This window comes from Erythrobacter sp., assembly GCA_019739335.1.
Taxonomy (GTDB): domain Bacteria; phylum Pseudomonadota; class Alphaproteobacteria; order Sphingomonadales; family Sphingomonadaceae; genus Alteraurantiacibacter.
In genome coordinates this window covers 1,135,882-1,192,146 of record CP073261.1, presented here as the reverse complement: position 1 = coordinate 1,192,146, position 56,265 = coordinate 1,135,882, and the positions used below count along the sequence as shown (strand labels likewise).

The following is a 56,265-nucleotide window of genomic DNA, read 5'->3' as shown; positions in this document are numbered from 1 at the left end:
ATCGACTCCCGCCAGCACCCGCTCGCGCCCAAGCAGGTCGGCGTAGCGGCCGATGCGCTGGGCGATCAGTTCGGGGTGTTCGATATAGGGGCTCTGCGGCTCAACAAGACCGGGGCAGAGGATCTTGTCGGCGGGCAGCGGGTGATCGGCGAAGAAGACCCATTCGTGCGCATGGCGCGGATTGGCGCCTTCGATCAGCACGGTCTGTGGCTTGGTGCTCCAGACGATGTCGGCGATTTCGCTTAAGCCAACGTCGCAGTGGTGCGGGCCGGGGTAATTGCCCCAGCACAGGTGCATCCGGCACTGCTCCGCCGGAATGTTCGCCAGCGCGTGGTTGAGCGCGGCGACGTTCATGGCGATGCGCTTGCGGAAGTCCTCCAGCGAGAGGTGGGTGAACTGCACGTGCCGCCCCATCGCCAGATCGGGGCAATCGACCTGCAGGATGATCCCGGCAGCGGCAATGGTCTCGTATTCGTGGCGCAGTCCTTCGGCGAGGGCGAAGACATAGTCCTCGTCGCTGGGGTAGAACTGGTTGGGGAAGAACAGCGCGGTGACGCCGGGGCTGGCGGCGGACATGAATGTGGCGCTGCTGCCTGCAAAGCGGCCAAGCCGTTCGGCATCGACGCGCGGGGCCTCCATGTCGATCACGGTGATGGGCGCGGTGCAGGCGGGGGCCGAGCGTTTGGCGCGGCCCTTGTTGCCGAACACCTGCGCCTTGGCACCGGGGAAGGCCTCCAGATCGGCGAATTCGTACTGCCCCGCCTCGCCGCCGAAGCCTGAGAGGCGGTGCTTGATATAGGTGGCGTAGCTGGGCTTGGACATCTCGCCGTCGTTGACCACGTCGATCCCCGCGGCCTGTTGGCGGACGACGATCTCTGCCGTGGCGCGCTCCACCGCCTCGTCCACCGCTTCCGCCGACACGTCATCGCCGGCTTCGCGCGCCAGCATAAGCTCGAGCAGGTAGTCGGGGCGCGGCAGGCTGCCTACATGCGTAGTGCGAAAGCTCACGCCAATTCGCCCCGGACGATCGCCGCACCCTGCGCCATCGCCTGCATCTTGCCGAAAGCGACTTCGCGCGGGAGGTACTTCAGCCCGCAATCGGGGGCGATCACCAGCCGTTCTGGCGCGACATGCGGCAGCGCGCGGCGGATGCGCGCGGCGACCACGTCGGGCGCTTCCACCTCGTGCGTCGAGAGATCAAGCACGCCGAGGATCACCGTCTTCCCCGGCAGCTTTTCCAGCACCGCGGTATCGAGGTTCGACTGCGCGGTTTCGATCGAGATCTGCCCCACCGCCGCCGCTGCCAGTTCGGGCAGGAAGCTGTAGCCCTCGGGCCGTTCGTGGATCAGGTGCGCATAGCCGAAGCAGATGTGCAGCGCGGTGGTGCCCTGCACGCCTTCCAGCGCAGCGGCCAGCGCGGTCAGCCCGAAGGCCCGCGCCTTGTCGGGCCGCGCCTGCATGTACGGCTCGTCAAGCTGGACCACGTCCGCCCCGGCCGCGAACAGGTCCTTGATCTCGCCGTTCACCGCCTTGCCATAGGCCACCGCCAACGCTTCGGGATCGCCGTAGTAATCGTCCTGCGCCTGCTGGCTCATGGTGAACGGACCGGGCACGGTGATCTTCACCGGCTTGCTGGTATGCGCCTTCAGGAATTCGACATCGCGCACCTGCACCGCATGGCGGCGCGAAATTTCGCCCACCACGCGCGGCACCGGCACCGGCTCGCCAGAGCGGTCGAGCGCAGTGCCGTGGTTGTCCATGTCCACGCCATCCAACGCGGTGGCAAAGCGGTTCGAATAACTTTCCCGCCGCATTTCCCCGTCGGTTATGATGTCGAGGCCCGCACGCTCCTGCTCGTGGATGGCGTAAACGGTGGCATCGTCCCACGCCTCTTCGAGCATATCCTCCGGAATCCGCCAGAGTTCCTTCTGCCGGGTGCGTGGGGGAAAACGCCCGGCCAGCTTGGCCCGGTCAATCAGCCATTCGGGTTGCGCGTAGGAGCCGACCAGGCTCGTCGGCAGCAGGATCAATGCGCCTGCTCCAGCAGGTGATCGGGCCGCACGTCGTTGTTCGGCCGGTGATCGCCCGCCAGCCAGCGCTCGAGCTCGGCATGGGCATCGGCCTTGCGCAGCGCGTTGATCTGCTCGGCATGATCGGCGTCCAGCGTGAATTCGACGATCATGCCATCGGGATCGACGACATAGACCGAGCGGCAATAGCCATGTTCGAGCACGTAGGTCTGCGGCGGCTGGAACCCGGCAGCAGCGATCCGGCGTTCGAGTTCGGCCTGCGTTGCCGCGTCGACATTGAGCGCGATGTGGCGGAACGGCGAAGGCGGCACGGGGGAATTGAACTCGGCATCGTCCGCCGGATCGGCAAACTGGAAGAAGGCCAAAGCGCTGCCATCGGCCAGCCCGAAGAAGCAATGGCAATAGGTCCGCTCCGCGCCGAACAGTTCCTCCTGCTCGCACCAGGTGGCCACCAGAGGCATCCCCAGCACATCCTCATAGAAAGCCCGGGTCGCCCCCAGATCCTTCACGGTATAGGCGGTGTGATGCAGTCGGCTGGGAAGCAAATTGGCCATGGCGTGATCCTCCGTTTGTTGTGTCGCTGCGTCTGCCCCGTCAGGCGGCGAGCTTGGCAGCGATTTGCGCCACATGCTGCCCCTGGAAACGGGCGCCTGCAAGCTCGTTTTCGCTGGGTTGACGACTGCCGTCGCCGCCCGCCAGCGTGGTCGCGCCGTAGGGGGTGCCGCCGCTGATTTCGCCCATCTCGCTGTTGCCCGCGAAGGTATAGGGCAGGCCGACGATCACCATCCCGTGATGCAGCAGGGTGATGTGGAACGAAGTCAGCGTTGTCTCCTGCCCGCCGTGCTGGCTGGCGGTGGAACAGAACACCGAACCGACCTTGCCGACCAGCTTGTTCTGGAACCACAGCCCGCCGGTCTGGTCGAGGAAATTGCGCATCTGCGCGGCCATGTTTCCGAAACGGGTGGGGGTGCCGAAAATGATCGCGTCGTAATCGGCCAGTTCGTCCGGAGTGGCCACTTCGGCGGCCTGGTCGAGCTTCACGCCCGATGCCCGCGCGACTTCCTCGGGCACCAGTTCGGGCACGCGCTTTACCGTCACTTCGGTTCCTGCCACGCTCGCCGCACCTTCGGCCACGGCGTGGGCCATCGTCTCGATATGGCCGTAACTCGAATAGTACAGCACCAGAACCTTAGCCATTTTCGTTTCCCTTAGAATTCGTAACCCAGTTCCATGCCGTACCGCAGCCCCCGTGCCTTGTACACGAAGCCGCCGGGCGAGAATTCGGCGTTGTATTCCTCGTCGAACAGGTTCTGCGCAAAGGCGGTGACGGCCCAGCCATCCACTCGCACGCCCGCGCGGACATCGACAATGTCGACCGGATTGCGCGAGGTGGTGTTGTAGGGTTCCCACCAGGTCCGCCCGGTGCGGCGGTAATCGACACGGAACAGCGCATCCACGCTGTCGCTGATCGGCCCGTCATATTGCGCGCCAAGGTTCAGCGTATAGCGCGAGATCAGCGGGGCTTCGTTGCCGATCACCGTGGGATCGGGGAATTCGTCGATCTCGCTGTAGGTGACGCCCAGCGCCGCGCTGACATCGAAATAGGGGAACAGTTCCGCCGTCGCTTCCAGCTCGAAGCCGCTCAAGCTGACTTCGGGAATGTTGCCGAGGTTCTGGGTGGAATTGGCGGCAAGGAAGACGAAGAAATAGCTGTTGCGTGACTGTGTTTTGTACACCGCGCCGTTGATATCGGCGAACCCGACATCGGCCTTGAAGCCGAGTTCGAAGGTATCGGCGGTTTCGGCCTCAAAAATGTCGTTCACGCCGACGATGCCGTTGCTGGCGGCCACGCCGCCCACGCCCGTCTGGTTGAAGCCGCCCGAACGGAAGCCCCGGCCATAGCCGCCGTAGATCGTCAGATCGTCGTTGGGTTCGTAGGTCACGGTCAGGCGCGGCTGCCAGTCGTCGAAGGTTCGCGTGCGGACCTCGCCGGTGGCACCCTGCGGGAAGCCGGGGACATTGGGGAGGTAGGCGGTGGGGGTGAGCGTGGTGTTGCGGCGGCGATCGCGGTCATAGCGCAGCGAACCGTCGATCCGCAGCTGTTCGCTGATTTCGTACCCGGCATTGGCGAACAGTGCCCAGGCGAAATTCTCCTGCCCATCGGCAAGGAAGCTGAACTGCGGGTTCAGCGGGTTGGTGGAAGGGGTGCGGAACACCGGGAACACGCCGTTGTTGGTATCGATCATGTTGCCGGTGGAGATGTAGCGCTCGGTATCGATGAAATAGCCGCCGACCATCCAGTTGAACGGTCCGCTACCGCTCGGCGATTCGAGGCGGATTTCCTGGCTGATCGCCTTCACGTCGAGGAACTGGCTCTGGTTCAGGTCGAAGCCGTTGCCAGTGCCGAACAGGAATTCGAACAGGTTGAAGAAGAACGAATCCTCGATCGGCAGGAAGTCGAAGGCATCGCCTGTCAGCACTTCCTCGACCGTGTCGTACGAAGTGACCGAGGTGAACACCACGTTGTCGCCTTCGTAGACGGTGCGCAGCGCCAGATTGTTCATGTCGCGATCGTTCTGGCCGGGATTGTTCACCCGCACATCGAGGCTGGTGTCGTTCACATCGTTGACGATGTTGAAATAGAGCGCCTGGGTGCGCAGCTGGTTCATTGATGCGCGCAGGTCGAAGCTCAACCGGTCGGTGGCTTCGACCAGCAAGTTGGCGCGCAGGCTGAAATCTTCGACCGGATCGGCTTCCTCGCCAAGGAAGGTGTTCTCGATGAATCCGTCGGTGTTGTAGTACGAACCCGCCACGCGAAAGGCGACGCCTTCGGCCAGCGGGCCGCTGATGCCGCCGCGCGCATAGTAGCCAAAGCCGTTGTCCACGCCGACGCGCAGGTTGCCTTCGAGCACGTCGCTCGGCTGGCGAGTGGTGATGATGATCGCGCCGCCGATGGCATTGCGCCCGTAGAGGCCGCCCTGCGGACCCTTGAGCACTTCGATCTGTTCGATATCGAACAGGTCCTGGTTGAACTGCGCGGGATTCACCTGCTGCACCCCGTCGATCACCACCGCCACCGATGGCTCCGAATTGCGCGCCTGGGTGATGCCGCGGATGATGATGAACGAGTTACCCGCGTTCTGCGTCTCGACCAGATTGACGTTGGAGGTGAGCGCGATGAAATCGCCCGGCCGCTCGATCCCGGCATTGGTGATGGCCTGCGCGTTGAACGCGGTGATCGCGGCTGGGGTATCCTGCAAGCTCTCCTCGCGGCGCAGCGCGGTGACGACGATGTCGTTGCCGGTGGCTGCTTCGGCCTGCGGTTCTTCGGTGGACTGATTGTCCTGCGCATGGGCTGGCGCGGTCAGAATGGCTGCCGAGATCGCAATGGCGCTGGCGAAGGATAACCCCTGAGCTTTCATGCACTCACTCCCCATGATGGCGCGATTCTGCACCTTTATGGGTTGCGTGTTACATGCTTCGAAATGCGAAGTCAAATTCGATATGCGAAAAACTAGGCGGCAGTTAGCGAGGCTGCCAGCGCAGGCCACTGCCGTAAGGCTGCCTCGATTTCGGCAGCGGCGTTGCGGAGGAGCGGTAGCCTGGTCCGCACCAGCTCGTCCTGCGAAATGCGGGTGGTGGAGGTGGAGCAGTTGATCGCCGCGATGGTCCGGCCCTCGCGATCGCGGATCGGAATAGCGACCGATACGATGCCATAATCGAGTTCATCGAGCGCCGAATCGTAGCCCCGCTCGCGGACCAGTTGGAAACGCTCTTGCAGTGCCTGGGGATCGGTCAGGGTGCGTTCGGTAAAGCGCTGCAATGTGCCCGATTGAACCAATTGTGCGCCCGTTGCGTCGCTTGAAAACGCCGCGAGGACCTTTCCCATGGAGGTTGCGTGGAAGGGGTAGCGGGTGCCGACATTGGTTTGCAGCCGGAACCGCCGGTCGGTCGAAACGTGCGCGACATAGAGGATTTCGCTGCCCGAAAGCACCGCGAGCGAGGCGCTGTCGCCGGTCTGGTCGCGCAGATTCTGCAACGCCGGCAAGCAGATATCCTGCACGTGCATCGAGCTGAGGAAGGCCGAACCGATGGTCAGCACCGCGGGCTTGAGCATGAAGCTACGCCCCTGCCGCCCGACATAGCCGATCTCCACCAGCGTATTCAGGCAGCGCCGCGCAACTGCCGGAGAAAGCGCTGTTTTCTGCGCCACCTGGGTCAGCGTCATTTCCGGATGGTCGGCATCAAACGCGGTAAGCACCCTGAGGCCCCGTTCCAGCGTGGAGAGAAATTCAGGGTCCTTGCTTTCGGCCATAGTGCGGCTAACCTTTTGTTGCGGCGCGAATTTCTGCGTCGTGCTGGCCGAGTGTGGGCGGGGCGGTGACTTCGGTCATCCGCTCGCCATCGAAGCTGAGCGGGGAGCGGATCGTGCGAAACTCTCCGTGCGGCCCAGCGGGATCGGCGACTTCGATTCTCAACGCCCTGGCCTGCTCGCTGTCGAGCACTTCGCGCGAGGTGCGCACTTCGGAATGAGGGACTTCCAGCTTTTCAAGCACCTGCGCCCAATCGCCGCGCGGCCTGCCGGCGAAGATCGGGGCGAGGAAGGCAATCACCTCGTCATAGTGCGCAATCCGCGCCTCGCGGCTGGCAAACTCGGGCCGGGCGAGCATATCCGGCTGCCCGACCGCCGTGGCGAGGTTCTCCCAGAACTTGGGCGGGGAGGACATGTGCAAGGCGATCCATTTTCCGTCCGCACATTCAAACACATAGCTCTGCGAAACATGCGGACGCGAGTACGGCCCCATCACTTCGCCAGCGGACAAAAGGTGGGTGAAATCATCCAGATTGAAGTGGCACATCGCCTCGAACATCGACGTTTCGACCAGCCGTCCCTTGCCGGTCGAATGCCGCTCATTCAGCGCCGCCAGAATCCCCAGCGCGCAGTAGAAACCCGTCATCGCATCGGCAATCGCCGGACCGACAACGCGCGGATGATCGGGATTGACCAGCAGCCGCAGGAACCCGCTCGCCGCCTGCGCCACGGTGTCGAAGGCGGGCCGGTCCCGGTCCGGCCCCTCGGCGCCGAAGCCGGAAATCGAGGCATAGACCAGGGCCGGATTGATCCCCCGCAACCGCTCCGCATCCACCCCCAGCTTGGCCGCAACCCCCGGCCGGAAATTCTGAATGAAAACATCCGCATCCGCGACCAGCGAATCGAACTGAGCCAAGTCCTCAGCCTTGCGCGTATCCAGCGTCACGCTCCGCTTGTTGCGATTGTAGGTCTGGAAATGCGGAGAGTAGAGCCCACCCTTGAACGAACGGAAAGGATCGCCCAACCCCGGCAGCTCGACCTTGATGACATTCGCGCCCAGATCGGCCAGCAACATCCCCGCAGCGGGGCCGGTGATGAAAGTGCCCATTTCGAGCACAGTGACATCCTGCAGCGGCTTGGCGGTCATCCTTGGCATCCCCGGCTTCAAAGCATATTGTTGACTCTCTCCTATATTCTTCGAATAACGAAATCAACTTCGCCATTCGAAAAAGGAGAGTGCCATGCGGATCGGGAAACAGGACAACGCGGTCAGTTCGATCTGCCAGTCGGATGCCACCAGCATCACCGTTCGCGGGCTTGACCTGTGCAGCGAGGTCATTGGCAAGCTCGATTTCACCAGCTATTTCTGGCTATTGGTCACCGGCGTACAGCCCAGCGAGAAGCAGCGCGTGCTGGCCGACGCGGTGCTCTGCGCGATTGCCGAACACGGACTCGTGCCGAGCGTAGTCGCCACCCGGATGACCTATGCTGCCGCGCCCGAAGCATTCCACGGCGCGGTCGCCGCCGGTCTGCTCGGTTGCGGATCGGTGGTGCTGGGCAGTGCCGAGGTGGCCGGGCGCTTCTACGCCCAATGTGTTGCCAAGGTGCGGGAGGGAATATCGGCCGGGGAAGCCGCGAAGGCCGGGATAGCTGCCCTTCGTGCCGAGAAGAAGGCGATCCCCGGTTTCGGCCACCCGCAGCATTCGGGCGGCGATCCGCGTGCGCATCGCCTGCTCGCCATCGCTGCCGAACAGGGCATGGAAGGCGAGCACATCGCCATGCTGCGAACCATTGCAGCGGTGCTGCCCGAAGCCATCGGCCGGAGCCTGCCGATCAATGTCAACGGGGCGATCCCGGCCGTGATGCTCGATGCAGGCTTCCCGCTTGCCGCGCTCAAGGGCATCTCGCTGCTCGCCCGCACCGCCAGCCTGATCGCGCACCTGCAGGAAGAAAGCGAAGGCCCGATCGGCTTCATCATGAGCGGCGCAGCGGCGGACCGGATCGAATTCGCGCCGATGGAGGACTGAGCCGGCTATTCGAACCCGTAGTCCGAATAGTCCTTCATATTGGGCGAGGTGAACTTGGTGAATTCGCTCTGGAAATGCAGCGGCACATTGCCGGTGGAGCCGTGCCGCTGCTTGGCGACCATCAGCGTCGCGCGGTTTTTCAGCTCCATGTAGCGGTCTTCCCAGGTCCGGTACTTCTCCTTGTCGGCTTCCGAACTGGTCTCGGTCACCATGTCCGGGCGTGAGGCTTCGTGGTAGTATTCGGCACGGAAGATGAACCACACCATGTCCGCGTCCTGCTCGATCGATCCCGATTCGCGCAGGTCGGACAGCATCGGCCGCTTGTCCTCGCGCGATTCGACGGCGCGGCTGAGCTGCGAGAGCGCGATCACCGGCACCTGCAATTCCTTGGCCAGGGTCTTCAACCCTCGGCTGATCTCGGAAATCTCGTTCACCCGGTTGTCGCTGGCGCGGCCCGAGCCTTGCAGCAATTGCAGGTAATCGACCACGATCAGCCCGATGTCGTGCCGCCGCTTCAACCGACGGGCGCGGGTGCGCAGGCCGGAAATGGTGAGCGCGGGCGTATCGTCGATATAGAGCGGCAACTCGCTCAGGCGCTGCGCCGCGTAGGACAGCTTGTGGAATTCGTCGCGGTTGAGCTTGCCGGAGCGCAGCGCTTCGGAAGAAACCTCCGCCTGTTCGGCGAGGATACGCGTGGCGAGCTGGTCGGCGCTCATTTCCAGGCTGAAGAAGGCGGCAGGTGCGCCGTAATTGTTCGGCCCGCCGTCGCGCATCCATTTGAGATGTTCCTCGGCGCAGTTGAAAGCGATGTTCATCGCCAGCGAGCTCTTGCCCATGCCGGGGCGCCCGGCGAGGATGATCAGATCGGAATTGTGCAGCCCGGCGGTCTTGTTGTCGATCACTTCCAGCCCGGTGGTCTTGCCCGACAGGCCGCCGCCCGAATTCATTGCCGCTTCGACGAGCTTGATCGCCGCGTGCGAAGCCGAGCGGAAACTGGTCCCGGTGTTCTCGGTGGTCGCCCCGTCGGCCACTTCGAACAGCCGCGCCTCGGCCTTTTCGATCTGCACCATCGGTTCGACCTCGGAGGTATCGAGCGCGGTCTCCACCAGTTCGCGGCCTACGCTGACGAGTTCGCGCAGCAGCGCCAGATCGTATATCTGCTGCGCCAGTTCGCGCGGGGCGAGCAGGCCCTGCCCGTCGGCAGTGAGCTGGGCGAGATAGGCGCTGCCGCCGAGTTCGCGCAGTCCTTCGTCGGCTTCGAAATAGGGTTTCAGCGTCACCGGGGTGACGACCATCTGCCGTTCGACCCCGATCAGGATGCGTTCGTAGATGCGCTGGTGGACGGGGGCGAAGAAATGCTGCGGGCGCAGTTCGATCGGCAGTTCTTCCAGCACCCGGTTGTCGATCAGCGCCGCGCCGATGAACGCCGCTTCGGCTTCAAGGTTGGCGGGCAGCGAGCGCCCTTGCGGGGCACTGGAATCGCCTGCGGCATGGGCGGCAGAATCGGGGCGGAGGAGCAGGTCGGACGCGGTCATATGCGGGCTTCATGGAAGCCTGCGGGCGCGGCGGCAAGGCGTGGCCTGTATCATTTTCCACCCGCAGCCTGTGGAAAGCGGGGACGACGCGCGCAGCCGCCTGTTTCGCAATTGCAATATACCCCCGCGCTGGGCCAAGAGGGGCGCGCGATGGATGCCACGAACAATCTTGCCGAGGCCGACAACCGGATCGAGCGAATCACGCTCGATGAGGCGACCGTGCTTGCCCGCAACGAGGAGATCGAGAAGGAGCGCGAAATTGCGCTGCGCGATCTGGTGGAAGACAACCTGTTTCGCCCGCTGCGCGCCATCGAGCAGGGGCATCAGGGGCCGTGGCACGTGCATCTCGCCATCGTGGAGGGGATGTTGGCGCTGCAACTGAGTGACCGCGCAGGGAACGACGCGGGCACCATCGGGCTGGGCCTGTCGCGCCTGCGCCGCGTGGTGCGCGAATATTTCGCCATTTGCGACAGCTACTACAAGGCGCTGCGGCGTGCTTCCGCGCAGGAAATCGAGACCATCGACATGGCCCGGCGCGGCATCCACGATCGCGGGACGCGGCAGCTGGAGGAAGCGCTGGAGAACAAGATCGAAACCGATTTCGACACCGCGCGGCGGCTGTTTACACTAATTTGCGTACTCCACACCAAGGGGTGATGGCGTGTCGCTGCGTTTGCATTAGAGGTCGCGCCCGATGGGCAAGAAGAAGAAAAGCGTGCTGCGCTTCTGGATCGAGGCGCTGCTGCTACTGGCATTGGCGGGCACTGGCGGCTGGCTGTGGTGGCAGACCCGGCACTGGGCACCGCCGCGCGGCACCTTCCCTTCGCAAGGGCTGGTGACGGGCGAAAGCGACGGAGTGGTGGACGTATCCGCGCTGCGCACCGCGCGGGTCGATTTCGTCTATCTCGAAGCGAGCAGCGGGGCGAGCGGACGCGATGCTGTGTTCGGGCGCAATCTGGCCGCGCTGGCCGATACCGGCATCCGTCACGGCGCCGTCCACGCCTACGATCCCTGCGTTCCCGCAGAGCGGCAGGCGGCCAACTTCGTCACCATCGTTCCGCGCGATCCGGAACTGCTGCCCCCCGCCATCGCGCTCGCCAAGCCCGCGAGCGCCTGCAACGATCCGGTGGTGGAAGCGGCGCTGGAGAGTGAGCTGACCACCTTTATCAACCAGGTCGAAGGCCATGCCGGGCAGCCGGTGGTGCTGAAAGTGAGCGAGGAATTCGAAACGGCCTACGGCATCGCCGCACGAATCGAACGCAACCTGTGGCTGGAGAAGAACTGGGTCCAGCCCGATTATGCCGGGCGGCCGTGGGTGCTGTGGACCGCGAACAGCGCCCTCGCCAATCCGGCCAACGGCGAACCGATGCGCTGGGTGGTGTTGCAGCCCTAAACGTCGGCGCCGGAAGCGCTTGATAAGGATTCTTCGCAGAGAACGCAGGGATAACGGAGTGCGCAGGGATTGCGCGCCGTGCCGATCTCTCCGCGCCCTCATTCTTCTCTGCGTTCTGCGAGAATCAATTTGCTCCCGCCGACAGCGGGAATGCGAGATCGTTATCCCGCCTTATCCTCCAGCCATTCGACCAGCGCCGCGAGGCATTCGCGGGCCAGCGCCTTGCTGCGTTCGGGGCTCCAGCCCTGCATCGGATCGGGCCAGTCGTCGTTGTCCTTGAATGGCATTTCCAGCGTCATCGCCACGGCGCCGAAGCGTTCGGCAACCTGGTTGGTGCTCATCGAGAGGTTGGCCTTGCCCGGCGGGGTCTTGGGATAGCCCTTGGCGGTCTGGAAATCGGGGCAGCGGCGGGCAAGGATACGCTCGTAGCGGTAGAACTGTTCGCCCAGTGCATCGGTCCACGAGGGGATGCCTTCGAAGCCCGCAAGGAACACCGCCGGAATCGCTTCGTCGCCGTGGACGTCCATCGCGAAATGCACGCCGGTCTCGTCCATCGCGTTGCGCAGGGCGAGCACTTCGGGCGAGCGATCGGCGCTCGGTTCGGCCCATTCGCGGTTGAGGTTCACGCCTTCGGCATTGGTGCGCAGGTGGCCGCGAAAGCTGCCGTCGGGATTGCAGTTGGGCACCACGTGCAGGCGGCAATTCTGGCGCAGGATGCGCCCGACCGTGTCGGCGGGATCGGTGAGCAGTTCCAGCGCGCCTTCCATCCACCATTCGGCCATGCTTTCGCCCGGATGCTGGCGTGCATAGAGCCAGACCTCGGTCTCGCCCTCGCCCATTTCTAGGCAATCGATACTGCGCCCGTCGAGCGTGGTGCCGAGGCGGCGGTATTCCACACCCTCGCTGCTCGCGGCTTCGGCGACCAGATCGTTGTGCCGCTCGAGAGAGTAGGGTGCGAAATAGGCGAAATATGCGATATCGCTCGCGGGAGTGTAGCGCACCGTCATGGTGTCGTCGGGCTGATCGTAAGCGGTGTCGGCGCGGCCCCAGAAGGCACGGTCTTCCGAAATGCAGGCGCGGTATCCGGGCCAGCCCTGCGGATAGGCGGTGTCCTTCAGGCCTTCGAAGGTCAGCACCAGTTCGCGTCCTGCCGCGCCGGAAACGCGGAAGTGGAACCATTGCGCGAATTCGCTCTGGTAATCGCGTGGGATGCGCAGGCGGGCAGTGGCACCGTCGATGGCCACCACTTCGATATTGCCGCTGTCGAAAGCGGCGTCGATCACGATATTGCTGTGCGTCATTCGACTTCGATAGTCTCTCCGGAGACGCCGGGGAACCCTGCAAACAGCGACTCGACCATCCGCGCGGCTGCGGCTTGCTCATTGGCATAATCGCTGTTGCTGGTTGCGGTCATGTTGGCGCGGCCTTCCCACAGGTTCGGACCTCCGCTGGCGGGACGGATGGCGACGAAAAGTTGCCGCTCGATCCGTTCGGGTGGCGGCCCGCCGAGGCTACCCAGGTTGATCCCGACGCCGACACCCACGCCCGAACCGTAGGTGCCTGTCGATCCGCCCACGCCGACACCTACCGGGCTGCGCCGTTCTTCGGGATCGGCCAGAGTGGAAGTGAGCGCAATCGCGGCCACCTGCCCGGCATCGCTCGCGACCACCCGATAGCCGATCGCTTCCAGCTCGCTGCGCACCGCATCGGCATAGGCAGCAAAGGCGAGCGAATCGCCATCCAGCCCCGGCGCGGCGGTAACGCTGATCGTGCCTTGGCCCAGCTGCTGCGGGGCAGCGCCGGTGAAGCGCGTCACCTCGACCGGGGAGACATAGGCGGGGGTGGCGCAGGCACCGAGCAGGGCGCTGGCGGCGAGGAGCGGGAGGATGGCGGTTTTCATGGTGTGGATTAACGCACGAAATGACCTCTCGTGCCAAGCGGCGTTTGCAAGTCATTGCCCCTTAACCCGATCCTGCTAACCGGCTTCTCCCATGAGCGACTACAAACCCCCCGTACTCGTCACCGGCGGCGCCGGGTATATCGGCAGCCATGCCGTCCTTGCCCTGCGCGATGCCGGCTGGCCGGTGGCGGTGATCGACAATCTGACGACCGGCTTCCGTTTCGCCATTCCCGATGGCGTGCCGCTGTATCTCGGCGATATCGAAGACGGCGCATTGCTGGCGCGCATCTTTGCGGAGCAAGGAACGCGGGCAATCATGCACTTCGCAGGCTCCATCGTGGTGCCCGAGAGCGTCGAGAAGCCGCTCGACTATTACCACAACAACACCGTGAAAAGCCGCGCGCTGCTGGCAGCGGCAGTGGCGGCAGGCGTGCCGCACTTCATCTTCTCCAGCACCGCGGCCACTTACGGCGTGCCCGAGGAATCGCCGGTGCGCGAGGATTCGCCCAAGATTCCGATCAATCCCTACGGCTGGTCCAAGCTGATGACCGAGCAAATGCTGGCCGACACCGTCGCCGCGCATCCGCTTAATTACTGCGCCCTGCGCTATTTCAACGTCGCCGGGGCCGACCCGCAGGCGCGCAGCGGGCAATCGACCGCCGGGGCCACCCACCTGATCAAGGTGGCGGTGGAAGCGGCGCTGGGCAAGCGCGACCATGTCAGCGTGTTCGGCACCGATTACGACACGCCCGATGGCACCGGGGTGCGCGATTACATCCACGTCAGCGATCTCGCCGCTGCGCATGTGCTGGCGCTGGAAGCGCTGCTCGCCGATCCCGCACGTTCGATGACGATGAACTGCGGTTACGGGCGCGGCTTCTCGGTGATGGAAGTGTTGGACGCAGTGGACCGGGTGACGAACCTGAAGCTCAATCGCGTGATGTCCCCGCGCCGCGCGGGCGATCCTGCCGCGCTGATTTCCGATCCCTCGCGGATCAAGGCCACCCTGCCGTGGCAGCCGCAGCACGCCGATCTCGATGCCATCGTGAACCATGCGCTGGCCTGGGAGCGGCGGCTGGCGGAGATAAGGGGAGGCTCGGTCAGCGACTAGCCAACCGCAAGGCCGAACGGCCGCCCGCAGGTGCGCCCCGTAGCGCCAGCGGAGGGAACAGCACCGAGGACGCTGCGACGGAGGTCGCAGCGAAAAGCAAACGGCGCAGAGAAGGTTGACTTCACCGCCTCGCCCCCTTATCGGCGCGGCTTGAAATTCCGGCATCGGAGTCCCGCTCCGGTGCCCATTATTTTTCAGGAATAAACCATGAAGATCCGCAACAGCCTCAAGTCGCTGAAGAACCGCCATCGCGATTGCCGCGTGATTCGTCGTCGCGGGCGTACCTACGTGATCAACAAGACCAACCGCCGGTTCAAGGCCCGCCAGGGCTAATCGGTCTATGCCGCGCCTGATTCGCGGCATTGGTCTCCTGCAAAGCCCCCGCGCAACCGGGGGCTTTTTGCATGTCTGATGCGCATCCCGTTGGCGCCGTCGTCTTCGACATCGGGCGGGTCATCATCCGCTGGGACCTGCGGTACCTGTTCGAAAAGCTGATCGACGATCCGGCGGAACTGGACTGGTTCCTTGCCAATGTCGTCACCGAGCAATGGCACCACCAGCAGGACGAAGGCCGCCCGCTGGCCGAGATCGTGCCCGAGCGAATCGCCCGGTTCCCCGAGCACGAGCCGCTGATCCGCGCCTACGCCGAACGATTCGCGGAAACCTATCCCGAGCACATCCCCGGCACGCTCGATCTGATCGAACGGCTCAAGGCGCGCGGGGTGCCGCTGTTCGGCCTGTCCAACTTCGGTGCCGACTTCTGGGACGTGTTCCACGCCGGCCAGCCGGTATTCGAGGGGTTCGGCGATATCGTCGTCTCCGGCCACGAGAAGCTCGCCAAGCCCGACCCGGCAATCTACGCGCTGGCGGAACGCCGCTTCGGCCTGCCGCCGCAGTCGCTGCTGTTCATCGACGACAAGCCCGAGAACATCGCCGCCGCCGTTGCGCGCGGCTGGCAGGGGCACGTGTTCACCGATGCGGAGCGGCTGGAGCAGGACCTGGTCGCGCGCGGCCTGATCGGCTGATTCCAAAAAAAGAGCCCCGGAACCTTGCGGTTGCCGGGGCAATGGAATGCCACCCCGGATGGAGAGGGAGGTGGCGGGATGAGATGCTGCGGCTCAGCCGTTGCAGCGTGCCAGAACGTCTGCCGCCACCGGTTCACCGCGCACGGCGAACGCCGCGACCTGGCCCACTTCACGGCGCAGTTCCGAACAGACGCGCAGTGGGCGGTCACCGCTGCGCGGGCCGGTGCAGGTGGTGCCCTCGCAGGTGAACACCACGCCGCCGGCAATGGCCTGCTCCTCGGTGGCGGGCTGCGCCAGTTCGGCGCTGAAATAGGGAGTAGCGGCCGTCTGCGCGGTCAGCGGCGCAGCGAAAGCGGCGAGCGGCAGGGCGGCGACGAGCAACGAGGAGAAGAGGCGCGACATGGGAGGACTCCTTGTGGACATATTTGTAAGTTGCGTTTGACAACCAGTAGTCGAACGCTACCTATCCAGCCGAGTTTTGATTCGCAACCCTTTATTCGCGATTATTTTGGCAAACGCGCTTTTCCCTGTAGGAAGAGCGCGGGACAGAGAATTTACCTATGGGAATCAGAGAACCGCTGCGCGAACTGGGTTGTGGCCTGCCGCATGCGCTGGAAGTTATGGGAGAGCGCTGGTCGTTCCTGATCCTGCGCGCGGCGTTCAACGGGCTGGTCCATTTCGAGGAATTCTCCAGCGAGCTGGGCATCGCCCGCAACATCCTTTCCAATCGCCTCGCCAAGCTGGTTGAGCACGGGGTAATGGAGCGCACGCCCTGCGCGGATGACCGGCGCAAGGTGGAATACCGGCTGACCGAAAAGGGCGCAGGTCTGCTCCCCGCCATGCTCGCGCTGCGCCAGTGGGGCGAACGCTATGCCGACAATATCACCTCCGATCTGGTGCTGGTAGACAACCGTGACGGCCAACCGATCGCCCCGATCGCACTGCACGCCCATGACGGGCGCGAAATCGGCTGGCATGATCTGGCGTGGCAAAAGGTGGGCGCCGAGTGGAAGAAGGACTGCTGTTAGATCCAGCCGCTGTGTTCGGCGAGTATCTTCACTCCCAAACCGATCAGCACGATCCCACCGAAGACTTCCGCCCGCTTGCCTAACGCCGGGCCGATCCGTGCCGCGAACCAGTAGGCCGGGGCGCACAGAGCCAGCGTCACGCCGCCGATCAGCGCGCAGGATAGCAGCACGGGCGAACTGAACAGCTCCAGCGTCAGTCCTGCGGCGGCGGCATCGATCGAGGTGGCAATCGCGGCAAGCAGGAGCGCGCCGAAGTGCGAGCGGCCCGATGGCGCGGCCCCAGCCCTCTTATCGGCCTCTTCATCCTCGTCCCCGAGCCCCTCGCGCAACATCCGGACGCCGAGGAAGGCGAGCAGGGCAAAGGCGATCCAGTGATCCACCGCAGCCAGCCAGCCGACGAACAATGCGCCCAACGCCCAGCCGATCAGCGGCATCACCCCCTGAGCTATCCCGAAGGCCAGCCCCGTCTCCAGCGCCCGCCAGCCCGAATGCGGCCCTGCCGCCCCGCGCACCAGCGCGACCGCAAAGGCGTCCATTGCCAGCGCCACTGCCAGAACGAGGACGGCAATCACGCGCGGGGTGCCTGCCTTCTATAGCTCAGCGCCTCGGCCACATGCACCCGCCCGATCTGCTCCACCCCGGCAAGGTCGGCAATCGTGCGCGCCACGCGCAGCATCCGCACGTAGCCGCGCGCCGAGAGTCGCATCGCTTCGGCGGCCTGCATCAACAGCTTGCGCCCGGCCTCGTCGGGTGAGGCGTGCGTCTCCAGCAGGTCGCCATCGAGCTCGGCGTTCGAGCGCACGCCGCGCGCCACCTGCCGCGCGCGCGCTGCCGCGACCCGCGCCGCCACCTGCGCGCTGCCTTCGGCGGGCGGGGGCAAATGGAGGTCGGCGGCGCTGACCGGATCGACTTCAACGTGCAGGTCGATCCGGTCGAGCATCGGCCCCGAAACCTTGCTCTGGTAATCCACCGCGCAGCGCGGGGCGCGCGAGCAGGCGAGCGCAGGATCGCCCAGGTGCCCGCAGCGGCACGGGTTCATCGCCGCAATCAGCTGTACCCGCGCGGGGTAGGCGACGTGGGCATTGGCGCGGGCGACATCGACCTTGCCCGTTTCCAGCGGCTGGCGCAGCGAATCGAGGACCGGGCGCTGGAATTCGGGCAATTCGTCGAGGAACAGCACCCCCAGATGCGCGAGGCTGACTTCGCCGGGGCGGACCCGCAGCCCGCCGCCGGTGAGCGCCGCCATGCTCGCCGAATGGTGCGGCGCGCGGAACGGGCGGGTGCGACTGATCCGCCCGCCCTCCAGCGTCCCCGCGACCGAAGCGACCATGCTCACTTCCAGGGCTTCTGCTGGGGTGAGCGGCGGGAGGATACCGGGCAGGCACGCCGCCAGCATCGATTTGCCCGCGCCCGGCGGCCCGTTCATCAACAGGTTGTGCCCCCCGGCAGCGGCGATTTCGAGCGCCCGCTTGGCGGTTTCCTGTCCCTTGACCTGCTTGAGGTCCGGCCCGTGCGCGGCTTCCTCGACCTCGCCCGGTTCGGGATCGGGCAGCCGGCTCGCGCCGCGCAGGTGATTGAGCAGGCTGGTGAGATCGGGCGCGGCGCAGACATTCACATCGCTCGCCCAGCGCGCTTCCGGCCCTTGCACCTTGGGGCAGATCAGGCCTTTTTCGGTCTCGCTCGCGTGCAGCGCTGCCAGCAGCACCCCGGGCGAAGCGACGATCCGCCCGTCGAGCGCCAGCTCGCCCACCGCCACCCATTCGCTGATCGCCTCGGCATCGACGATCCCCATCGCGCCCAAGAGCGCCAGCGCAATCGGCAGGTCGAAGTGCGATCCTTCCTTGGGCAGGTCGGCAGGGGAGAGGTTCACGGTGATCCGCTTGGGCGGCAGCGACAGGCCCATCGCCGAGAGCGCCGCCTGCACCCGCTCGCGGCTTTCGGCGACTGCCTTGTCGGGCAGGCCGACCACCAGGAACTTGGGCATTCCGGCGGCCAGATGGCACTGCACTTCCACCGGGCGTGCTTCCAGCCCGAGATAGGCGACGGTCGAAACGAGAGAAACCAAGCGAGAACCCCTTTGCGGGGAGGGTGATAACGCAGACTTGCGCGCTGTCGAGTGCGAATGGCGTTAACCCGATGGCAACCCCATGCCTTGGCAGTTTGCGAACGAGCGGCGGCGCATTTTACACAAATGCTGTTCCGCCTGCCCCTGCTTGCCGCTTTCCTCGCGCTGTTGCCCGCCCCGCTGGCGGCGCAAAGCTATACGATCGTCACCGAGGAATGGATCGAGGAAGTTCCCGCTTCGCGCTATGTTTCGACGCAGCATGAAGCGGTCGAGCGCAATGCCTTGGCCGCTTTCGGACCGTTTCGGATGATCGATGCCCGCACCGCTGCGCTGGTCGATGTGACCGATGCCCGCGCACCCGCACATTTCGCGGCGTTGCTCGCGGCCTATCCGCAGGTAGAGGTGCTCGAATTTGTCGAGGCTCCCGGCACGCACGACGATGTGGCCAATCTCGAAGTCGGGCGGATGATTCGCGCCCACGGCCTCGCCACCAGCGCGCCCGCAGGTGGATCGGTGCGGTCGGGCGCGGTCGAACTGTTCCTCGCGGGGACCGCGCGCTCCATCGATCCGGAAAGCGAATTCGCCGTCCACGGCTGGCTCGACGATCGCGGGCGCGGGGCGGAAGACTACCCCGCCAGCGCGCCCGAACATCGCCGCTACCTCGACTATTACGCCGAAATGGGTATGGCGGCGGACGCAGCGCGGGCGTTCTACGCGATGACCAATTCGGTGCCCTTCGAAGAGGCGCTGTGGCTGACGGGAAGCGAAATGCGCGGCTGGATCGGTGCGGAGGAAACGCCGCGAGTTACCCTCGCCCCTAGCCTCGCAATGCTTGACTTCCAGCCCGTGCTTCCGTAAGCGCGCGCCATAGTTTGCGGCTGCCGTCCGTTCGGCGGCCCTTTTTTATTCAGTTTGAGGGTTTTTCGCCATGAAGCGCACTTTTCAGCCGAGCAACCTGGTGCGCGCTCGCCGCCACGGTTTCTTCGCCCGCAAGGCCACTGTCGGTGGCCGCAACGTCCTGCGTGCCCGCCGCCGTCGCGGCCGCAAGAAGCTCTGCGCGTAATTTTCTTTGCGAGCCCGCCTCCGCGGGTTCGTCCTCGCTATGTGGCCAGCAAGCTGGCCCCGCTGCGGGCGGCCAGTCGGCCTTGCGGGCTCCTTCGGGAGCCCGTTTGCATTTCTGCCATCTTCAAGTGGCTGCGTGTTAGTCTTATATAACACCCCGTGACTATTCCCGTACTCACCAGACGCGCCGATTTCCTGGCGGCGAACCGGGGTTTGCGTGTGGCGCGGCCGGGGTTCGTGCTGTTGGCGCGGCCTAATGGCGGGGCAGGGGTGCGCTATGGGATTACCGTGACCAAGAAGATCGGCAATGCGGTGGTCCGCAACCGGATGAAGCGGCGGTTCCGCGAATTGCTCCGCGCAGCCTTGCCTGCGCATGGACTGCCCGATCACGATCACGTGCTGATCGGACGCGAGGGCGGAGTGGAGCGCGATTTTGCACAATTGGCGGAAGAACTTGCCATTGCCCTCCAGCGCGCGGCGCAGGGGAGGGGCGATCCCGCCCGCCGTCCGCGAACCGGCAACCGGAGCCGCCGTGCGTGAAGCAGCTCCTTATCCTCGTCGCCCGCGCCTGGCAGCTTGGCCCCAGCCGGGTGCTGCCGCCCACCTGCCGCTATCAGCCATCGTGCAGCGCCTATGCCATCCAGTCCCTCGAACGCTACGGGGCGATAAGGGGTGGATGGCTGGCCTTGAAGCGTATAATGCGCTGCCATCCCTGGGGGGGACACGGGCATGACCCGGTTCCGTAAAGACCTCGCAAGCCTATTTCTCGACGGATCGACATACCTTGGACAACCAGCGTAACCTTATCATCGCCGTCGTGCTGAGCGCGATCCTGCTGTTCGGCTGGGATTTCGCCATGCGGACCTACTATCCGGAACCGGAAGTCCCCGCGAACATGGCCAGCCGCGAAGACAATCCGGCAGCGCGCGTTGACGGCGCGATCGATCCGGGCGTCGATGGCGGCCCGGCGCAGCAGGTCGATGTCGAGACTGCACTCGCCAGCGCCGAGCGGGTGCGGATCGACGCGCCCGAAATCAGCGGTTCGATCAACCCGGTCGGTGCGCGGGTGGACGATATCGATCTCAAGACCCATCGCCAGACGGTGGAACGCGACAGCGGCCCGATCCGCCTGTTCTCTCCCGCAGGCACGGCAGGCCAGCATTTCGCCCAGTTCGGCTGGGTGGGTGAAGGCGTGACGCTGCCCGATGCGAGTACTCCGTGGCGAGTCGTGCAGGGCGACGTGCTCACGCAGGAAACGCCGGTCACACTGGGGTGGGATAACGGCGCGGGGCTGCAATTCCGCCTGCGCTTTGCGATTGACGAGCACTATATGCTCACCGTCACTCAGGCCGTCAGCAACACCGGGGAAGGCACCGTGGCGCTGCGCCCCTATGCCTTCGTCAACCGCACCAGCGTGAATGCCAGCCCCAGTTCGTTCAACGTCCATTCCGGCCCCATTGCCGCTGGCGGCGAAGGAGTGAATTTCGACTGGGATTACGACGAGGTGCTCGAAGAAGGCCCGGTGAATCTGGGCAGCGGCACCGACTGGATCGGGTTTACCGATATCTACTGGATGTCCGCGCTGGTGGCGCAGGACGATCAGGCGGCATCTGGCACATTCCGTTCGGCAGGTGGCGCCAATTATCGCGCCGACCTGCTGTATGATCCGGTCAATGTTGCGGCGGGCGAGACCGTCACCCGCACCACCCGCCTGTTTGCAGGGGCGAAGGAAAGCGGCGTGCTGTCCGAATACCAGGCGCAGGGCGTACCGCTGTTCGGCAACGCCATCGATTGGGGCTGGTTCAGCTGGATCGCCTGGCCGATGTGGCAGGTGCTGATCTTCCTGTTCGGGCTGGTCGGCAATTTCGGCGTGGCGATCATCTGCCTCACACTGATCATCCGCCTGATAATGTTCCCCATCGCGCAAAAGCAGTTCCACTCGATGGCGCAGATGCGTGCGGTGCAGCCCAAGATGAAGGCGCTGCAGGAACGCTACAAGGACGACAAGGCCGAGCTGCAACAGCAGATGGCCAAGCTCTACAAGGAGGAGAAGGTCAATCCGCTGGCAGGATGCCTGCCGATCTTCATCCAGATCCCGATCTTCTTCGCGCTGTACAAGGTGCTGCTGCTGGCCATCGAAATGCGGCACGAGCCGTTCTTTGGCTGGCTGCGCGATCTCTCCGCGCCCGATCCGGCGACGATCCTGAACCTGTTCGGCCTGCTTGATTTTACGCCCCCGGGCTTTCTTGCCATCGGTGTGCTGGCGGTGTTGCTGGGGGTTACCATGTGGCTCCAGTTCAAGCTCAATCCGGCAGCGATGGACCCGATGCAGCAGCAGATCTTCATGATCATGCCGTGGCTGCTGATGTTCGTGATGGCACCCTTTGCAGCCGGGCTGCTGCTCTACTGGATCAGCAACAACATCCTGACGCTGGCACAGCAGAAGTACCTCTACGCGCGCAACCCGGAGCTGAAGGCGGCGATGGCGAAGGAGCGCGAAGAGAAGGCGCGCGCAGCCGAGCGCGCCAAGGCCGAAGGGTAGGGGCCGAAGGGTGACCGAGGAAGAGCAGGAACTGGCGGAAGAAGCGCGGCGGCTGTTTTCGGGGCGGGTGGAATTCCTGCTCTCCGCGCCGCAGCTGAAATTCCTGCCGGGAGCCGATTACCCGGAGGTCGCCTTTTGCGGGCGTTCCAATGTCGGCAAGAGCTCGCTTATCAACGCGTTGACCGGGCGCAAGTCGATTGCCCGCGCTTCGGTGACGCCGGGGCGGACGCAGGAATTGAATTTCTTTGAAGTCGGCGACCCCACCCAGTTCCGGCTGGTCGACATGCCTGGCTATGGATTTGCCAAAGCCCCACTCAAGGTTGCCGAGAAGTGGCGCAGCCTGGTGCGCACTTTCCTGCGCGGGCGCGTGGTGCTCAAGCGGACGATGGTGCTGGTGGACAGCCGCCACGGTCTGAAGGAATCGGACCGTGACATGATGGCGATGCTGGATCAGTCGGCGGTCGGTTATCGGCTGGTGCTGACCAAGGCCGACAAGATCAAGGCCAGCGAGCTTGAAGAAACCACCGCAAAGGTGGTCGAAGAAGCGCGCAAACATCCCGCCGCCTATCCGCAAGTCCATGTAACCAGTGCCGAAAAGGGCATGGGCCTGGACGAATTGCGCGCCGCCATCTTGCAGGATGTCCGGCAGTAGTCTGAAGTTTCCTGCTGCCGCTGGATTTTAGGTAAAAATACGCTTAAGGTGCGCACGGGATAACAGTCCAGATACCTTCGGTTCGCTGACGATCGCCGTTCACATTCCGTTGCATGGGGGCAGCGGGGTGGATCGGGCGGCAGTGATCTGGAAGGGGAATTTCCAATGCCAAAGGTGGATAGCGAAAAGCCGGTGCGCAACGTGCGTGCCGGGCCGCAGGCGCGGGCAGATTCGGCAGCCGTGCTGGAAGGGGAAAGCGTGCTGATCGATGTGGCCGCCAACGATCTGGCGGCCAATGCCAGCAGCCTGTGGGGGCTGGTGCAGGATGACATGGGCATTCTGACCGAAGAGGGCGATACCATCTGGCTCGACAGCGGGGCGAGCATCAGTTTCGTCGGCGGGCAGGTGCTTTACGATGCAGGCACGGCGTTCGACTATCTCGGCGCAGGTGAAATCGCCGAGGACAGTTTCACCTATTCGATTCGCATGGCCAATGGCCGGGTCAGCTATGCCACGGTGACGGTGACGATCACCGGCGATAACACGCCGCCCGACCCGGTGGACGATGCCTTCGCGGTTTCCGAAAGCGGCACCACCATTCTCGACGTGCTGGCCAACGATACCGACGATGACGCCGATCCGCTTACCGTGGTCAGCGTCACCCAGCCGGTCGAAGGCAGCGTGTCCATCGACGGTCTGGGTAACGTGGTGTTCGATCCGGGCACGACTTTCGCCGGACTCTCGGTGGGCCAGACAGCGACGGTGGAATTCGAGTACACGATTTCCGATGGTTCGGGCGGATCCGATACCGCCACAGCGGTCATCACCGTGCAGGGCGAAGGCGTGTTCACCCCGCCGATCGTCAGCGATTCGGAAACCACCACGCTGGTCAACGGGCAGGACGTTACCCTGACGCTGAGCGGCGAAGGGCAGACGAATGACGGGGATGCCAGCATCACCATCGAAGTCGGCCTGGGGCTGGTGGCGCAGCCGATCATCAACATTTTCTATGTGATTGACATTTCCGGCAGCACGCAGGGAACTTTCGCCGGCACACCGGTGGGAGATGTGAATGGTGACGGCAGGCCGAACACCGTGCTCGATGCCGAGATCGCCAGCCTGCTGGCGCTCACGGCCGAAATCCAGTCGCTCGGCTTCCCGCCGGGCAATGTCACGGTCACCATCGTGCCGTTCAACAATACTGCCGACCCGACGACCGTTGCTTCTGCTGGCGGGGCGTTCAGCACCACTACCTTCAGCAGTGGTAACATAGCGGGTATCAACAGCTATCTGACCGGGCTGGATTATGGTGGCACCACCAATTACGAAGCGGCGCTGGATTCGGTGCTGGCTGAACTGGCTGTGCTGGATCCGACGGGGACGGAAAACAACTTCGTCTATTTCCTGTCCGACGGCATACCGACTGTGCCCAGCGGCACGATCGCGCAGCGTATCGCCGCCTATACCGATGAGGTGCAGGACCTGATCGTCAATTACGGCGCGCAGATTTCCGGCATCGGACTGGATGGCTCTGCGACGCCGTTGGATCCACAGTTCCTCAATGCACTCGACAACACCGGGGGGGCGCAATTCGTGAACAACACCGATGCACTTGGTGCCGCGCTGCTGGGATCGCCGATCCCCTCGGGCTCGGTCACCGATCTGGTGCTGACGGTGGACGGCGTCGTGGTGGCGGAGATTGACGAGACCGATCTCGTTTCGGGGCCGTTCGGTCTGTCGATCAACACCAGCGTGGATGAACTGTCACCCTATCTGGGCGATGACAGCGAGGTGCTGGTGCAGATCACTTTCGACGATGGCAGCGTGCTCGATGCGACGATCACCGTCGATGGCGTGCTGCCCGCGTCCTACGATATCTGATCGCAGGACCGGGATGCAGAAGGGGCCGTCTCGCCGGGCAACCGGCGGGGCGGCCCTTCTTCTTTCCGGAGGTTTGCAGGTGCGGACCGCACGCTCGCGCTTCAGGCAATAAAAAAGGGCGCCCACAACGCCCTTTTTCAAATTCGATTTCGCTGGAATTAGCCCGAGTGACGACCACCGAGCAACCAGTCCCAAAATCCACCCATTGCTAATCTCCTGTTATGGAGGGTTAGCAATGCGTTAACCACCTATGTTTGTAAAGTCTAAACCATGTTCTCGATTGGCAGGATTTTCCTAGCCGTTTGAAAAGCAACAATTCTATCGAATTCCACTGGCCGGGAAATAGCGTATCCCTGCGCCACCAGGCAGCCCGATTCGCGCAAGAGGTTTAACGTCCCGGCGTCTTCCACCCCCTCGGCCACAACGATGATTCGCAGGTCCTTGCCCAGGCGCAGGACATTGCAAACGATACCGAGGGCCTTGGGATCTGTGGTTATGCGGGAGATGAAAAGGCGGTCGATCTTGAGTTCGCCGAACGGCAGCCGCAGCAATGCCTCAAGACTTGCTGCGCCGACGCCGAAATCGTCCATCGATATCTTGATGCCCAGCGCCTTCAGTTCACCCAGGACCTCGGCCGCGCTGTCGATGCTGGAAATCCGGAAGGTCTCGGTAATTTCGAGCGTCAGGCGGCGCGGATCGAAGCCGGTCTTCTTCAACACTTCGGCCACCATCGTCACAATTCCGCGTTCGTGGACCAGCGTGGCGGATATGTTCACGGAAACAGGGATGCCGAGCCCGTGTTCGTCGAAGGCATTGCCGGCATTGCAGGCTTCTTCCAGTACGAAGCGGGTCAGATGGCTCATCCGACCAACGGTTTCGCACTGGCGAATGAAATTGTCTGGCGGAATGTGGCCCTTCATCGGGTCTTTCCACCGGACCAGTGCTTCCACGCCGATGATTTCGCCCGTCTGCACCATCACCTTGGGCTGGTAGACCAGATAGATTTCCCCGTTGGAAAGCGCGGTATCGATGCGCGCTTGCAAGGAAATATTCCAGATCAGGTCTTCATCCGAAGAACTGTCGGCGATGGCGATCGGATCGTAGGTTTCGTTGGTCCTTTCCGCAGCGTCCACAGCGGAGGCAAGGCGGCGGGTGACCTTGGGGCTGGGGGTGATATCGACGCCGAAAGTAATGCCCACATCGACCTGGCTTTCGCCCACGATCAGCGGCGAGCCAAAAAGTGCGCGCAGACCTTCGAGATGTTCGCGCAGGAGGGCAGGGTCCTTCTCCGGCACGGTCCAGGCGATCATGTGGCCTTGACCGATGTAAATGGTGGCGTCCTGTGTGGCGGCCTTCAACCGCGCGATGATCCGCAGGATATATTCGGCGTGCAATTCCTTTGGCAGGGTCCTCCGGACCTGTTCGAAGCGCTGGATTTTGGCGACGATGATCGCGGGCACCGTATCGGCAACATCCTTACTGGCTTCCAGGGCTGCGAAAGAAGGAAGGCTGGTTTCGGGGTCGATCAGGGCGAAGGAATCTTTCCAGATCGCCCGCAAGCGAAAAATGCCGTAAATCCCGACGACCCCGAGCATCGGCGAAAATTCTACACGCCAACCCAGTTGGGCCGTCGCCAACAGTGCGATCGGAATTGCGAGTACTATCGCCAGGTAGATACCTCGCCGCCTTCGGCGGGCGCGGATCATTGCGGCGCCGGCGAGCGTAGCGATCGCAATGAGCGCGGAAAACCAGCCGCTGATCAGCACCGTGCGGCCTTTCAGCAATGTCTCCGCAGCCAGAACATGCACCAGCGTCGGAGAAACCTCCGGCAGGCCGGGAACGTTGAAAGTCGATCCGTCGATCCGGTTTTCGCTACCGATGACTACCGATCTTCCCGCCAGAGTTGAGAGATCTGCGTCCTGGGCCAATCCATTGCTTAAGGTTAGCAAGGGTATCGTCTCAAGGTCGAAATTGTAGTTTATAGGGAAGCGTTCGTCAGGCGCGCCTTCTATTCCCGCAATCTGGGCAGACAGATTGGGCAACTCGCCATCACCATGATCGACAACATAGAAGGCGTTCCAGGCATAGCCTGTGAAATCCTTGTAGAGGTACCCGCCGACCTGCTGAACCCCCTCTCGCACTTGGACTGTCGAGCGTACCCGGATGGGTTCACCGTCTATTCCCGTGCGAACGCTTTGGGTCAGGAAAGCCCGGCCTCCGAAATCACGCAATGCGGCATTCAAATTGCTGTCCGTGGCAGTATCTGTGGGCTGATCGAACACCGCATCGACATAGACTGCCGATACTCCGGCGTCGTCCAGCCGGTCGACCAGCTGCGCCAGATGGCGCCGCCTCTCGGGAAATGCGGGATCGGCCAGATCCTGTCCACTGGTGAGGTAGACGATTTCGCCCGATGCCTCGACACTGGCGATCCGGCTCTGCGCAATCCAGAGGAAGATGTCGACCGGGCTGAGCACTGTAAGGAAGGCCAGCACAAGCGAGATCAGTCCGGCCCACACCACCTGGCGCAGCCTTTCGATCCTGTGGGCCTTGGCCCGTCCTGTCGGCTTTGGTCCGACCACTCATCACCTTCATGCAACCGGTTTCGCTCAGGGCGATGCCTTCGCTTTCGCAGAAGATGGTAAAGAAACCCGTAAGCCTTTTTACATCTCACCGGTGGACCGGGCCGATAGCTCCGCAGGACCGGGTTCAGCCTCGACACATCCGGCCCCGATGGCTACCTGCGGGGCGACAAGGGGATGCGTGACACCATGAAGCTGATTATCGGCAACAAGAACTATTCCAGCTGGTCGCTGCGCGGCTGGCTGGCGGCCAAGCAGAGCGGGCTGCATTTCGAAGAGCTGACCGTCAATATCGATGGGGATGACTGGCAGGCGATGAAGGCGCAGCAAGGCGAATTCCACCCCTCTGCCGGTAAGGTGCCGGTGCTGTGGGATGGCCAAGTGGTGGTGTGGGACAGCTTGGCGATCCTCGAATACCTCGCCGACAAGGTCGGGCGTGACCGGTTCTGGCCCAAGGATGACGAGGCACGCGGTATGGCGCGGGCGATGGTGGCGGAAATGCATAGCTCCTACCTTGCGCTGCGACGGGCCTGCCCGATGAACATCCGGACCCGCATCGACATCGAGCTGGACGATCCGGTGAAGGCCGACATTGTCCGCATTCTCGGCCTGTGGGCGGAAGCCCGCGCCCGCTTCGGCAAGGGCGGGCCGTTCCTGTTCGGCACCTTTGGCGCGGCGGATATCTTCTACGCCCCCGTCGTTGCGCGCTTCGTCAGCTACGGCATCGGCGTCCCCGGCTTTGCCCAGGCCTATATGCAGGCGGTGTGGGAACACGACTGGATGCAAGGCTGGATCGACGCTGCAATGGCCGAGGAATGGACGATCTCGCAGTTCGAAATTGCCGGGAAGTCCTGATCAGACCTTGGTGCCGTCCTTGCGGGTGAACCCGTCCGGCCCCCAGCACATGTCGATATCGGAATAACTGCCGCCGGTATCGGGCCCGGCGCTCACTGCGAGGAAGCTGCACGGCGCGGCGCTGCGGTTCTGGATACAGTGACCGTTGGCCACCCCTGCCGGCCAGACGCAGACGTCGCCAGGGTGCAGTTCGGTTTCGCCTTCATCCTCCACCAGCACGGCACTTCCCGAAAGCATCACCACCAGTTCGTCCTCGGTGAAATGCCAGTGCCGCTGCGATGACCAGGCGCCGGGTTCGAGTGTCACGTGGTTCGCGCCCAATTGTTCGAATCCCACATCCTTCGCGAACCGCTTCTGCCAGCGCCCCTGCACCGCCCGGTCGTGCGGCGGCGGATAGCCGGTGCGCTGAACGGGTTGGATGGCGGCAAGATCGAGCTTGGGCATGGCGGATCACCTGTGGCTGGAAACTGTTGTCAGGCTGGTCTACCGCATAAGCAATGCACCAGCCAGACAGCGTTCTCGACCTCGCCTGCCGCCTGATCGCCTGCGAAAGCGTCACTCCGGCGCGCGGCGCGGTGTTCGATGCCCTGGAAACGATGCTCGCGCCACTGGGCTTTGCGGTGCATCGCTTCCTGCGCGGCGATGGGCCGGAGGGTTCCGACGAAGCTCCGGTCGAAAACCTGTTTGCCATTCGCCACGGCCCCGCCGGATCGGGGCACTTTGCGTTTGCCGGGCATCTCGACGTAGTGCCGCCGGGCGATGGCTGGGCGAGCGGAGCTTTTGCGCCGCAAGTGCGCGGAGACCTGCTCCACGGACGCGGGGCGGTGGACATGAAAGGCGCGATCGCCTGCATGGTGGCGGCCGTGGCGGAAGTCCCGGCGGAAGCGGGCACGCTCAGCTTCATCATCACTGGTGACGAGGAAGGCCCCGCGCTGCACGGCACCCGTGCCCTGATCGATCATATGCGTAGCTTGGGCGAGATACCCGACCTGATCCTTGTCGGCGAACCGACCAGCGTGAACCGGCTTGGCGACATGATGAAGATCGGGCGGCGCGGCTCGGTCAATGTGTGGCTGGAGGTGAAGGGCACGCAAGGCCACGTCGCCTATCCGCACTTGGCCGACAATCCGCTGCCCCGGCTGGTGGCCATGCTGGCCGAACTTGACGCGCTGGCGCTCGACGAAGGGACCGACTGGTTCCAGGCGAGCAATCTCGAAATTACCGAGATCGATATTCCCAATCGCGCGCACAATGTCATCCCCGGGGTGGCAAGGGCGCGCATTTCGATCCGCTTCAACGATCTGCATTCGGGTGCATCGCTCTCGGAAATGGTCTCCACCATTGCGCGCAAACACGGCGGCACCGCGCGTCCGGTCATTTCCGGTGAGCCTTTCCTGACCCCGCCGGGTGAATTTTCGGCCTCTGTCGCCGCCGCCGTGCTGGCCGAAACGGGAATTGAACCCGAAGCTTCCACCACCGGCGGCACTTCGGATGCGCGGTTCCTCAAGGACCTCGCCCCGGTAATCGAATTCGGCCTGGTCAACGCCACCATGCACAAGACCGACGAAGCAGTGGCCATCGAAGACCTTGCCACGCTAAGCCACATTTACACCCGCATCGCCTTAGCGGCGCTTGCCCGAGAGAGGACCGCCGCATGAAATTCTGGTTCGCCATTCCCCTCTGGCAGCGGGTCATCGCGGCGCTGGTGCTCGGCATTATCACCGGCTGGCTGTGGGGGCCGGAAGCGGCAAGCATCAAGTGGATCGGCGATTTCTTCATCGCTTCGATCCGGATGCTGGTGGTGCCGCTGATCTTCTTCAGCCTGGTGGCAGGCGTTGCCGCGATCGGCGATTTGCGCAAGCTGGGCGCGGTTGGCGGGCGGGCGCTACTGCTGTTCGTGGTCACCGGGCAGATCGCCGTATGGCTCGGGCTTGGCCTTGGTACATTGTTGAAGCCCGGCACCGGTGTGGACACCAGCGCCATCGAGATGGACCAGTCGCGGCTGGAGACCGCGCAGGCGGCGCAGGAAAATGCCAAGTCCTTCACCGACATGATCGTGGAGATCGTCCCCTCCAGTCCGGTGCAGGTGATGGCCGATGTCAACGTGCTGCCGCTGATCGTGTTCTCGCTTTTGATCGGCGTGGGCATCCTGATGGCGGGCCGCGATGGCGAACCGGTGCAGAGGATTTTCGATAGCGGCGCGATCATCATGCAGAAGGTGACGATGGTGGTGATGGAGCTCACGCCCTTCGGCGTATTCGCGCTGATGGCTTGGGTGGCGGGCACACTGGGGCTCGATGCACTGACGGCCCTGGCGCAGCTCGTGGCGCTAAATTACCTTGGCTGCCTGCTGATCATCTTCGTGATGTATTCGGCGATCATCAAGTTCATCGCCAAGGTGCCGGTGGTCGATTTCTTCCGCGGCATCGTCGATGCGATGGCGGTCAGCTATTCCACCGCCAGTTCCAACGCCACGCTGCCCGTCACCCTGCGCTGTGCCGAGCGCAATCTGGGGGTGAGCAATTCGGTGGCGGCTTTCGTGATCTCGCTCGGCGCGACGATCAACATGAATGGCACGGCCATGTATTTGGGGCTGGCGACGCTGTTCGGCGCACAGGTGTTCGGAGTGGACCTGTCATGGGGCCAGTATTTCCTGATCTCGGTGCTGGCGACACTGGGTGCGATCGGCGCTGCGGGAATTCCCGGCGCGGGCCTGATCATGATGGCGCTGGTGTTCGGCGCAGTTGGCGTGCCGCTGGAAACGATCGCCTTCGTGGCTGGTGTGGACCGGATCATGGACATGATGCGCACCACCACCAATGTCACCGGCGATGCCGCCGTGGCGGTGACTGTGGCGAGCATGACCGGCGATCTGGATAAGGGCGAGCTGATTTCGGCGGACGACGTCTAGGCCGAAACAACCTTAATCCTTATCGGGAGGAATGCGCGAGCGACCTTCCTCGGCGCGTTCTTCCATCGCTTCGCGCCGCCGCATCTCTTCCGCGGCCTTGCCTTCCGGCGTATCCATCGGATGGCGGTTCGATCTCTTGCGCAAAAACCAGACAGTCATCGCGATGGCAATGGCGAGCACCGCCAGCAGCGTGAAGAGGTTCAAAGAGGATACAAGCGTTCCTTCGTTCATCGGGCAAACCCTTTTCGGCTAGTCCCGCCCGAGAGTTAAAACAGGCCAACCCGCCACCCGTTCCGATTTGCCCGCTCTCTGCAAGCAGAACAGCGCTTCGCAGCGACCGGGGAGACAGCAAAAAGGCCCCCGCCAGCGAACTGGCGGGGGCCTTCCAGCGACCCGAAGTTACTTGGGGGGCAAGCTCTCCGGGTTTTGGCTCCTGGACCCGATCTTACGCGTGATATTTCGCATAGGTCAGGTCGAATCGATCCGCATCCATTACCTTGGTCCAAGCGCGGATGAAAGTATCGATCATGCGCTTTTCCCCACCTGCTTCGGCGAAGGTCTCGGCAATCGCCCGCAGCTGCGAGTTCGAACCGAACACCAGATCGGTGCGGGTGGCGCGATACTTCTCTTCGCCAGTGGCCCGGTCACGTCCGACGAATTCCTCGTCGCCGCTCTCGGAAACCACCGACCATTCGTTGCCCATGTCGAGCAGATTGACGAAGAAGTCGTTCGACAGCACGCCCGGACGATCGGTCAGCACGCCGATCTTGTAGCCGTGCTGCGCGTGCTTGCTTACCGCGCCCAGCGCCCGCATCCCGCCGACCAGGGCCGCCATTTCGGGGATCGAGAGGCCGAGCAGGTTCGCCTTGTCGACCAGCATGTCCTCGGTCTTCACCTGGGCCTTGGTCTTGAGGTAGTTGCGGAACCCGTCGGCGAAGGGCTCGAGCGGATCGAAGCTGTCGGCATCGGTATCCGCATCGGTGGCGTCGCCGCGACCGGTGGAGACATTGACTGCCAGATCGTGGCCGCCATCCTTTGCCGCCTTCTCGATCGCCGCTGCGCCCGCCAGCACGATGGCATCGGCCATCGACAGGTTGCCACGCAGGCTATCCAGCTTGGCGAGCACGCCCGCCAGTTCTTCGGGATCGTTGACCGCCCAGTCCTTCTGCGGGGCCAGCCGCACGCGGGCACCGTTGGCACCGCCGCGATGGTCCGAGTTGCGGTAGGTCGAAGCCGAGGCCCAGGCCGCCTTGACCAGCTCGCGCACCGAAAGGCCGCTTGCCAGCACTGCCGACTTGAACGCCGCCACATCGGCATCCGAGGGCGTGGTCCCGGCGGGAACCGGGTCCTGCCAGATCAGCGTTTCGGCAGGCACTTCGGGGCCGAGGTAGCGGACCTTGGGGCCCATGTCGCGGTGGCACAGCTTGAACCAGGCGCGGGCGAAGGCATTGTCCAGCGCCGCCTGATCGTGGCGGAAGCGTTCGGAAATCTTGCGATATTCCGGATCCATCTTCAGCGCCATGTCGGCGGTGGTCATCATGGTCGGAACCTTCTTCGAAGGATCGCGAGCATCGGGCGCCATGTCTTCTTCGCGCTGGTTGATCGGCTGCCACTGCTGCGCCCCGGCGGGCGAGCGCACCAGTTCGAAATCATAGTCCAGCAGCAGGCGGAAATAGTCGCCGGTCCACTGCGTGGGGGTGTTGGTCCACGCGCCTTCGATGCCAGAGGTGGTGATGTGGCCCTTGCCGATCTCTTCCTTGTCGGTCAGCCAGCCGAAGCCCATCAGCGCCAGGTGCTCGCTTTCGGGAGCGCCGCTGAAGGTGTCCGCAGGCTTGGCCCCGTGCGCCTTGCCGAAGGCGTGGCCACCGGCGGTGAGGGCAACGGTTTCCTCGTCGTTCATCGCCATCCGGGCGAAGGTTTCACGCATGTCGCGCGCCGACTGCAGCGGATCGGGATTGCCGCCCGGACCTTCGGGATTGACGTAGATCAGGCCCATCTGGATCGCCGCGAGCGGGTTTTCCAGCGCCTTGCCTTCGTCGGGAATGATGCGGGTTTCGACACCCTGGTCGACCCAGAGCTCCTCGGTGCCCCAGTAAACGGTTTCGGGCTCATAGACGTCCTTGCGGCCGCCGCCGAAGCCGAACACCGGGCCGCCCATGCTTTCGATGGCCACATTGCCGGTCAGGATGAACAGGTCGGCCCAGCTGATGTGCTTGCCGTACTTCTGCTTGATCGGCCAGAGCAGGCGACGCGCCTTGTCGAGGTTGCCGTTATCCGGCCACGAGTTGAGCGGGGCGAACCGCTGCTGCCCGCTGGATGCGCCGCCGCGCCCGTCACCGGTGCGATAGGTGCCCGCCGCGTGCCACGCCATGCGGATGAAGAACGGGCCGTAATGCCCGTAATCGGCCGGCCACCAGGGCTGGCTGTCGGTCATCAGCGCGGTCAGGTCGGCTTTGAGCGCATTGTAGTCGATGGCGTTGAAGGCTTCGGCATAGTCGAAGTCCTCGCCCATCGGATCGGCGCTCTTGCCCTGCTGCGTCAGGATCTGCAGGTCGAGCGCATCGGGCCACCAGTCGCGATTGGTGCGGCCGAACAGCCCGCGCGTGCCGCCGTCCCCGTGGAAGGGGCAGCCGCCCTCGATTGAACCTGTCTTGGCGTCCATGATGAAGTCTCCTCTCGAGTGGTAAAGCGACGACTCAGGCGAGCCTCGCGCAATTCGATGACAGGAGAATGGCGATTGGCGGCTGATTAGTCCAATCGATTAGTTGGCATTGTTTGATTGAGTGGAGCGATTAACCGCACTGCGCCCGGTGGAGCAGCTTCTGGTCCGCCAGCACCAGCGCCATCATCGCCTCCACAACCGGCACGCCGCGAATGCCGACGCAGGGGTCGTGGCGGCCCTTGGTGCGGATTTCGGTCGCCTCGCCCGCGCGATTGATCGTTTCCACCGGGGTGAGGATCGAACTGGTTGGCTTGAACGCCACCCGCGTCGTTACCGGCTGGCCGGTCGAGATGCCGCCCGCGATCCCGCCCGCGTGGTTGGCTTCGAACTCCACCCCGCCGCCAGCGCCGGGGCGCATCGGATCGGCATTGCTCTCGCCGGTGCCCAGCGCGGCGGCGAATCCGTCGCCGATTTCGACGCCCTTCACCGCGTTGATGCTCATCATCGCCGCGGCCAGTTCGCTGTCGAGCTTGGCATAGATCGGCGCGCCCCACCCGGCGGGGACGCCTTCGGCCCAGCAGGTGACTGTCGCGCCGAGTGAGGAGCCAGCCAGCCGCGCCTCGTCCACCAAGGCTTCCCAGCGGGGCACGGTCTGCGGATCGGGGCAGAAGAACGGATTGTTGCGGATTTCCTCGCGGTCGAAGCGCGAATAGAGCACCGGCACCGCGCCGATCGCCTCGACCCAGCCGGTGATCGTGACTTCCGGGATCACCAGTCGCGCCACCGCGCCCGCCGCCACCCGCGCCGCGGTCTCGCGCGCTGAGGAGCGCCCGCCGCCGCGATAATCGCGCAGGCCGTACTTGGCGTCGTATGCGTAGTCGGCATGGCCGGGGCGATAGGCCTGCGCGACTTCGGAATAGTCCTTGCTGCGCTGGTCGGTATTCTCGATCATCAGGCTGATCGGGGTGCCGGTTGTCCTGCCTTCGAAAGTGCCGGAGAGAATCCGCACCTCGTCCGCCTCGCGCCGCTGAGTGGTGTATTTCGACTGGCCGGGCTTGCGCGCATCAAGGAACGGCTGGATGTCTGCCTCGGAGAGCGCGATCCCCGGCGGGCACCCGTCCACCACCACGCCCAGCGCGGGGCCGTGGCTTTCCCCCCAGGTGGTGAAGCGAAAGACGCGTCCGAATGTGTTCCAGCTCATGAGGGCTTGTCTTGTCTTTCGTTCTTAGTTGCGGGAGCATAAAAGCCTGCCCTCCAAGCTATGAACGTGGCTGCCAAGCTCAAAAGGCTCACAGCCATCGTCCATCCACGAGGGAGTTGGTCAAACGCTACAAGGAGAAGCAAAGTAACCCCCGCCCCCAAGCAGGCACCGGCGGCGAGTGCGGGCAATCTTTCTATTCTGCTCACTCAACTACCTCCATGCAGTTCACTCGCCGCATAGGCTTAGTTGCGGGCAAGTGTCTAGCAAGGCTGGACTGTTCCTGCTTTGTGCGCGCGCTGGGTGCGGGCGGTCCTGTCCATGTTTCGCGTGCGCAATGGCCGTTCACGCAACGGGAAGGGCAAGGCGTGCAGGATCATTTACGTTTCCTACAGTGCCTGCCGCCTGCCATGACCACGACTGGTCAAATCGACGCGTGTGATCGCTTCATCCAGCAATCGGTACCGCCACTTGTCGTCCTGCGTTTTGGTGTAATCTTTGTGTAAACTTCCACAGGGGATGATGGTCCGCAGCCCCTTCCCAAACCAGGCCGCAGAGGGCAGGGAACAAAGCATGATTGCAAAACTCACCGGCAGGCTGGACGAAACGGGCGCGGACTGGGCGGTGATCGATGTCGGCGGAGTGGGCTATCTGGTCCACTGCTCGGCCCGCACGCTGCACGCACTGGGCGCGGCGGGGGAGGCGTGCACGCTCTACACCGACCTGCAGGTGAGCGAGAACGACATGCGCCTGCTCGGCTTTGCGGAAAGCGGAGAACGCGACTGGTTCCGCCTGCTGACCGGGGTGCAGGGTGTGGGCAGCAAGGTGGCGCTGGCGATCCTCTCCGCGCTCACCACCGGCGAACTGCGCGACGCCTGCGGGCGCGGCGATGCGGCGAGCGTGGCGAGAGCGCAGGGCGTAGGGCCGAAGCTGGCAGGGCGGATCGTCAACGAGTTGAAGGACAAGGCGGGGGCGATGCCGGGTTCGGGCGCGGCTGGCGGCGGCTTCGGCGGCGGCGCGGTGTCGCCAGCGGGCGGAGCGAGTGCCGACGCGGTGAGCGCCTTGCAGAACCTCGGCTTCAAACCCGGCGTTGCCGCGCTCGCCGTCGCCCGCGCGCAGGAGGAACTGGGCGAAGGCGCGAGCGAGGGCGAACTGATCCGTGTGGCTTTGAAGAGGGCGGCGGGGTGACTCAAGAAATTGAAAAAATACGCGCGAAAAGCGAGGAACTAAAAAGCCGTATGAGGGGCTTGCGTGCCAGCTTTTCGGAAGTTCAAGCCGATCGAGCTTCTGGGTCTCAATCAGAGGGTTTGGGAACTAGCCTCAAAGAGATTTTATTGCTCTTGGAAGAGGTAGAGAAGGAGGCAGCCGCAGTTGATTCTCAGTTGATAGAGATCGAGGACACGTTCGAAAGGGCTCGTCCGACATTAAACAAGATCGCCGATGACAACAAGAATGATGGCGAGATTTGGGAACGATGGCTCATGGCTTCCTCGCTCTCTGTCAACTCTGCTGCGGCAGTGTTTGTCCTCCAATCGGAGAAATTTGATCAAAGGTCTCAAGCCTTCGCCGCGTTATGGTTTTTGGCAGGAATCGCCGTGGCGCTGATATTCGGCGCTTTGAGGAGTGCTGCCAGTCGGAAGTATTTTCTATCCCACTTGTACTCCGAGTCAGATGCTAGCGACCTGTTTGCACTTATCTCAAATGCAGATAAGCGAAGGGCTGAAGCGGCAAAGGATGCGAAGCAATTAGGGGCGGCTGCGTTCATTTTTCGCGATCTGTCATTTCTCTGTTTTCTCGTGGGGTCGATGATCGTGGTTGAGGGCTTCCTATGACCCCCAACCCCGATCTAACCCCGGCGCGCCAGCCCGACGACCCGGACGCCGCCCTGCGCCCGAAGACGCTGCGCGAATTCGTCGGGCAGGCGGCGGCGAAGGATAATCTGGCGGTGTTTATCGAGGCCGCGCGCGGGCGCGGCGAATCGATGGATCATGTGCTGTTCTTCGGCCCGCCAGGACTCGGCAAGACCACGCTGGCGCAGATCGTCGCGCGCGAACTCGGCGTCGGATTCCGTGCCACCTCCGGCCCGGTGATCGCCAAGGCGGGCGATCTGGCCGCGCTGCTGACCAATCTTGAACCCAACGACGTGCTGTTCATCGACGAGATCCACCGGCTCAATCCGGTGGTCGAGGAAATCCTCTACCCGGCGATGGAAGATCGCGCGCTCGATATCATCATCGGCGAGGGGCCGTCGGCGCGTTCTGTTCGCATCGACCTGCCGCCGTTTACGCTGGTCGGCGCGACCACCCGGCAGGGGCTGCTGACCACACCGCTGCGCGACCGGTTCGGCATTCCGGTGCGGCTGGTGTTCTACACGCAGGACGAACTGACTGAAGTGGTGACGCGCGGGGCGCGGCTGCTGGGGATGCCGCTTGATCCGACCGGCGCGGGCGAGATTGCCCGGCGTTCGCGCGGCACGCCGCGCGTCGCCGGGCGGCTGCTGCGGCGGGTGCGCGACTTTGCCCAGGTGCGCGGCGCGGGGGCGGTGACTGCGGCGATTGCCGACGAGGCGCTGACCCGGCTGGAGATCGATTCGCTCGGGCTCGATGCGATGGACCGGCGATATCTCACCATGATCGCCACCACCTACAAGGGCGGCCCGGTGGGAGTGGAAACGCTCGCCGCCGGACTCGCCGAACCGCGCGATACGGTGGAGGAGGTGATCGAGCCCTACCTGATCCAGCTCGGTCTGCTCGCCCGCACCGCGCGCGGCCGCTGCCTCAACGAGGGCGGATGGAATCACCTCGGGCTGGCGGCTCCGCAGGCCCCTCAGGGCGGATTGTTCGACACCAACACTGATGGCGCGAAATAGCGTTTCGCGTTTACAATTGCTTCACGCCGAGGCCCGTTTCGGTTCCATAGTGGGACAACCCGCCGCAGTGGCCCGGAAAACCGCCATTTTTCTCGGCCCGGCCGCGCGAAAACATGGTTAATGCCATTGCCGGGAAAGGTTTTGCGCGTCTCTTTGGCAGGAACCGGAAAAGGCCGTCGGCACCATTGAGGGTGTTGCAGGCCCGTTCCGCCGAACAAAGAGAGATTACGCATGTCGGTACGCATGGCCATTGCGAAACTGAGCGTCGCTGCCGCTGGCGGGGCAATCATCGGCGGGGGCGCGGTCCACACCGCCGAGCCGCAGACCTCGGTCGTCCGCTACAAGTCGGACGATCAGGAAGCGGGTAGCGGCGAGCTGATCGACGTGAAGACCGACGGGCCGATTGCTCATCGAGAAATCCCTGCGCGGCCGCGCGAGCAGCGCCGCCTGCGCCGCACGATCGAACGCGAATGCTGCGAGGAAGCGGAAGATTACGAGCTGGCAGGCGTGCCACTTGCACTGCCGCCGCTGCCCAGCGCTCCGGTGCGCGGCGGCGGTGGTGGCCAGTCGGTGATCGTCGGCGGTTCGGGTGGCTTCGGCGGCGGCTTCGGGGGCGGCTTTTTCGGCGGATTCGGCGGCGGCGGTGGTGGCGGTAGCGCCAGCGCGGTCGTCGATCTGAGCACGACCACCACCACATCGACTTCGGGGAGCAGCGGCACCACCGGGATCATCATCGATATCGACAACAGCTCGACCGGTTCCTCGACCTCGAGCTCGACCTCAGGCGGTTCGACCTCCACCTCCGGCGGATCGACCAGCACCTCGACTTCGGGCGGCTCGACATCGACTTCGGGCGATGTCAGCAGCTCGTCGGGCACGATCACCAGCACCAGTTCGACTTCGACCGGCGGGCTGACCAGCACCACCACGACTTCTTCGGGCACGGTCACTTCGACCAGCTCGACGTCAGGCGACGTTTCCAGCTCAACTTCGGGCGATGTATCGAGTTCGACGTCGACTTCGGGAGACGTCTCCAGTTCGACCAGCACTTCGACCTCGGGCGATGTGACCAGCTCAACGAGCACCTCGACGTCGACTTCGGGTGATATCACCAGTTCGACCAGCACCTCGACATCCAGCTCGACCAGTACGTCCACCTCGACGTCGGGTGATGTATCCACTTCGGGCACCAGCGGAACGTCGGGAACGTCCGGAACCAGTGGCACAACGGGTACGCCCGTCCCGGCTCCGGGAATGCTGCTGCTGTTCGGCGCGGGCGCGGGCGCAGTGTTCCTGCGCCGCCGTCGCGGCAAGATCCAGAACGGCCAGGATACCGGAAAAGTCTAACAGCGGCTCCGGTTACCACGGGAAAGGGCGGTCCGAGCGGGCCGTCCTTTCTCCTTCTGGCAAGCCAAATCGCCGGGCGGCTATCCGCGCATCAAGCCGCCAGCTTCCGCAGCACGTAATGCAGGATTCCGCCGTTGCGGTAATACTCCATCTCGTTGGCGGTATCGATCCGGCACTGCGCGGTGAAGGTGAAGGTGCTGCCGTCGGCACGGGTCACCTCCACTTCCACATCCTGCTGCGGTACCAAGGCATCCAGTCCCCTGACGGAGAAGCTGCAATCGCCCGTCAGACCCAGCGTCTGGCGTGTATCGCCATCGCGGAACTGTAGCGGCAGCACGCCCATGCCGATCAGGTTCGAACGGTGGATGCGCTCGAAGCTTTCCACGATCACAGCGCGCACGCCGAGCAGCACGGTGCCCTTGGCTGCCCAGTCGCGGCTCGAGCCGGTGCCGTATTCCTTGCCGCCGATAACCACCAGCGGGGTGCCGTCGGCCTTGTGCTTCATCGCCGCGTCGTAGATCGGCATCGCCTCGCCATGATAGGACGTGATGCCGCCTTCGATCCCCGGCACCATTTCGTTCTTGATGCGGATGTTGGCGAAAGTGCCGCGCATCATCACTTCATGGTTGCCGCGCCGCGAGCCATAGGAATTGAACTCGCGCTTGGGCACCTGATGGTCGAGCAGGTAGGCACCGGCAGGCGAATCCTCCTTGATCGAACCGGCGGGGCTGATGTGATCGGTGGTTACACTGTCACCCAGCACCGCGAGCGGCTTCGCGTCCACAATGTCCTCAACCGGCGCAGGCTCCATGCCCATGCCCTCGAAGTAGGGCGGGTTGGCGACATAGGTGCTGGCAGGGTTCCAGTTGTAGGTGTCACTCGCTTCCACGCTGATCGCCTGCCAGTGTTCGTCGCCCTTGTAGACGTCGGCATAGCGGTTGACGAACATCGAGCGGTCGATGTTGGCGGCGCGGTGTTCGGCGATTTCGAGGTTGCTCGGCCAGATATCGGCCAACATCACGTCCTTGCCCTGCTGGTCCTGCCCGATCGGGGTGGTGGTGATGTCCTGCGTCACCGTGCCCTTCAGCGCATAGGCCACCACCAGCGGCGGGCTGGCGAGGAAATTGGCGCGCACGTCGGGGCTGACCCGGCCTTCGAAATTGCGGTTGCCCGACAGCACCGAGGCGGCGACCAGATCGTTGCCGTTGATCGCGTTGGAGATCGGCGGTGCCAGCGGGCCCGAATTGCCGATGCAGGTGGTGCAGCCGTAGCCGACCAGATCGAAGCCGAGCGCATCGAGATCGGTCTGCAGGCCGGACTTGACGAGGTAGTCGGTCACCACCTGCGATCCGGGGGCGAGGCTGGTCTTGACCCACGGCTTGGGCTTCAGCCCGCGCGCGTTGGCCTTCTTCGCCACCAGCCCGGCGGCGATCAGCACGTCGGGGTTGGAGGTGTTGGTGCAGCTGGTGATGGCGGCGATCACCACGTCGCCGTCGCCGACATCGTGATTGGCGCCTTCTACCGGCACGCGCTTGGCGGCGGACTTGCCGTAGACCGACTTCAGTTCCGAATTGAACAGTTCGTCCACCTCGGGCAGCGCCACCTTGTCCTGCGGCCGCTTGGGCCCGGCGAGGCTGGGGACGACGCTCGCCATGTCGAGCTGCAGCGTGCTGGTGAACACCGGCTCGTTCTCCGGCGTGAACCACAGGCCCTGCTCGCGCGAATAGGCTTCCACCAGCGCGATCGTATCCTCGTCCCGCCCAGTCAGGCGCAGATAGTCGAGCGTCTTGTCGTCGATGCCGAAGAAGCCGCAGGTGGCGCCGTATTCGGGCGCCATGTTGGCGATGGTGGCGCGGTCCGCCAGGCTGAGGTTGGACACGCCGGGGCCGTAGAATTCCACGAACCGGCCGACCACGCCGTGCGCGCGGAGCATCTGCACAGCTGTCAGCACCAGATCGGTGGCGGTCACACCTTCGCCGAGCGCACCGTCGAGCCGGAAGCCGACCACTTCGGGGATCAGCATCGAGACCGGCTGGCCGAGCATCGCCGCCTCCGCCTCGATCCCGCCGACGCCCCAGCCGAGCACGCCGAGGCCGTTGATCATCGTGGTGTGACTGTCGGTGCCGACGCAGGTGTCGGGATAGGCTACCAGTTCGCCGTTCTGGTCTTCCGACGACCACACGCCGCGGCCGATATATTCGAGGTTCACCTGATGGCAGATGCCGGTGCCCGGCGGCACGGCGGTGAAATTGCGCAGGCTCTTGGCGCCCCACTTGAGGAAGTCGTAGCGCTCCGCATTGCGCTCGTACTCCAGCGCCATGTTGTTCTCGAACGCCTTGGGGTGGCCGAATTCGTCGACCATCACCGAATGGTCGATCACCAGGTTGACCGGCACCAGCGGGTTGATCTTGGCGGTATCGCCGCCCAGCTTGCCGATGGCATCGCGCATCGCCGCCAGATCGACCACGCAGGGCACGCCGGTGAAATCCTGCAACAGCACACGCGCGGGACGGTACTGGATTTCCTCGCCGGTGGTGGGGTTCTGCTGCCAGTCGACGATCGCGCGGACGTGCTCCTCGCCCACGGTGAAGCCATTGTCTTCGAACCGCAGCATGTTTTCGAGCAGCACCTTCAGTGAATGCGGCAGGCGGCTGACGTCGCCGAACTTCTCGGCAGCGGCTTCGAGCGAATAATAGGCGTAACTTGTGCCGTTTACATCGAGCGTCTTGCGGGTTCCGAGCGAATTGGCGCCGACCTGAGTCATGGACAGGATTTCCTCCAAAAGAGTTGCGTAAGCGGCCCATCGGGTGCGAGGGAGAGGCCGGATTTGGGGGCGAACTGCGCGTTTGGCTGCGGCTCGTCAAGGGGCGGGACCGATATTGGCGGTCGAGGTAACTTTGTTGTTCGTTGGCGCAACGGAAGGATAGGTAATGGCACTCGGGAAACCGGCGCGGGTCAGGCCGCCGCTCAACGTACTGGCGATGCTCACTGCGCTGGTGTTGGCGGCATTCCTCGGCGCGGCAGCGGGGCTGGTGTGGCAAAGCGCCGACTGGTTCAGCGAGGAGCCGGAAGAAGAGGTGCTGACCGGCGAGGCTGGTGCCGATTAGTTGAGCGATGCGGGTTCTATGCGCCGCTTGGGCGTGGCGATCCAGCAGGCGGCTACGATCACTGCGACGCCCACCAGCGTGGTCAGCGTGACTTCTTCGGCAAACAGCATCCAGCCGAACAGCGCCGCCCAGAGAAAGCCGGTATATTCCACTGGCACCAGCACCTGCGCCTCGGCGCGGGCATAGGCCCAGGCAATCATCATCGAGGCGGCCACCGTGAGCAGCGCCGACACGCCGATAAGTTCCAGCGCTTCCCTGCCGGGCATCGCGAAGAAGAACGGCGCAGCAACCAATTGCGCCAGACCGCCGACGCCCGAGTGAAAGGTCGCCACTTCCAGCGGCCCCGCCACCTGCGATTGCTTGCGGATCAGCACGAAATTGTAGGCATAGAGCAGCGCCGAGAGGAGCAGCGAGGCGAGTCCCCACGCCGTTCCCTCGTCGAAATCGCTACGCCCCAACCGTCCGCTGACTATCACCAGCGTCCCGGCAAAGCCCAGCAGTGAAGCCCAGATGGCGGTAGGGGCGATTTTCTCCCCGAGCAGCAGGTGCGCCAGATAGAGCGCCAGCAGCGGCGCGACGAAGCTGATGGCGATGGCTTCGGCCAGTGGCAGCTTGGTCAGCGCATAGAAGAAGCACAGCGCCATCACCGCCGAGACCACGCCGCGTTCCAGATGCAGTTTGAGCACCGGCAATTGCGGCCAGGCATAGCCGCTGGCCAGCCATACTGGCGCCACGAGTCCTGCCGCGATCAGCGAACGCAGCAGCGAAGCGGTATAAACACCCGCTTCCAGCGAAGCGCCTTTCATCAGCGCGTCCATCAGCGAAAGTAGCGCCACCCCCGCAATTGCGGCGAGAAACGGCAGGAGCAGGCGCTGCGGATTATCCATCGCGCGCCCTGTAGGGAGGCTTGGCGGGCGCGTCACGCAGCTTTACAATGGGCACAGCTTACGGTTCAGGCGCGCGAAAGCGGCTGCGCTTGATAGAGTGAATTGAAGTCGGCACAGTCCGCCGATGATTATGGTTAACAGGAACCCGATTCTGATGCGTTTCGTCGGCCTTTTCGGCGCACTTGCCACGACTGCGATACTGACCGCCACCGGGGCCGCGCAGACGGTACAGGCGCAGGATGTTCTCGCGCAGGAGGATGCCGCCCCGGTCACCCAGAATCCGCGCACTTTTGCGCAGGAATTCGCCCAGCCAGATCCGCGCCAGCCGGCGGTCCAGCAGTGGTCGGTCGAGGCGGCGAGTGCGCTGGCCGATTTTGTCGAGCGGATCGGCACCGAAGGCCTCGATCCCGACGATTACCGCCCGGACCTGCTGCGCGAAGAAATCGCCCGCGGACCGGGCGATGCGCTCAATAACCGCGCCAGCGGCGTGTTCACCTGGCTGGTCGAGGACCTTCGTGACGGGCGCACGCCGATGGCGGCGCGTCGCCAATGGTTTGTGGTCGATCCCGACGCGGACCTGATGCCTGCCCGCGACCTGATGGCCGAGGCGCTGGCAAGCGGCGATGTCGCCCGCGTGCTTGCTTCGCTCAATCCCACCCATCCCGACTATGCCGCGCTGCGCGAAGCGCTGGCGGATACCCCGCAGGCCAACACTTCGCGCCGCCGCCTGATCCGCGCAAACATGGATCGCTGGCGCTGGCTGGCGCGCGATCTGGGCGGGCAATACCTCATCACCAACGTGCCTGAATATCAGCTGCGGCTGACGGTGAACAACCAGATCATCCGGACCTATCGCACGATCGTCGGTGCGCCGGGCCGCACCGCCACCCCGCAGCTCGCGGAAACCGTTGAAGGGGTGATTTTCAACCCGACCTGGACAGTGCCGCAGAGCATCGTGCGCGGCGAGGGGCTCGGCAACCGGGTGCTCAACAATCCGACATGGGCGCGCGCAAACGGCTACACCGCCACCCGCGGCGCGAACGGCTGGATCAGCGTGGTGCAGCAGCCGGGACCGAACAATTCGCTCGGCATGATGAAGCTCGACATGCCCAACGAACACGCGATTTTCCTCCACGATACCCCCGCGCGCAACCTGTTCGCCAGCGAGAACCGCGCGCGAAGCCACGGCTGCATTCGCGTCGAGCGGGCGCTGGAACTGGCGATGACGGTGGCGATCCTCGGCGGCGGGGCTACGCGGGACGAAGCGGTGGAGATCAGCACCAGCGGTGAATACACGCGGGTGCCGGTCGAACGGACGATGCCGGTCTACATCACCTATTTTACCATGGGCGTGGATATCGATGGCGCCCTGCGCGGCTTCGACGACATTTACGACCGCGATGCCCCGGTGCTGGCCGCGCTCGAAGCTCCCCGCGTGGGTAACCGCGCGCGTGAAAGCGATGAGGAAGTTATCGAGATTGTCGATGACGCGCGGACGGTTGTTGGCTGACGCCTGATTATTCGGAGACGGTTTCAGCCAGCGCCGGATTGGCCTCGGCATAGAGTTGCGCCAGTTCCTCCGCGCCACGGGCCTCTTCGGTAGCGAAGCGGGCGCGATTTTCCGCGGCGAAGGCTTCGAAATCGACCGGCTGCTGGCTGGGGATTGCCACTTCCGCGCCGTCTTCGCCGATCCCCAACCTCTCGGCATAGAGCAACCGCCCGCCCATCAGCCGGGTCAGCGCCTGCGGGAAAGCCTCCGGCCCGAAGGCGAAACAACCGTTCGAACGCCCCAGCCGCCCCCAGCGCGCCACGTGATCGGGCGTAGCATAGCTCGCTGCGTGCATCACGATCGCGCGAGGAAAGGCCTCTGAATTGTCGGGATCAAGTCCGCCCAATCGCACTGAAGTTCCATAACGGCCCGTATACCATTCCCAGCTGATATAGGCGCCCTTGCTGGTCGCCCAGCTGTCATGCAGGTTGGAGAAGCCATTCAGCCAGCCGTCGTGCTCAGGGTCGGACCCGCTGCCATGCGCCACCAGCACCGAATCCACCCGGCCCGCCAGCAGATCGACGAAATGGAAGCGCGGCAGGCTGGAATGCAGGCCGAAATCGGCGATTCCTACCACATCGCGGTGCCACAGGGCATGGGTGTTGCGCGCCACTTCGCGCGCCGCCACCTCGAGCAGGCGACGGCTGCGCGGATCGGGGGCGGCCTGCGCGAAGACACGCGCAGGCGTCGCAAGTGCGGCCCCGGCGGCCAATGACGTGGCGAGCGAACTGGCGAGAAGCTGGCGGCGGTTCATTGCTGGCAATATTGCACCCATTGCCTGAACATTGTCCATACGCTGAGGGAAAATCAGCCCTTCAGCAGCTCGATCGCCGCAAGGCTGGCCGCCACATAGGCACCATTGTCATGCCGGTGGGTGCCGACGAAATGGACGAAGGCCGCGTCTGGCTCCCAGTCCTCGTTCCAGTAGTTCAGGTAGCGCGCATAGGGCAGCAGCACCGGGCTGGGTTCGTTGGCCACGTGGAAATTGCTGGCGATCTGTTCGGTGCCCCAAGTCGCCATCTGCTCTTCGCCGACCAGCCCCGCCATCTGATTGAGGAAAGCCGCAGCAAGGCTGCGCCCCGGACCCCCGGCGGCAAACCCGGCGAAGCCTGCGCAACCGCGCACATAGCGCCAGCCGGGCTTGTCGATCAGGCCCATGCGGCTCTCGATCTGAGTCTGGATATGCCCGTCCTGCGGGCCGTCGGGATAGGCTGCGGCTGAAAACGCTCGCAGGTCCAGCGGCAGCCCTTCGGCATCGCCCCCGCCGAGCAGGGTGAAGCTGCGGTTGGTCGCCAGCGCCTGCGCCAGTTCGGGCACCGGGCCGAGCGTCACCGTGTCGCTGTCGAGCTGGATCCAGTATTCGCCGCCGCGATGGTCGAGGATCGTCAGGAACCGCTCCCAGCAGCCGCCCTGCGGGAACGGGCCGCGCTCGACCTGCGCCAGCGAAAAGAACTGCGGATCGCCGCAATGGTGGGCAAGGATCGCGCGGTCCTGCGCGGTCAGCGTGCCGTCATCAAGGATCGCCACGCGCCCGCGCTGGAGGTGGTGCCAAAGGCTCTTCACCGCCACGAGATAGGGCAGCAGTACGGCCGTGCCGATCATCGAGAACAGTACCACGCCATCCGCCTTCGGCACGATCGGCGGGGTGGTCAGCACGCCCGCAATCGCCTCGGCATGGCGGTTGGCGTCCAGCTTGCTGCGCCAGCGGCGCGGGAGGAGGCTGCTCATGTTCATGGCATTGCGCCCTAGTTTTCCAGCACCATGCGATCGCCTTCGATCTGCACCTGCCGCACCGAGGAAAGGAAGGACTGGCCGAGCAGCGAAATGCCCAGACCCTCCGGGATGATCATCGCCTCGACATCGCGCGCTTCGAAATTGCCGACCGAGACATACGCTAGCCGGGTATGCACGCCATAGACCGGGCCGCTGGCTCCCTGCGCCACCGGTGCAACGGCGGAGGGATCCCATGTCAGCCCCATCGCGGCGGCATCGTCCCCGGTCAGCGCGACCACGCTGGCCCCGGTATCGACCAGCATCCGCGTCGGCACGCCATCGACGGTAACGTCGGCGTAGAAATGCCCGTCCCGCTCGCGGTCCAGCGTGACTTCCTCGGCCCAGGTATCGGGCGCTTCTGCGCCGCTGAGCACCGCCAGGCTATCGCTTGCTTCGCCTTGACTGCGGTCGGTTGCAGTCGCGGGCGATCCCTCACTCGCCGTGATCGTCGGCATGGCCAGCCCGACGAGGCCGCCGGTCACCAGCACGGCGGCAAGGGGAATGCGCAGATCCATGCGCGGGAGCGTAGCTGCTGGCGCCTTAAGCCTCGGTAAAGAGAGCGGCGGCCTTTTGTAGCGCGGCAAGCTTCGCATCGGGGAAGGCCATCGCCAGCATCGAGCAGGCGTGGCGCGCGGCGACTTCGCGCGGGTCCGCCCCATATCCGCCGCCCAGCGCGCTGGCGAGCGGCAGACCGCGCTGGCGGGCTTGAGCCAGGAGATAACGATCGCGCGCGACCAATCCGGCATCGGTGAGCGCCAGCCGCCCCAGCCGGTCGTCGCCGTGCGGGTCCACCCCTGCCTGATAGAGCACGATGTCGGGCGCGAAGTCGTCGAGCACGCGCGGTAGGTGCGCGGCGAGTGCATCGAGATAGGCGGCATCCCCCGTCCCGTCGGGCAGCGCGACGTCGAGCGAGGAGCGGGCCTTGCGCGCCGGGAAATTCTTCTCCGCGTGCAGCGACAGGGTAAAAACGTCTTCACGCCCTCCCATCAGGCTGGCGGTGCCATCACCCTGGTGCACGTCGCAATCGACGATCAGCACGCGGCGCGCATCGCCTTCGGCCAGCAGGCGATTGGCGGTGACGGCGAGATCGTTGAACACGCAATAGCCTGCGCCGGTGTCGTTCAGCGCATGGTGGCTGCCCGCCGCGCTGTTGGCGGCATAGCCGTGCTGCATGGCCAGCTTGGCCGCCAGCCAGGTGCCGCCGTTGGTGTGCTGGACGCGGGCAGAGATCGCCGGAGTGACCGGAAAGCCGATCCGCCGCTCCTTGTCGGGCGGCACGCTGGCGGTCAGCACTTGCTCGACGTAATCAGGACAATGCACCGCCTCCAGCCACAGGCGCGGCATTGGGGAAGGGGCGTGTTCGGTGATCGCGAAGCCGCTCTGGCGCAGCGCCTCCATCACCAGATAGTACTTGTCGAACCGGAAGGTGCCGCGTTCCGGAGGCGGGGCCATGTAGTCGGCGTGGTGGACGACGTGGAGCACGGCGGTGATTGATAGCTATTGCGCGATCTCGATGCCTTCCACCGGCTCGATCACGTTCGCGGGGCGGTGCGCCAGTTCCACCAGTTCGGCGTAGATCGCGTCCTCGCTGCGGCTGGCGGCGTTGCGCCAGGTGGTGGCGCTGTCGGCGTTGACCAGCGTACCTTCGGGAGTGACCACCAGCAGGTTCGGGGTGCCGGGCAGTTCCTCCAGCCCGAACCGGCGAGCAATGTGGAAATTGTGCCCGTCCCCGGTCTGCGGCAGGCCCACGTTGACGAAGACCAGCTCGTAGTGCTCGGCAATCAGGCTCTGGAACCGCTCGGTTCCCAGCCATCCCGCGAGCGCGCGACTGTCGTGGCACCAGTTGGCGCCCATCACCAGCAGCAGGCGGGTATCGTCCCGCGCGGCCTTGGTGAGCGCGGCATCGACTTCGCCCATCGGATCAGCGGTGACGGCGAAAGAACTCGCTTCGGGATAGCTGGGACTATGCGCCGCTTCGGGCGCGGTGGTGGCACAGCCGGCGAGGGCGAGCGCGAAGCCCGCCAGCAACAGGGTTCGCACTATTCCGCCGCCACTGCTGGCTCTTGGGCGTGCGGATCGAAAGCCGTCGATGTGCCTGCCTCGATCTCGGCCGCCTTGGCTTCCACCAGCGCCACGATGTGATCGAGCATGGCCTCGCTTTCGACATGATGATCGGTGACGCCCGACAGATAGACCATATGCTTGCCCGCGCCGCCGCCGGTGATGCCGATGTCGGTCTCGCGCGCTTCACCCGGCCCGTTGACCACGCATCCCAATACCGAAAGGCTCATCGGCGTCTTGATATGCTCCAGCCGCGCTTCGAGCGCTTCGACGGTGCGGATCACGTCGAACCCCTGCCGCGAGCAGGACGGGCAGGACACTACCCGCACTCCGCGCGTGCGCAGGCCCAGCGACTTGAGGATTTCGAAGCCGACCTTCACTTCGCGCTCCGGCTCTGCCGAAAGGCTGACGCGGATCGTGTCGCCGATCCCTGCCCACAGCAGGTTGCCGATGCCGATGGCGCTTTTCACCGTGCCGCCGATCAGCCCGCCCGCTTCGGTGATGCCGAGGTGCAGCGGGCAATCGACCGTTTCGGCCAGTTGCATATAGGCGGCTACGGCGAGGAACACGTCGGAGGCTTTCACCGCCACCTTGAACTCGTGGAAGTCGTGGTCCTGCAACAGCTTGATATGATCGAGCGCAGACTCGACCAGTGCGTCGGGGCAGGGCTCGCCGTATTTTTCCAGCAGGTCGCGTTCGAGGCTCCCCGCGTTCACGCCGATGCGGATGGCGCAGCCGTTGGCCTTGGCCGCGCGGACCACTTCGGCGACCCGTTCGGACGAGCCGATATTGCCCGGATTGATTCGCAGGCAGGCCGCGCCCTTGTCCGCAGCTTCGAGCGCGCGTTTGTAATGGAAATGGATGTCGGCAACGATCGGCACCTTGGCGGCGCGGGTGATCTGGTCGAAATGCGCGGTCGATTCCTCGGTCGGGCAGGACACGCGGATGATATCCGCCCCGGCTTCCTCGCAGCGCCGGATCTGGTCAATGGTGGCGCCAACGTCCTCGGTCGGGGTGTTGGTCATGGTCTGCACCGTGATCGGCGCGTCGCCACCCACGGGGACATTTCCCAGCATGATCTGGCGGGATTGGCGGCGCTCGATCATGCGCCAGGGGCGAATTCGGGAAATGGCGTCTGCTGACATGATGCACGATATAGGCCAGCGCGTGTGAAGGAGCAATGACAGGCGAAGCGTGAAGCGCTAGGCCAGCCAAACTGGATCGATTGGCAGGGAACACAGGCACCATGGAAGGTCACGGGGGCGGGGAAATGCTGCGCGACGCGTTGCTGATGCTCGGCTTTGCGCTTATCGCGGTGCTCGCCTTCCGCCGCGCTGGCCTTGGGGCGACGCTGGGCTATCTGGTGGCTGGCGCGCTGCTCGGGCCGCAAGTGCTGGGGCTGGTGGGCAATGCCGAGGAAATGGCGACCTTTGCCGAACTCGGCATCGTGATGCTGCTGTTCGTGGTCGGGCTCGAACTGAGTCCTACACGGTTGTGGCGAATGAAGGGGCTGATCTTCGGGCTGGGGCTGGCGCAGGTGGTCGCCTGCGGGCTGGCGGTGACCGCCACTATTCTGGCGCTGACGGGCTACACGACCGCCGCCGCGCTCGCCATCGGCCTGCCGCTGGGCCTGTCCTCCACCGCGCAGGTGCTGCCGATGCTGCAATCGGCGGGGCGGCTTCGCACGCCGTTTGGGGAGAAAGCGTTCGGCATCCTGCTGTTCCAGGACCTCTCGATCATCCCGCTGCTCACCATCATCGCTGCGATGAGCCGCAATCCGGCAGCGGAGGAAGGCCCGGCGGGCTGGTTGCTCGGCCTGATTACGCTGGGCGCGATCATCGGGCTGATCCTCGCGGGGCGGCTGCTGATCCGCCCGCTGTTCCGGCTGATCGGCGGACTGGGGGAGCGCGAGCTGTTCGTGGTCGCTGCGCTGTTCACCGTCTTGGCGAGTGCGGCCGTGATGCAGGCGCTCGGCCTCTCGCCCGCGCTGGGGGCTTTCATCGCCGGGGTCATGCTGGCCGATACGCCCTACCGGCACGAGCTGGAAGCGGATATCGAGCCGTTCCGCTCGATCCTGCTGGGCCTGTTCTTCGTGGCCGTGGGGATGATGCTCGATCTGGGCGCCGTGGCCGAGCGGCCCGGCTTTGTGATCGGCTTTGCCGCGTTGTTGATCGTGGTCAAGACCGCGATCATTACGGGGCTGGGGCTGCTGATGAAAATGCGCTGGCGTGCCGCGCTGGCGCTGGGCTTGTTGCTCAGCCAGGGCGGCGAATTCGCCTTTGTGCTCTACACCACGGCGCAGAGCGCGTTGCTGATCGAGCAGGAATCGGCGAGTATTTTCGGCGCCATCGTTACCCTGTCGATGGCCGCCACCCCGTTCCTGATGCTGATAACGCGGCGGATCCGGCAAGAGCCTGTGGACGAAAGTGCCACGCGCGCCGAACCCGTGGCCGAGGGCGCCAGCGCGGTTGTGATCGGCTACGGCAGGTTCGGCCAAGGGGTTGCCAACATCCTGCTTGCGGGAGGAATCTCGCTGACCGTTATCGACCGCAAGGCGGAGCAGATCGACCTCGCCGAAGCCTTCGGCAGCAAGGTTTACTATGGCGATGGCATGCGGCTGGACCTGCTACGGCAGGCAGGTGCCGGTGATGCGCAACTGATCATGTTCTGCGCCGATGTGGTGCCGGATGCTGACCTGATCGCTTCGGTGCACGAGGCATTTCCGCGGGCATTCATTTATGTCCGCGGCTTTGATCGGCGATCGATCATTTCGCTGGCGCAAAGCCCGGCAGAATATGTCGTGCGCGAAGTGAATGAGTCCGCGATCCGCATGGCCCTGATGGCGCTGGCGAAACTTGGCCTCAGTCAGGAAGACATCGACCGGGCCGAAGCAACCTATCGCAAGAACGATCACGAAAGGATGCGGCTCCAGATCGATGGCGGGGATATCTACGCCGCGCAGGAAATGACCCGCGAACAGCAGCGGGCACTTCGCGGGGAGAGCTAGGCGCGGCTCGCGCTTTCAAGCAGGAACTGCTGCGACGCCACCACCGGCAGCGGGCGCGAGTAGAGATAGCCCTGGCCGCAATCGACGCCGAGCTTCTTCATCACCCGCGCTTCGTGCTCGGTCTCGATCCCTTCGGCCACCAGCGTGCAGCCGATCTCGCGCGCCAGTTGCACCAGCGCCGCCGTCATCGCCTTGCGCGCCGGGTCGGCTTCGATCCCGCGGGTCAGCACCATGTCCATCTTGAGGATGTCGGGTTGCAGGTCGACAATGTGGCGCAGGCCGGAATAGCCGGTGCCGACATCGTCGATGGCAATCCGGGCGTAGGCCTTCAATGCAGTAATCTCGCGCGCCAGCTCTTCGAAATCGTCCACTTGGCAATGCTCGGTGATCTCGACCACCAGGTTCCTCAACTCGACGGTTTCGAGCAATTCGCGCAGCACGCCCGAGGCCACTGTCTGCGGCGAGACGTTGATGGTGGCGTAGATGCCATCCGGAATATGCCCCAGCGAATCGAGCGCACAGCGCACCGCGGTCATTTCCAGTTCCTTGCCAAGGCCGACCAGCTCGGCATCGTCGAACCAGGCATCGGGACCTCGTTTGGTGAGATCGGGGAAGCGTGACAGGCATTCGACGCCGACCGCCTTGCCGGTGGCGAGCGAAATGATCGGCTGCTGGAAAGTGGAAACGCCGTGCCCGTCGAGCATCGATTCGACCCGCTTGCGCGCTTCCATGTTGCGCATCTCGCCTTCGAGCGAGCTTTCGATCCGTTCGGCAGCCAGCCCGGCGAAGCTCTTCAGGATCAGCAGATCGCGTTCGTTCATCGTCCGGTCCGGCTTACGGCCGAGCGCGCAGAAACTGCCCCAGACGGTGCCGTCAGACAGCCGCAACGGGGTATTGATATGGCAGCCGACGGGCAGAAAATCGGTGATCGCCAGCGTCTTCGTCAGCGGGAAATCGGCCGGGTCCTGAATCAGTTCGGGCAGGCGGCCATTGAGGATGTGCCAGCAATAGCCCGCTTCGCGCGCATCGCGGAAGCCGGGGCCCATCGGCAGGTCGAGATCGGTGCTCACATGGGTTAGTTCGCGCTGCTCGCCCTCGACATAGCGGGCGACAAAAGCGATCTCGACCCCCAGATGCCCGCGCACTGCGGTGAGGATGCGTTCAATCCCGGCGTCGCGCACCAGTTCGTCGGAGAGCGGGCGGGCGGGTGCCTCGAAGTCGGGCAGTTGCAATGCGGCTTGGGCCATGCGCGCCTTGTGCCGCAAATAGCCTAAAACGAGCTTAACCGCGTTTTGGCGCGCCTAAAGACGCAACTCGTAGAGCAATTCCTCGTCGCGCTGCTCGCCGACCCAGAAGTCGATATCGGCGATCTTGGCGAAACCGTACCGCTGGTAGAACCGCTGCGCGCCGAAGTTTTCGGCCCAGACCGACAGTTGCACGGCATCGCAGCCGCGCGCCCGCGCCTCTGCCAGCGCCCAGTCCATCAATGCGGCGCCGATGCCCTGGCCGACGCGCGCGGGATCGGTATAGAGCTGACCCAAGGCGATGGGCCGGGCGGCGTCCGAATGTTCGGCATACCAGCTTGGCTGGCGCAGCTTGATGAAGCCGGTGAGTGCGCCGCTTGCCGGATCGCACGCCAGCCGGTGGGTGATCGTCGGGTCGGCAATCTCGCTCGCGACTACTTCCACTGCATATACCTCGGCCAGAAAGGCGCTGAGGTCATCCGGCCGATACAGATGGGCAAAGGCGGCGCAGAAGCTCTCCCTCCCCAGCCGGGCCAGCGGCTCCGCATCTTCGGGCAAGGCAGCGCGCAGCAGCATCAGGAGAACTTGTCCTTCTTGCGCTTGCCGAACCGCATCCCGCTTTCCAGGTGCCCGCGCAGTGCGGCGTAGAAGGCTTCGAGGAATTCGCGCTCGTCCCCCCGGCCCAGCGTCCAGCCGATCTTGTTGGTGATCGCTTCGGCGACATCGCGCATCGCTTCGGGCTGGTTCTGCCGCAGCACGTTTTCGAGCACCTGCAACTCGTGCTCCCCATAGACGGCCAGCTCGGCATCACCGAACTTGTACTGCGTGCGGCGATCAGGGGCGAGTGACATGGCGTTCTTCAGCTTGGCCGAGCGGGCCTCGACCACCCAGGTGCCCGCCACCAGATCGCCGGCGCGCAGGTTGTCCTTGTTGAAGAAGGGGAACAGCACGAATACCGCCAGCCAGATAAAGGCGGCCAGCCCCGCCACCCCCGCCTGCTCGCCGCCGCCGAGCAGGAAGAACAGCGGGATGAATACCTCGACATCGCGCACCAGATTGCGGGCGATTACCATTTCCGCCGTCAGTCGCCCACCGTCGCGCGCCGCAACGCGCAGGCCGAGCAGCCGCTTGCCGGGTGTCGCCGCGCGCGGGCCGAGTTCGAACCACATGAAATAGCCGTACCGGGCAAGGAACATCAGCATGATGATCAGCACGATTACCAGTTCGAGCGCCGGGGTCGGCTCTTCCATCGCTGCCAGATCGAGCAGGCCGATGCCGACAGCGGCAAGGATCAGGAAGAACACGATCACGCCGATGGCGATGAACATGATATCGAGCAGCAGCGCGCCCGCGCGATTGCCCCGGCTGCCCACTGTCAGCGGCAGGGCAAGGCCTTCGGGCGTGACCAGCATCCGGTCCCGCTTGCCCGCTTCGCGCCGTGCCAGATAGGTCACCGCGTTCACGTTTCGCTCTCCCGCGGAGCCTTGGCGAAGGCGAAGTAGAAGATCCACAGCGCCAGCATGGTGCCGCCGATGGCGAAGCGCGCGCCGATATCGCCCACCAACTGGCGGGCATAGCCTTCCAGCAATCCCGCAACGATGAGCATGATCGTGCAGCCCGCCATCACCTGCGCCGAGCGCACGCCGGCGCTCTGCAGCGCGGCAAGAATGGCGCGTTCACCGGGAAAGGCCATCGTCCGCCCGACGTGCAGCCCTGCCGCACCCGCGAGCAGGATCGCGCCGAGTTCGGTCGTGCCGTGGACCGAAAGCCAGGCAGCGAATTCCCAGCCCAGCCCGGCATCGGCAAACACCCACAGCATCGCCCCGAGCAGTGCCATGTTGTACACCAGCAGCAGCAGCGTCGGCACGCCGAAGGCAAAGCCCAGCGCGAAGGCCATGATGGCAACGCCGGTGTTGTTCGAGAATAGCGAGGCGGCAAACACGGTCAGCCCTTCGCCGCTGTCGGTGCTGGCAAGCGTTTCTTCCAGCACTTCGCGGGGCGCTCCGGGCACGCGCCCGCCGGCCATGCCGCCGGGAACGAGAGCAAAGAACCACTCGCGATCCTGCGCCACCAGCAGCCAGCCCACCACTGTCCCCGCCACCATCACCGCCAGCGATATGCAGATGTCGAGCCAGATCGCCCGCACCGCAGCGCTCCAACCGCCGCCGAAGAACCGCCGCAGCCAGCCGAACAGGCCCACGCGCGGGCCGTAGATCTGGAACCAGGCGCGCCGTACCAGCGCTTCGAGATAGTCGAGCGCGGCGGCATCGAGCGACGTCTCGCGCGCTACCGCGAGGCTGGACGCGGCCTTGCGGTAGAGTACCGGCAATTCGAGCAGGTCGTGATCGCTGATCCTGCCGGGTCGCCCCTTTTCCAGCGCGGTGACAATGGCATCGAGCCGCTGCCAATCGACTTCGCGCTCGAGCCGGAAGCGGTCGGAACGCAGCGATGCCGCCTCGATATCGGCGGGAGGTTCGATTTCGGCAGATTTGAAGAGGGAAAGGGCCATTGGGCTAAGCTCCCTTCTTCGTCATTGCGAGGAGCCGTAGGCGACGCGGCAATCCAGTCCCGCCGCCTGCGTGTGGAAACGACCGGTGGGACTGGATTGCTTCGCTTCGCTCGCAATGACGATGGTTCTGCATCAACCGATCGCCTCCGAACGCTTCTTTTCTAGGTAGAGATCGATCAACCGATATCCGATCGCATCGTGCGGCGCTTCGATCACGTTCACCCCCAGCCGCCGCAGCCGTTGCAGCACCAGCGCCCGTTGCCGCGCCAGCGAATCGGCGCTGACGGCGACGGCGATATCACCCATGCTTTCGGGCTCGGTGGCGGCGAGGTCTTCCAGTTCACTGTCCACCATCGTGACGAAGATCACCAGATGGTGACGCACCAGCCGCTCTACGCTTTCGACCATCAGTTCCGCAGAGGTCGGATCGGCGAAGTCGGAGAACAGCACGATCAGCGAACGGCGTTTCAGGCGGGCAGTGAGCGTGGCCAACGCAAGCGTGAAATTGGGTTCGCGCGGCACGTAATCCATTTCGGCGGCGGCGCTTTGCAGGCGGTGGAAAGCGCGGGTATCGGTGACGAACGGCGTCATCAATTGCGGGTGGTCGGCAAAGCCGAACAGGCTCACCCGGTCCCCGCCCTTGAGCGCGACATAGGCGGCAGTGAGCGCGGCGGAGACCGCGCGGTCGATACGCGGCAGGCCGTCCACCGGTTCGCACATTGACTGGCCGCAATCGAAGGCGAAGACGAGCTGGTTGTCGCGCTCGGCCTCGTTCTCGCGCGCATAAAGCTTGGTGTGGCGAGCGCTGGCCTTCCAGTCGATCCGGCGGCGGTCCATTCCCGCCTCGTACTCGCTCAGCGCTTCGAACTGGGTACCCTCGCCGCGAATCCGCCGAGCGACCAGGCCGAACTGGCTGTCGCGCAGGAAGGCCTGCAAAACCGGGGAGCGGACGGGCGAGAGATCGGGCCAGACGCGGATTTGCGCGCTCAGCGGCGTGTGGAACTGCCGCACCGCCAGCCCCAGCGGCCCCGCCCAGCGCAGCCAGAGATCGTGCAGGTCGCCCGTCCCGCGCCGTACTGGCACGGCATTGCCGCTGCCAGAGAAGTGGTTGGCCTCGCCTGTGGGCTTGAGCCGGAAGGTG

Annotated in this window: 55 protein-coding genes (2 of these 55 cut by a window edge); 24 read left to right on the top strand and 31 right to left on the bottom strand. The window is 64.4% G+C overall.

The genetic code is table 11. The features are described from left to right. The 7 genes from JY451_05830 to JY451_05800 all read right to left on the bottom strand — a co-directional run. Window positions 1–948, bottom strand: the 5' portion of a protein-coding gene (locus JY451_05830) for an epoxyalkane--coenzyme M transferase (protein QZH76592.1). Its footprint begins 111 nt before the window's first position; 948 of the gene's 1,059 nt are visible here — the first part of the coding sequence; the start codon lies at window positions 946–948; its stop codon lies beyond the left edge, outside the window. 56 nt (window positions 949–1,004) lie between these two features. Beyond that, a complete protein-coding gene (locus JY451_05825) occupies window positions 1,005–2,027 on the bottom strand; it encodes a 5-methyltetrahydropteroyltriglutamate--homocysteine methyltransferase (protein ID QZH76591.1) in 1,023 nt (340 codons plus the stop codon). Beyond that, a complete protein-coding gene (locus tag JY451_05820) occupies window positions 2,027–2,584 on the bottom strand; it encodes a VOC family protein (GenBank protein QZH76077.1) in 558 nt (185 codons plus the stop codon). The genes JY451_05825 and JY451_05820 overlap by 1 nt, the downstream gene beginning before the upstream one ends. A 40-nt stretch (window positions 2,585–2,624) precedes the next feature. Further along, on the bottom strand, window positions 2,625–3,227 hold the full coding sequence (gene wrbA / locus JY451_05815) for an NAD(P)H:quinone oxidoreductase (GenBank protein ID QZH76076.1): 603 nt from the start codon (window positions 3,225–3,227) through the stop codon (window positions 2,625–2,627). A gap of 11 nt (window positions 3,228–3,238) precedes the next feature. Further along, a complete protein-coding gene (locus JY451_05810) occupies window positions 3,239–5,452 on the bottom strand; it encodes a TonB-dependent receptor (GenBank protein ID QZH76075.1) in 2,214 nt (737 codons plus the stop codon). Between the two features lie 92 nt (window positions 5,453–5,544). Further along, window positions 5,545–6,345 (bottom strand): helix-turn-helix domain-containing protein, encoded by an 801-nt coding sequence (locus JY451_05805; protein QZH76074.1) that lies wholly within the window; start codon window positions 6,343–6,345, stop codon window positions 5,545–5,547. A 7-nt stretch (window positions 6,346–6,352) separates the two neighbouring features. After that, window positions 6,353–7,489 (bottom strand): CoA transferase, encoded by a 1,137-nt coding sequence (locus JY451_05800; protein ID QZH76073.1) that lies wholly within the window; start codon window positions 7,487–7,489, stop codon window positions 6,353–6,355. Window positions 7,490–7,583: 94 nt separating this feature from the next. On the opposite strand from JY451_05800, the gene JY451_05795 reads away from it, so the two are divergent. After that, a complete protein-coding gene (locus JY451_05795; protein QZH76072.1) occupies window positions 7,584–8,369 on the top strand; it encodes a citryl-CoA lyase in 786 nt (261 codons plus the stop codon). A gap of 5 nt (window positions 8,370–8,374) precedes the next feature. Here the strand turns inward: JY451_05795 and JY451_05790 are convergent, their stop codons facing one another. Then, window positions 8,375–9,904 carry a replicative DNA helicase gene (locus tag JY451_05790; protein ID QZH76071.1) on the bottom strand — a complete coding sequence of 510 codons (1,530 nt, stop codon included), beginning with the start codon at window positions 9,902–9,904 and terminating at the stop codon, window positions 8,375–8,377. 150 nt (window positions 9,905–10,054) lie between these two features. Between JY451_05790 and JY451_05785 the strand changes: the two genes are divergently transcribed. Together JY451_05785 and JY451_05780 are read left to right on the top strand one after the other, a co-directional pair. Further along, the gene (locus JY451_05785; GenBank protein ID QZH76070.1) at window positions 10,055–10,561 is read left to right on the top strand and encodes a UPF0262 family protein; all 507 of its coding nucleotides are present in this window, start codon (window positions 10,055–10,057) and stop codon (window positions 10,559–10,561) included. A gap of 37 nt (window positions 10,562–10,598) precedes the next feature. Next, window positions 10,599–11,297 (top strand): glycoside hydrolase family 25 protein, encoded by a 699-nt coding sequence (locus JY451_05780; protein QZH76069.1) that lies wholly within the window; start codon window positions 10,599–10,601, stop codon window positions 11,295–11,297. Window positions 11,298–11,458: 161 nt separating this feature from the next. Here JY451_05780 and JY451_05775 read toward each other — a convergent pair whose 3' ends face one another. Both JY451_05775 and JY451_05770 read right to left on the bottom strand, forming a co-directional pair. Next, window positions 11,459–12,598, bottom strand: a complete 1,140-nt coding sequence (locus JY451_05775) for a hypothetical protein (protein QZH76068.1) — start codon at window positions 12,596–12,598, stop codon at window positions 11,459–11,461. Then, a complete protein-coding gene (locus tag JY451_05770; protein QZH76067.1) occupies window positions 12,595–13,197 on the bottom strand; it encodes a DUF4136 domain-containing protein in 603 nt (200 codons plus the stop codon). The genes JY451_05775 and JY451_05770 overlap by 4 nt, the downstream gene beginning before the upstream one ends. Window positions 13,198–13,288: 91 nt before the next feature. On the opposite strand from JY451_05770, the gene galE reads away from it, so the two are divergent. The 3 genes from galE to JY451_05755 all read left to right on the top strand — a co-directional run bounded on the left by galE (window position 13,289) and on the right by JY451_05755 (window position 15,333). Further along, entirely contained in the window at window positions 13,289–14,308 is a 1,020-nt protein-coding gene (gene galE / locus JY451_05765) for a UDP-glucose 4-epimerase GalE (protein QZH76066.1), read from the top strand. A 207-nt stretch (window positions 14,309–14,515) separates the two neighbouring features. Further along, window positions 14,516–14,641: a type B 50S ribosomal protein L36 gene (ykgO, locus tag JY451_05760; GenBank protein ID QZH76065.1), complete on the top strand. Its 126-nt coding sequence runs from the start codon at window positions 14,516–14,518 to the stop codon at window positions 14,639–14,641. A 71-nt stretch (window positions 14,642–14,712) separates the two neighbouring features. Then, on the top strand, window positions 14,713–15,333 hold the full coding sequence (locus JY451_05755; protein ID QZH76064.1) for an HAD family phosphatase: 621 nt from the start codon (window positions 14,713–14,715) through the stop codon (window positions 15,331–15,333). A 93-nt stretch (window positions 15,334–15,426) separates the two neighbouring features. Here the strand turns inward: JY451_05755 and JY451_05750 are convergent, their stop codons facing one another. Further along, a complete protein-coding gene (locus JY451_05750; protein QZH76063.1) occupies window positions 15,427–15,735 on the bottom strand; it encodes a hypothetical protein in 309 nt (102 codons plus the stop codon). 158 nt (window positions 15,736–15,893) lie between these two features. Between JY451_05750 and JY451_05745 the strand changes: the two genes are divergently transcribed. Continuing rightward, window positions 15,894–16,361 (top strand): helix-turn-helix transcriptional regulator, encoded by a 468-nt coding sequence (locus JY451_05745; protein ID QZH76062.1) that lies wholly within the window; start codon window positions 15,894–15,896, stop codon window positions 16,359–16,361. Here JY451_05745 and JY451_05740 read toward each other — a convergent pair. Continuing rightward, complete coding sequence (locus JY451_05740; GenBank protein ID QZH76061.1) at window positions 16,358–16,933, bottom strand: manganese efflux pump; 576 nt, start codon at window positions 16,931–16,933, stop codon at window positions 16,358–16,360. The two genes, JY451_05745 and JY451_05740, sit on opposite strands and share 4 nt — an antisense overlap. Further along, window positions 16,930–18,426: a YifB family Mg chelatase-like AAA ATPase gene (locus JY451_05735; protein ID QZH76060.1), complete on the bottom strand. Its 1,497-nt coding sequence runs from the start codon at window positions 18,424–18,426 to the stop codon at window positions 16,930–16,932. The genes JY451_05740 and JY451_05735 overlap by 4 nt, the downstream gene beginning before the upstream one ends. Before the next feature lie 126 nt (window positions 18,427–18,552). Here JY451_05735 and JY451_05730 point away from each other — a divergent pair, with 126 nt between their 5' ends. The 7 genes from JY451_05730 to JY451_05700 all read left to right on the top strand — a co-directional run bounded on the left by JY451_05730 (window position 18,553) and on the right by JY451_05700 (window position 24,563). Next, window positions 18,553–19,284 carry an alpha/beta hydrolase gene (locus JY451_05730; GenBank protein QZH76059.1) on the top strand — a complete coding sequence of 244 codons (732 nt, stop codon included), beginning with the start codon at window positions 18,553–18,555 and terminating at the stop codon, window positions 19,282–19,284. Between the two features lie 70 nt (window positions 19,285–19,354). Then, a complete protein-coding gene (gene rpmH / locus JY451_05725) occupies window positions 19,355–19,489 on the top strand; it encodes a 50S ribosomal protein L34 (protein QZH76058.1) in 135 nt (44 codons plus the stop codon). A 164-nt stretch (window positions 19,490–19,653) separates the two neighbouring features. Next, window positions 19,654–20,028: a ribonuclease P protein component gene (rnpA, locus tag JY451_05720; protein ID QZH76590.1), complete on the top strand. Its 375-nt coding sequence runs from the start codon at window positions 19,654–19,656 to the stop codon at window positions 20,026–20,028. Further along, window positions 20,025–20,234, top strand: coding sequence for a membrane protein insertion efficiency factor YidD (gene yidD, locus JY451_05715; protein QZH76057.1), 210 nt, complete (start codon window positions 20,025–20,027; stop codon window positions 20,232–20,234). Before rnpA ends, yidD begins: the two co-directional genes overlap by 4 nt. Window positions 20,235–20,272: 38 nt before the next feature. After that, the gene (yidC, locus tag JY451_05710) at window positions 20,273–22,030 is read left to right on the top strand and encodes a membrane protein insertase YidC (GenBank protein ID QZH76056.1); all 1,758 of its coding nucleotides are present in this window, start codon (window positions 20,273–20,275) and stop codon (window positions 22,028–22,030) included. Window positions 22,031–22,040: 10 nt separating this feature from the next. Beyond that, on the top strand, window positions 22,041–22,682 hold the full coding sequence (locus JY451_05705) for a YihA family ribosome biogenesis GTP-binding protein (protein QZH76055.1): 642 nt from the start codon (window positions 22,041–22,043) through the stop codon (window positions 22,680–22,682). Window positions 22,683–22,847: 165 nt separating this feature from the next. Beyond that, a complete protein-coding gene (locus tag JY451_05700; GenBank protein ID QZH76054.1) occupies window positions 22,848–24,563 on the top strand; it encodes a cadherin-like domain-containing protein in 1,716 nt (571 codons plus the stop codon). Window positions 24,564–24,826: 263 nt separating this feature from the next. On the opposite strand, the gene JY451_05695 is transcribed toward JY451_05700, so the two are convergent. Continuing rightward, window positions 24,827–27,145 (bottom strand): EAL domain-containing protein, encoded by a 2,319-nt coding sequence (locus JY451_05695; protein QZH76053.1) that lies wholly within the window; start codon window positions 27,143–27,145, stop codon window positions 24,827–24,829. Between the two features lie 189 nt (window positions 27,146–27,334). Here JY451_05695 and JY451_05690 point away from each other — a divergent pair, with 189 nt between their 5' ends. Further along, window positions 27,335–28,000, top strand: coding sequence for a glutathione S-transferase family protein (locus JY451_05690; GenBank protein ID QZH76589.1), 666 nt, complete (start codon window positions 27,335–27,337; stop codon window positions 27,998–28,000). Here the strand turns inward: JY451_05690 and JY451_05685 are convergent, their stop codons facing one another. Beyond that, on the bottom strand, window positions 28,001–28,444 hold the full coding sequence (locus JY451_05685) for a cupin domain-containing protein (protein QZH76052.1): 444 nt from the start codon (window positions 28,442–28,444) through the stop codon (window positions 28,001–28,003). It lies immediately after the preceding gene. 53 nt (window positions 28,445–28,497) lie between these two features. Here JY451_05685 and dapE point away from each other — a divergent pair, with 53 nt between their 5' ends. Next, a complete protein-coding gene (gene dapE / locus JY451_05680; GenBank protein ID QZH76051.1) occupies window positions 28,498–29,658 on the top strand; it encodes a succinyl-diaminopimelate desuccinylase in 1,161 nt (386 codons plus the stop codon). Continuing rightward, window positions 29,655–30,911, top strand: a complete 1,257-nt coding sequence (locus JY451_05675; GenBank protein ID QZH76050.1) for a dicarboxylate/amino acid:cation symporter — start codon at window positions 29,655–29,657, stop codon at window positions 30,909–30,911. The genes dapE and JY451_05675 overlap by 4 nt, the downstream gene beginning before the upstream one ends. 12 nt (window positions 30,912–30,923) lie before the next feature. Here JY451_05675 and JY451_05670 read toward each other — a convergent pair whose 3' ends face one another. From JY451_05670 to aroC, 3 genes are all read right to left on the bottom strand, one after another. Then, window positions 30,924–31,142 (bottom strand): hypothetical protein, encoded by a 219-nt coding sequence (locus tag JY451_05670; protein ID QZH76049.1) that lies wholly within the window; start codon window positions 31,140–31,142, stop codon window positions 30,924–30,926. 214 nt (window positions 31,143–31,356) lie between these two features. Beyond that, window positions 31,357–33,573 (bottom strand): catalase/peroxidase HPI, encoded by a 2,217-nt coding sequence (gene katG / locus JY451_05665; GenBank protein QZH76048.1) that lies wholly within the window; start codon window positions 33,571–33,573, stop codon window positions 31,357–31,359. 130 nt (window positions 33,574–33,703) lie between these two features. After that, entirely contained in the window at window positions 33,704–34,774 is a 1,071-nt protein-coding gene (aroC, locus tag JY451_05660) for a chorismate synthase (protein ID QZH76047.1), read from the bottom strand. 570 nt (window positions 34,775–35,344) lie between these two features. Here aroC and ruvA point away from each other — a divergent pair. The 4 genes from ruvA (at window position 35,345) to JY451_05640 (ending at window position 38,987) form a co-directional block, all read left to right on the top strand. Next, the gene (gene ruvA, locus JY451_05655; protein ID QZH76046.1) at window positions 35,345–35,959 is read left to right on the top strand and encodes a Holliday junction branch migration protein RuvA; all 615 of its coding nucleotides are present in this window, start codon (window positions 35,345–35,347) and stop codon (window positions 35,957–35,959) included. Next, window positions 35,956–36,603: a hypothetical protein gene (locus JY451_05650; protein QZH76045.1), complete on the top strand. Its 648-nt coding sequence runs from the start codon at window positions 35,956–35,958 to the stop codon at window positions 36,601–36,603. The genes ruvA and JY451_05650 overlap by 4 nt, the downstream gene beginning before the upstream one ends. Then, entirely contained in the window at window positions 36,600–37,640 is a 1,041-nt protein-coding gene (ruvB, locus tag JY451_05645; GenBank protein QZH76044.1) for a Holliday junction branch migration DNA helicase RuvB, read from the top strand. The genes JY451_05650 and ruvB overlap by 4 nt, the downstream gene beginning before the upstream one ends. Before the next feature lie 231 nt (window positions 37,641–37,871). Continuing rightward, complete coding sequence (locus JY451_05640) at window positions 37,872–38,987, top strand: PEP-CTERM sorting domain-containing protein (GenBank protein QZH76043.1); 1,116 nt, start codon at window positions 37,872–37,874, stop codon at window positions 38,985–38,987. 91 nt (window positions 38,988–39,078) lie between these two features. Here JY451_05640 and acnA read toward each other — a convergent pair whose 3' ends face one another. Continuing rightward, window positions 39,079–41,751: an aconitate hydratase AcnA gene (gene acnA / locus JY451_05635; protein ID QZH76042.1), complete on the bottom strand. Its 2,673-nt coding sequence runs from the start codon at window positions 41,749–41,751 to the stop codon at window positions 39,079–39,081. A 166-nt stretch (window positions 41,752–41,917) separates the two neighbouring features. Between acnA and JY451_05630 the strand changes: the two genes are divergently transcribed. After that, window positions 41,918–42,094, top strand: a complete 177-nt coding sequence (locus tag JY451_05630; GenBank protein QZH76041.1) for a hypothetical protein — start codon at window positions 41,918–41,920, stop codon at window positions 42,092–42,094. Here the strand turns inward: JY451_05630 and JY451_05625 are convergent. Next, the gene (locus tag JY451_05625) at window positions 42,091–42,981 is read right to left on the bottom strand and encodes a DMT family transporter (GenBank protein ID QZH76040.1); all 891 of its coding nucleotides are present in this window, start codon (window positions 42,979–42,981) and stop codon (window positions 42,091–42,093) included. The genes JY451_05630 and JY451_05625 overlap by 4 nt on opposite strands. A gap of 124 nt (window positions 42,982–43,105) precedes the next feature. Between JY451_05625 and JY451_05620 the strand changes: the two genes are divergently transcribed. Beyond that, window positions 43,106–44,491 carry a L,D-transpeptidase family protein gene (locus JY451_05620; GenBank protein QZH76039.1) on the top strand — a complete coding sequence of 462 codons (1,386 nt, stop codon included), beginning with the start codon at window positions 43,106–43,108 and terminating at the stop codon, window positions 44,489–44,491. Window positions 44,492–44,498: 7 nt separating this feature from the next. Here JY451_05620 and JY451_05615 read toward each other — a convergent pair whose 3' ends face one another. The 6 genes from JY451_05615 to ispG form a co-directional block, all read right to left on the bottom strand. Further along, window positions 44,499–45,284 carry a murein L,D-transpeptidase catalytic domain family protein gene (locus JY451_05615; GenBank protein QZH76038.1) on the bottom strand — a complete coding sequence of 262 codons (786 nt, stop codon included), beginning with the start codon at window positions 45,282–45,284 and terminating at the stop codon, window positions 44,499–44,501. A gap of 53 nt (window positions 45,285–45,337) precedes the next feature. Then, window positions 45,338–46,258 (bottom strand): hypothetical protein, encoded by a 921-nt coding sequence (locus JY451_05610; GenBank protein ID QZH76037.1) that lies wholly within the window; start codon window positions 46,256–46,258, stop codon window positions 45,338–45,340. Window positions 46,259–46,275: 17 nt separating this feature from the next. Further along, window positions 46,276–46,758, bottom strand: a complete 483-nt coding sequence (locus tag JY451_05605) for a TIGR02281 family clan AA aspartic protease (protein ID QZH76588.1) — start codon at window positions 46,756–46,758, stop codon at window positions 46,276–46,278. An 85-nt stretch (window positions 46,759–46,843) separates the two neighbouring features. Beyond that, on the bottom strand, window positions 46,844–47,755 hold the full coding sequence (locus tag JY451_05600; GenBank protein ID QZH76587.1) for a histone deacetylase: 912 nt from the start codon (window positions 47,753–47,755) through the stop codon (window positions 46,844–46,846). A 45-nt stretch (window positions 47,756–47,800) separates the two neighbouring features. Next, window positions 47,801–48,346, bottom strand: a complete 546-nt coding sequence (locus JY451_05595) for a thioredoxin family protein (GenBank protein ID QZH76586.1) — start codon at window positions 48,344–48,346, stop codon at window positions 47,801–47,803. Next, window positions 48,343–49,494: a flavodoxin-dependent (E)-4-hydroxy-3-methylbut-2-enyl-diphosphate synthase gene (gene ispG, locus JY451_05590; protein QZH76585.1), complete on the bottom strand. Its 1,152-nt coding sequence runs from the start codon at window positions 49,492–49,494 to the stop codon at window positions 48,343–48,345. The genes JY451_05595 and ispG overlap by 4 nt, the downstream gene beginning before the upstream one ends. 161 nt (window positions 49,495–49,655) lie before the next feature. On the opposite strand from ispG, the gene JY451_05585 reads away from it, so the two are divergent. Further along, entirely contained in the window at window positions 49,656–51,371 is a 1,716-nt protein-coding gene (locus tag JY451_05585; protein ID QZH76584.1) for a cation:proton antiporter, read from the top strand. On the opposite strand, the gene JY451_05580 is transcribed toward JY451_05585, so the two are convergent. The 5 genes from JY451_05580 to JY451_05560 all read right to left on the bottom strand — a co-directional run. Continuing rightward, window positions 51,368–52,618, bottom strand: coding sequence for an EAL domain-containing protein (locus JY451_05580; protein QZH76036.1), 1,251 nt, complete (start codon window positions 52,616–52,618; stop codon window positions 51,368–51,370). The genes JY451_05585 and JY451_05580 overlap by 4 nt on opposite strands. 54 nt (window positions 52,619–52,672) lie before the next feature. Further along, window positions 52,673–53,191, bottom strand: coding sequence for a GNAT family N-acetyltransferase (locus JY451_05575; protein ID QZH76035.1), 519 nt, complete (start codon window positions 53,189–53,191; stop codon window positions 52,673–52,675). Next, on the bottom strand, window positions 53,191–54,027 hold the full coding sequence (locus tag JY451_05570; protein QZH76583.1) for an RDD family protein: 837 nt from the start codon (window positions 54,025–54,027) through the stop codon (window positions 53,191–53,193). The genes JY451_05575 and JY451_05570 overlap by 1 nt, the downstream gene beginning before the upstream one ends. A 47-nt stretch (window positions 54,028–54,074) precedes the next feature. After that, window positions 54,075–55,124 (bottom strand): stage II sporulation protein M, encoded by a 1,050-nt coding sequence (locus JY451_05565; GenBank protein QZH76034.1) that lies wholly within the window; start codon window positions 55,122–55,124, stop codon window positions 54,075–54,077. 132 nt (window positions 55,125–55,256) lie between these two features. Beyond that, window positions 55,257–56,265, bottom strand: partial view of a DUF58 domain-containing protein gene (locus tag JY451_05560; GenBank protein QZH76582.1) — the 3' portion only. Its footprint extends 332 nt past the window's final position; the window shows 1,009 of its 1,341 coding nt (coding positions 333–1,341); the start codon falls outside the window, past its right edge; it ends in the stop codon at window positions 55,257–55,259.

What these genes read in the sequence shown, in the direction of transcription:
- dapE (QZH76051.1), top strand. Translation starts at nt 28,498, where the DNA reads ATGCACCAGCCAGACAGCGTTCTCGACCTCGCCTGCCGCCTGATCGCC.
- JY451_05685 (QZH76052.1), bottom strand. Translation starts at nt 28,444, where the DNA reads ATGCCCAAGCTCGATCTTGCCGCCATCCAACCCGTTCAGCGCACCGGC.
- JY451_05820 (QZH76077.1), bottom strand. Translation starts at nt 2,584, where the DNA reads ATGGCCAATTTGCTTCCCAGCCGACTGCATCACACCGCCTATACCGTG.
- JY451_05795 (QZH76072.1), top strand. Translation starts at nt 7,584, where the DNA reads ATGCGGATCGGGAAACAGGACAACGCGGTCAGTTCGATCTGCCAGTCG.
- aroC (QZH76047.1), bottom strand. Translation starts at nt 34,774, where the DNA reads ATGAGCTGGAACACATTCGGACGCGTCTTTCGCTTCACCACCTGGGGG.
- JY451_05700 (QZH76054.1), top strand. Translation starts at nt 22,848, where the DNA reads ATGCCAAAGGTGGATAGCGAAAAGCCGGTGCGCAACGTGCGTGCCGGG.
- JY451_05570 (QZH76583.1), bottom strand. Translation starts at nt 54,027, where the DNA reads ATGCTGGTCACGCCCGAAGGCCTTGCCCTGCCGCTGACAGTGGGCAGC.
- JY451_05580 (QZH76036.1), bottom strand. Translation starts at nt 52,618, where the DNA reads ATGGCCCAAGCCGCATTGCAACTGCCCGACTTCGAGGCACCCGCCCGC.
- JY451_05730 (QZH76059.1), top strand. Translation starts at nt 18,553, where the DNA reads ATGCTGTTCCGCCTGCCCCTGCTTGCCGCTTTCCTCGCGCTGTTGCCC.
- ruvA (QZH76046.1), top strand. Translation starts at nt 35,345, where the DNA reads ATGATTGCAAAACTCACCGGCAGGCTGGACGAAACGGGCGCGGACTGG.
- JY451_05800 (QZH76073.1), bottom strand. Translation starts at nt 7,489, where the DNA reads ATGACCGCCAAGCCGCTGCAGGATGTCACTGTGCTCGAAATGGGCACT.
- JY451_05805 (QZH76074.1), bottom strand. Translation starts at nt 6,345, where the DNA reads ATGGCCGAAAGCAAGGACCCTGAATTTCTCTCCACGCTGGAACGGGGC.
- JY451_05575 (QZH76035.1), bottom strand. Translation starts at nt 53,191, where the DNA reads ATGCTGCTGCGCGCTGCCTTGCCCGAAGATGCGGAGCCGCTGGCCCGG.
- JY451_05810 (QZH76075.1), bottom strand. Translation starts at nt 5,452, where the DNA reads ATGAAAGCTCAGGGGTTATCCTTCGCCAGCGCCATTGCGATCTCGGCA.
- ykgO (QZH76065.1), top strand. Translation starts at nt 14,516, where the DNA reads ATGAAGATCCGCAACAGCCTCAAGTCGCTGAAGAACCGCCATCGCGAT.
- JY451_05640 (QZH76043.1), top strand. Translation starts at nt 37,872, where the DNA reads ATGTCGGTACGCATGGCCATTGCGAAACTGAGCGTCGCTGCCGCTGGC.
- JY451_05600 (QZH76587.1), bottom strand. Translation starts at nt 47,755, where the DNA reads ATGGCCCCGCCTCCGGAACGCGGCACCTTCCGGTTCGACAAGTACTAT.
- JY451_05745 (QZH76062.1), top strand. Translation starts at nt 15,894, where the DNA reads ATGGGAATCAGAGAACCGCTGCGCGAACTGGGTTGTGGCCTGCCGCAT.
- JY451_05615 (QZH76038.1), bottom strand. Translation starts at nt 45,284, where the DNA reads ATGAACCGCCGCCAGCTTCTCGCCAGTTCGCTCGCCACGTCATTGGCC.
- katG (QZH76048.1), bottom strand. Translation starts at nt 33,573, where the DNA reads ATGGACGCCAAGACAGGTTCAATCGAGGGCGGCTGCCCCTTCCACGGG.
- JY451_05775 (QZH76068.1), bottom strand. Translation starts at nt 12,598, where the DNA reads ATGACGCACAGCAATATCGTGATCGACGCCGCTTTCGACAGCGGCAAT.
- JY451_05565 (QZH76034.1), bottom strand. Translation starts at nt 55,124, where the DNA reads ATGGCCCTTTCCCTCTTCAAATCTGCCGAAATCGAACCTCCCGCCGAT.
- JY451_05605 (QZH76588.1), bottom strand. Translation starts at nt 46,758, where the DNA reads ATGCCGACGATCACGGCGAGTGAGGGATCGCCCGCGACTGCAACCGAC.
- JY451_05585 (QZH76584.1), top strand. Translation starts at nt 49,656, where the DNA reads ATGCTCGGCTTTGCGCTTATCGCGGTGCTCGCCTTCCGCCGCGCTGGC.
- JY451_05750 (QZH76063.1), bottom strand. Translation starts at nt 15,735, where the DNA reads ATGTCGCGCCTCTTCTCCTCGTTGCTCGTCGCCGCCCTGCCGCTCGCC.
- JY451_05675 (QZH76050.1), top strand. Translation starts at nt 29,655, where the DNA reads ATGAAATTCTGGTTCGCCATTCCCCTCTGGCAGCGGGTCATCGCGGCG.
- JY451_05625 (QZH76040.1), bottom strand. Translation starts at nt 42,981, where the DNA reads ATGGATAATCCGCAGCGCCTGCTCCTGCCGTTTCTCGCCGCAATTGCG.
- JY451_05670 (QZH76049.1), bottom strand. Translation starts at nt 31,142, where the DNA reads ATGAACGAAGGAACGCTTGTATCCTCTTTGAACCTCTTCACGCTGCTG.
- acnA (QZH76042.1), bottom strand. Translation starts at nt 41,751, where the DNA reads ATGACTCAGGTCGGCGCCAATTCGCTCGGAACCCGCAAGACGCTCGAT.
- JY451_05610 (QZH76037.1), bottom strand. Translation starts at nt 46,258, where the DNA reads ATGAGCAGCCTCCTCCCGCGCCGCTGGCGCAGCAAGCTGGACGCCAAC.
- rpmH (QZH76058.1), top strand. Translation starts at nt 19,355, where the DNA reads ATGAAGCGCACTTTTCAGCCGAGCAACCTGGTGCGCGCTCGCCGCCAC.
- JY451_05790 (QZH76071.1), bottom strand. Translation starts at nt 9,904, where the DNA reads ATGACCGCGTCCGACCTGCTCCTCCGCCCCGATTCTGCCGCCCATGCC.
- JY451_05690 (QZH76589.1), top strand. Translation starts at nt 27,335, where the DNA reads ATGAAGCTGATTATCGGCAACAAGAACTATTCCAGCTGGTCGCTGCGC.
- wrbA (QZH76076.1), bottom strand. Translation starts at nt 3,227, where the DNA reads ATGGCTAAGGTTCTGGTGCTGTACTATTCGAGTTACGGCCATATCGAG.
- ruvB (QZH76044.1), top strand. Translation starts at nt 36,600, where the DNA reads ATGACCCCCAACCCCGATCTAACCCCGGCGCGCCAGCCCGACGACCCG.
- JY451_05620 (QZH76039.1), top strand. Translation starts at nt 43,106, where the DNA reads ATGATTATGGTTAACAGGAACCCGATTCTGATGCGTTTCGTCGGCCTT.
- JY451_05770 (QZH76067.1), bottom strand. Translation starts at nt 13,197, where the DNA reads ATGAAAACCGCCATCCTCCCGCTCCTCGCCGCCAGCGCCCTGCTCGGT.
- JY451_05755 (QZH76064.1), top strand. Translation starts at nt 14,713, where the DNA reads ATGTCTGATGCGCATCCCGTTGGCGCCGTCGTCTTCGACATCGGGCGG.
- JY451_05780 (QZH76069.1), top strand. Translation starts at nt 10,599, where the DNA reads ATGGGCAAGAAGAAGAAAAGCGTGCTGCGCTTCTGGATCGAGGCGCTG.
- galE (QZH76066.1), top strand. Translation starts at nt 13,289, where the DNA reads ATGAGCGACTACAAACCCCCCGTACTCGTCACCGGCGGCGCCGGGTAT.
- JY451_05630 (QZH76041.1), top strand. Translation starts at nt 41,918, where the DNA reads ATGGCACTCGGGAAACCGGCGCGGGTCAGGCCGCCGCTCAACGTACTG.
- JY451_05785 (QZH76070.1), top strand. Translation starts at nt 10,055, where the DNA reads ATGGATGCCACGAACAATCTTGCCGAGGCCGACAACCGGATCGAGCGA.